The sequence below is a fragment of the Pseudomonas sp. xss_2 genome (assembly GCF_043104195.1).
Taxonomy (GTDB): Bacteria; Pseudomonadota; Gammaproteobacteria; order Pseudomonadales; family Pseudomonadaceae; genus Aquipseudomonas; species Aquipseudomonas urmiensis.
This window is the reverse complement of the sequence record NZ_JBICKL010000051.1, coordinates 1-50,717: the sequence shown is the minus strand read 5'-3', so window position 1 is coordinate 50,717 and position 50,717 is coordinate 1. Positions and strand designations below refer to the sequence as shown.

Here is a 50,717-nt window from a genome sequence, read left to right as displayed (position 1 = left end):
CATCCTACAAGGTGGCTGCATTTGTTTAGCCAAGCGCGAACTGAAGGTAGCCATTCACTGATTTAATCAACCTTACAGCCCATGGGAGTATCGAGCCATGATCCTCCTCCCCAGCATCGCCCAGCCGCCGTCACGCCCTTCCTTGCCGAAGGTCCGGGCCTGCGCTGGCGAAAATCCGCTGGTGCACATCATCCTCGCCTTCTGGGCCTTGTGGCACTGCCGTCACGCGCGCCCACCGGATGCTTTACTCACGCTTGACTGACCCATTCCGGCCCACCGGCCGGCTGACCCAGTATGACCTGGCGCCTGTTGTGCGCAGGTCCTGTGCGCGAGCGAATCCATCATGCACTTTGCTCCTATCGAGCAGGCCGAACGCTTTTTGGCCGACAACCCTGATATCGACCTGATCGAGCTGTTCATCCTCGACGCCAACGGCGTGCCACGCGGCAAGCTGCTGCACCGCGATGAGCTGTTGGCGGTATACGAAAGTGGCCGGCCATTGCCCAGTACCATCCTCGGCCTGACCCTCAATGGCGATGATGTCGAGAACTCCGGGCTGGTCTGGGACGTCGGCGATATCGACTGCCGCGCCTACCCGCTCGACGGTAGCCTGGTCCGTCTGCCGTGGCGGCGTGTGCCTACCGCTGCTGTGCAAGTCAGCATGCACCCCAGCGAAGGCCTACCCGCCAGCGTTGCCGATCCACGCCACGTACTGCTGCGCACCATCGAGGCGCTCAAGGCTGATGGCTTGCATCCGGTGATGGCCTGTGAGCTTGAGTTCTACCTGCTCGACCAGCAGCGCGATGCCCACGGCCGCCCGCAGCCAGCGCTGGACAACGACGGCGGCCGGCCACGCGCCACCCAGGTCTATGGCCTGCGCGAACTGGAGCAGATCGAGCCGTTCCTCGCCGACCTGTACGCGGCTTGCAAAGCCCAGGGCATCCCGGCGCGCACGGCGATTTCCGAATACGCCCCCGGCCAGGTGGAGATCACCCTGGAGCATGGCGACGCCTTGGCGGCGATGGATCAGGCGGTGCGCTACAAACGCCTGGTCAAGGGCATCGCCCATGCCCACGGCATGCAGGCCTGCTTCATGGCCAAACCGTTTTCGGATCTGGCCGGCACCGGCATGCACATGCACCTGAGCCTGGCCGATGAGCAGGGCAACAATCTGTTCGCCAGCAGCGATCCGGCAGGCACCCCGCTGCTGCGCCAGGCAGTCGCTGGCATGCTGTGCCACCTGCACGAATCGCTGTTGCTGTTCTGCCCCAACGCCAACTCGTTCCGGCGCTTCCAGGCCAACAGCTATGCGCCGCTGGCGCCGACCTGGGGCGTCGACAACCGCACCGTCAGCCTGCGCGTGCCGGGCGGCCCGGCCAACAGCCGGCATGTCGAGCACCGCATCTGCGGCGCCGATGCCAACCCCTACCTGGCCGCCGCCGCGATCCTCGCCGCCAGCCACCAAGGCATCCGCCAACAGCTCGACCCCGGCGCGCCCGTGCAAGGCAACGGCTATGCCCAGGCTACCGAGCACCTGCCCACTGACTGGCTGACCGTGCTCGATGCCCTGGAGCAGTCGAGCTGGGCCAAAGAAGCGCTGGGCGAGGCCTTCCTCGGTGTGTACCTGAAGGTCAAGCGTGCCGAGTATCGCCAGTTCATGGCCGAAGTCGGCGAGCAGGACTGGCGCTGGTACCTGCACCAGGCCTGAGCCCTACCCTCTTTCTGTCAAGGAACCACCATGAACGCAGCACTGAACAACGGCGCGGCCCAGCGCGCGCCGTCCTACTACAGCGCCACCCTCAACGATTCGACCCAATACCCGACCCTGCAGGGCACCCATCAGGTCGACGTGGCGATCATCGGCGGTGGCTTCACCGGCGTCGCCACCGCCGTGGAGTTGGCCGAGCGCGGCCTTAAGGTGGCGATCGTCGAAACCCACCGCATTGGTTGGGGCGCCAGCGGGCGCAACGGCGGCCAGGTCACCGGCAGCCTGTCGGGCGATGAAGCGATGCGCACGCAAATGCGCGATCGGCTCGGCGCCGAAGTCGACGACTTCATCTGGCAGCTGCGCTGGCGCGGCCACCAGATCATCGAGCAGCGAGTGCAGCGTTATGGCATCGATTGCGACTTGAAGCGCGGCCATCTGCATGCGGCGATGAAGCCTTCGCACATGGACGATCTGCGCAGCTTTGAGGCCGAGGCGCAGCGTCGTGGCATGGGCGATCAAGTCGAGTTGCTTGATCGCCAAGCGGTGGCTCGCCAGCTGCAAAGCCCGCTGTACCTGGGCGGCCTGAAGAACCGCCGCAACCTGCACCTGCATCCGCTCAACCTGTGCCTGGGCGAGGCCCGCGCCGCCCACAGCCTGGGCGCGCTGATCTTTGAAAACTCCGAAGTGCTGGAGATCATCCACGGCCCGCGCCCGGCGGTGGTCACTGCCCAGGGCCGGATCGAGGCCCGCCAGGTGATGCTGGCCGGCGATGTCTACCACAAGCTGGAAAAGCGCCAGCTCAAGGGCAAGATCTTCCCGGCCATGGGCGGCATCGTCACCACCGCACCCCTGGGGGAACTGGCCGCGCAGATCAACCCCGAGGACCTGGCGGTGTACGACTGCCGCTTCGTCCTCGACTACTACCGCCTGACAGCCGACAAGCGCTTGCTGTTCGGCGGTGGCGCCAATTATTCAGGCAAGGATTCGCGGGATATCGCCGGCGAGCTGCGACCGTGCATCGAGCGCACCTTCCCCGCGCTCAAGGGCGTGCCGATCGAGTTCCAGTGGAGCTGTGCGATGGGCATCGTGGTCAACCGCATTCCGCAGTTGGGCAAGCTTTCGGAGAATGTCTGGTACTGCCAGGGCTATTCCGGGCACGGCATCGCCACCAGTCACATCATGGGCGAGATCATGGCCGAGGCACTGACGGGGACGCTGGAGAAGTTCGACACCTTTGCGGCGTGCAAGCACATCAAGGTGCCGATGGGGGATCTGTTGGGCAATCCGCTGTTGGCGGCGGGGATGTGGTACTACCAGATGCTGGAAAAACTACGCTAGAGCCCTCATGGGAGCGGGCTTGCCCCGCTCCCATGCCGCCTGTTCGAAGTCGTCTGGACCTCAGGCGATCTTCTTCAAGCCCTGCTTCTTCAGCTCTTCATCACGCAACTCACGGCGCAGGATCTTGCCGACGTTAGTGGTCGGCAACGCATCGCGGAACTCGATGTAGCGCGGCACCTTGTAGCCCGTGACGTTGGCGCGCATGTGCTCCATCACCTGCTCCTTGGTCAGGGTCATGCCTGGCTTGACCACGATGAACACCTTGATCAGCTCGCCCGACTTCTCGTCCGGCACGCCAATCGCAGCGCACTGCAGCACGCCCGGCAAACCGGCCAGGACGTCTTCGAGCTCGTTGGGGTACACGTTGAAGCCCGAGACCAGGATCATGTCTTTCTTGCGATCGACGATGCGCATGTAGCCATCGAGCTGGATCAGGGCAATGTCGCCGGTCTTCAGCCAGCCGTCGGCGTCGAGGATCTCGGCGGTAGCGTCTTCGCGCTGCCAGTAGCCCTTCATCACCTGCGGGCCCTTCACGCACAGCTCGCCGACTTCACCCAGGCCAAGCTCCTGGCCGTTGTCATCGATGACCTTGCACAGGGTCGAGGGCACCGGAATGCCGATGGTCCCGACCTGGTTGGCCTCGGCCGGGTTGACCGCTGCTACCGGGCTGGTCTCGGTCATGCCGTAGCCTTCACAGATGGCGCAGCCGGTGACGGTCTTCCAGCGCTCGGCCACGCTCAGTTGCAAGGCCATGCCACCAGACAGGGTGATCTTCAGCGCCGAGAAATCCAAAGCACGGAAGGCTTCGTTGTTGCACAGGGCCACGAACAGGGTATTGAGGCCAACGAAACCGCTGAACTTCCACTTGCCCAGTTCCTTGACCATGGCCGGCAAATCGCGCGGGTTGCTGATCAGCACGTTGTGGTTACCGATCAGCATCATGGCCATGCAATGGAAGGTGAACGCATAGATGTGGTACAGCGGCAACGGGGTGATGAGGATCTCGCACCCTTCATGCAGGTTGGCACCCATCAGTGCCCGGCACTGCAGCATGTTGGCCACCAGGTTGCGGTGGGTGAGCATGGCGCCCTTGGCCACACCGGTGGTCCCACCGGTATACTGCAGCACGGCAACATCGTTGGGCTGCGGATTGGCCTCGGTAACCGGCTGGCCATGGCCTTTGGCCAAGGCATCGTTGAAGCGCACGGCGCCTGGCAGGTGGTACGCCGGAACCATCTTCTTCACGTACTTGATGACGCTGTTGATCAGCAGGCGCTTGATCGGCGGCAGCAGGTCGGCCACTTCGGTGACGATGACATGCTTGACCTGGGTCTTGGGCACGACCTTTTCAGCCAGGTGGGCCATGTTGGCCAGGCACACCAAGGCCTTGGCGCCGGAGTCGTTGAACTGGTGCTCCATCTCCCGCGCGGTGTACAGCGGGTTGGTGTTGACCACGATCAGCCCAGCGCGCATGGCGCCGAATACGGCTACAGGGTATTGCAGGACATTAGGCAGCTGTACGGCAATCCGATCACCTGGCTTGAGGTCGGTGTGCTGTTGCAGCCAGGCAGCAAAAGCTCCTGACAAGGCATACAGCTCGCCATAGGTGATGGTTTTGCCCAGGTTGCTAAAGGCCGGTTTGTCGGCAAAGCGTTGGCAGGACTGCTTGAGTACCGCTTGGATATTGGGGAATTCGTCAGGATTGATTTCCGCCGTAATCCCGGCTGGGTACTTATCCTTCCAAAAATTTTCGATCATGGAAGCCCACTCCTTCAGCAACAGCGAATTCATCACGCGTTTATGCGTTTATTATTGATATGAGATGACGGTTCATTGCAAACCGTATCCTCTGAAAGCGGGCCGAGAGTAACAGCTTTACCAGGGGTCGCCTAGAGGCCAAAACAGGCCTGACGGTCACGAAAATGACTCAATGAATTATATGAGTCATTTTTAGAGTATTTAACCAAAATGTCGCAAATCGGGCTGTATTGCGCATTTTAGAGGGGTTTGAACGCCATCGCGGGGCAAGCTCGCTGCCACGTCTGTTTTATACGTGAGAGCCAGCTTGCCCCGCGATGGCGAAAGACAGCAGGTGATCAAGCGATGTCGCGCAACTCCCGGCGTAGGATCTTGCCTACCGGGGTCATCGGCAGCGAATCGCGCAGGACAATGTGCTTGGGCACCTTGTAGCCAGTGAAGTTGGCCTTGCAGTAGGCCTTGAGCTCCTCGACGCTGACCCCGCCCTCACGCGGTACCACGAACAACTTCACCACCTCGCCCGAGCGCTCGTCCGGCACGCCGATTGCCGCGCAGTTGGCCACCTGTGGATGGCCCATGATCACGTCCTCGATCTCGTTGGGATACACGTTGAAGCCGGAGACGATGATCATGTCTTTCTTGCGGTCGACGATGCGGGTAAAGCCATCGGGGTCGATCACCGCGATATCCCCGGTCTTGAACCAGCCCTCGGCATCCAGCGCCTGGGCGGTCGCCTCGGGCTGCTGCCAGTAGCCCTTCATCACCTGCGGGCCCTTGATGCACAGCTCGCCACGCTCACCCAGCGGCAACTCGTTGCCATCATCGTCGATAACCTTGAAGGCGGTGCCTGCCACCGGAATGCCTACCGTGCCCAGCCGGGCCAACTGGCCATAGGGGTTGGTGCTGGCCACCGGCGAGGTTTCGGTCAGGCCATAGCCTTCGACGATGCGACAGCCGGTGAGGCTCTCCCAGCGCTCGGCGGTGGCCTTGACCAGCGCCGTGCCACCGGAGTTGGTGACCTTCAGCGCAGAGAAATCCAGCGACTTGAAGCCTGGGTGATCCATCAGTGCGACGAACAAGGTATTCAGACCGAGCAGAGCCGAGAAACGCCACTTGCCCAGCTCCTTGATGAAGCCCGGAATATCCCGCGGATTGGTGATCAGCACGTTGTGATTGCCAGTGACCATCATGCACATGCAGTTCGCCGTGAACGCATAGATGTGGTACAGCGGCAGCGGTGCGATCATCACCTCCTGGCCCTCCTTGATCAGCTTCTGCCCGTCCGGGCCGTGCTGGGAGAAGCAAGCGAGCACCTGGAGCATGTTGGCGACCAGGTTGGCATGGGTCAGCATCGCCCCCTTGGCCAAGCCGGTGGTGCCACCGGTGTACTGCAGCACGGCAATGTCGTCGAGGGTCAGCGGCACTGGTTTGTGGGTCAGCTCCCTGCCCTGGCGCAGCACCTGCTTGAACGGCACTGCCTGCGGCAGGTTGAAGGCCGGTACCATCTTCTTGACCTTGTCCACCACGGTATTGATCAGCCAGCCCTTGGCCGTGGGCAGCAGGTCGCCCATTTTCGCTTCGATCAGGTATTCGATCCCGGTATCGGGTAGCACCTCCTGTACACGCTTGCCGAACATGTTCAGGTAGACCAGGGCACGGGCGCCGGAATCCTTGAACTGGTGGCGCATCTCACGCTCGGTGTACAGCGGGTTGGTATTGACCACGATCAGCCCGGCACGCAAGGCGCCGAACACGGCGATGGGGTACTGCAACACGTTGGGCATCTGCACCGCGATGCGATCCCCAGGGGCCAGATCGGTGTTGTGCTGCAGCCAGGCGGCGAAGGCCGCCGAATGGCGCTCAAGCTCAGCGTAGCTGAGGGTCACGCCCAGGTTGCTGAACGCCGGGCGGTCGGCGAAACGCTTGCAGGAGCGCTCGAACACTTCGACGACGGAGCGGTAAGCATGGATATCAATGGTGGAAGGAACGCCCGCCGGGCGCTTGTCATTCCAGAAATCGGCTTGCATTTATTGTTGTTCCTCTTTGCCTGGACCGTCCCTGACCTGATTGCCTGATGGCAATTAGGCGTTCAGCCGACGTTAGCAGGTAAGCAGGAGGTGGCAAATACGCCAAGTGCTGCCATTAACATTGTGAATCTTATTTGTGCCCTTCCTGCAATTTGGCCGATTGTGCATAAACTGTGCTCGAACCCGCGCGTAAAGGACCCGCCATGCCCCATGACGCCTTCTGGCTGCCTGCCAGCGAGCATTGCAGCCTGTACGTCCATCAGTGGCTGCCAAGCACACCGGTCAAGGCCGTGGTGTTACTGGCCCACGGCATGGCCGAGCACGCTGGGCGCTACCGCCGCCTGGGTCATGCCCTGAGCGAGGCAGGCTTTGCCCTGTTCGCCCCTGACCTGCGCGGCCACGGGCGTACCGCCGAGCTTGGCCACTTGGGCCTGTTTGCCCGCCATCATGGCTGGAATGCCGTGGTCAACGACCTCGGCCTGCTCGCCCAGCACATCGGCCAGACGTATCCGGGGACTCCGCTGTTCCTGTTCGGCCACAGCATGGGCAGCTACATTGCCCAGGCCTACCTGCTGCATCACAGTGCCAGTGTGCAGGGGGCGATTCTCAGCGGTTCGAATTTCCAGCCGCCAGCGCTCTATCGAACGGCAGCGGCCATCGCCCGCGTCGAAACCTGGCGCCAAGGTGCCATGGGCAAGAGTGCGCTGATCGAGTGGCTGTCGTTTGGCTCGTTCAACAAGGCCTTCAAGCCTAACCGTACCGCCTTCGACTGGCTCAGCCGCGACCCTGAAGAGGTCGACAAGTACGTCGCCGACCCGTTGTGCGGCTTTCGTTGCAGCAACCAGTTGTGGCTCGATCTACTGCAAGGGCTGGCGCAAATCAGCCAGCCGGGTAACCTGGCGCAGATCGATCCGAACCTGCCGATCCTGGTAATTGGCGGCGAATGTGATCCGGTCAGTGCCGGCAAGCGTCTCAAGGATCTGGCCGCCGCCTTGAGCGCGACCGGCAATCGACATGTGCAGCTGCGCCTGTACCCTCAAGCGCGGCATGAGCTGCTCAATGAAACCAATCGCGACGAGGTCTGCGCCGATATACTCGGCTGGCTCGAACAGGCGCTGGCCCTTGGCCGCCCTGCTCGCAGTGAATGATATGCGCCCTCGTCCGCCTACAAGGAAGCCCTGATGACCCAGGTCACCAACACCCCTTACGAAGACCTCGAAGTGGGTCAGAAAGCCACCTTTGAGAAGTCCGTCGAAGAACGTGACATTCAGCTGTTCGCCGCGATGTCCGGTGACCACAACCCGGTGCACCTGGATGCCGAGTTCGCGGCCAAGAGCATGTTCCGCGAGCGTATTGCCCACGGCATGTTCAGCGGCGCGCTGATCAGTGCGGCAGTGGCTTGCACCCTGCCTGGCCCGGGCACCATCTACCTGGGTCAGCAGATGAGCTTCCAGAAGCCGGTGAAGATTGGCGACACCCTGACCGTGCGTCTGGAGATTCTGGAAAAGCTGCCCAAGTTCAAGGTCCGCATCGCCACCAATGTGTACAACCAGAAAGATGAGCTGGTGGTATCGGGCGAGGCCGAGATCCTCGCGCCACGTAAGCAGCAGACCGTTGACCTGGTTTCGCCGCCGAATTTTGTTGCCAGCTGATTTACTGAATTGAGTCATTTGGCGCCTGTGCGGACCATCATTGCAGGCTTCGCCAGCTCCCACGCCTCCCTGATAGGGCGGACAGGTGGGAGCGGGCTTGTCCCGCGATGAGGGCAAAAACTGACACCCCTGCACTCATTCCAGCGCCTTCAACCGCCGCTCTATATACCGCCGCTGCGGCCCCTGCTGGGTAAGCGCCAGGGCCTGCTGCCAGGCAGCACGCGCCTTGCTAACCTGCCCCAACTGAACATGCAGCTCTGCCTTGGCCGCATGCGCCAAGTGATAATCGCGCAGCTCCCCCCGATCCAGAATCGCCTGCACCGCCACCAAGCCCACCTGCGCACCATCGCGTTTGGCCAGTGCCGCTGCGCGGTTGAGCTCGACCACAGCTGACGGCCAATACCGCAGCAGCACGTCATACAAGCCGACGATCTCCTGCCAGTCGGTGTCTTCTGCCCGCTCAGCCTGGGCATGCACTGCGGCGATCGCCGCTTGCAGGCTGTACCCACCAAACTGCCGACTGCGTAAGGCCTGCTCCACCAGCTGGATGCCTTCGGCGATCTGCTGACGGTCCCACAGGCTGCGGTCTTGCTGGTCGAGCAGCACCAGCTCTCCTTGCGCATCGCTGCGCGCACGCTGCCGCGAAGCTTGCAGCAGCATCAGCGCCAGCAGGCCAAGCACCTCGGGGTCGGGCAACAACTGAACCAGCAGGCGCCCCAGGCGAATGGCTTCATCGCACAGCTCGCGCTGCACCAGATCCTCGCCCGAGGAGGCCAGGTAACCTTCGTTGAACACCAGGTAGATGACGCGCAACACGCTTTCCAGACGCTCAGGCAGCTCAGCCATCTCCGGCACCTGATACGGAATGCCTGCGTCGCGAATCTTCGCCTTGGCACGCACGATGCGCTGGGCGATGGTCGCCGGACTCTGCAGAAATGCCCGGGCGATCTGCTCGGTAGTCAGGCCACACACCTCGCGCAGGGTCAACGGCACTTGGGCATCGGCCGCCAGGGCTGGGTGGCAGCAGGTGAAGATCAACCGCAGGCGGTCATCGGCGAGTAACTCCTCCTCACTGGGATCACGCCCCTCACTGTCCAGCAGCATGATCAAATCCGCCTGGGAGCGATCGAAACGCATGCGCCGACGCAAGGCATCGATGGCCTTGAAGCGCCCAGTCGAGACCAGCCAGGCGCGCGGGTTATCCGGGATGCCATCACGCTGCCAGCGCTCGACGGCAATGAAGAAGGCATCGTGCATGGCCTCCTCGGCCAGGTCGAAGTCGCCCAACAGGCGAATCAGGGTCGCCAGGATGCGCCGCGAGTCGCGCCGATAGACCGCCTCGACTTGCTCACGTACGCGCTCTGGGCCAAGCATCAATCAGGCATCCGCTGGGTGACCACCTCCACCAGGCGGTCCAGGCTTTCTCCCCAGCCTTGATGAAAGCCCATTTCTTCATGGGCGCGGCAGTCGGCAGCATTCCAGTGCCAGGCACGGGCGGTGTAGCGGGTCTTGCCCAGCTCGTCGTCGAACGTCACCACAGCGGTCATGAAAGCCTTCTCCGATGGCACCCAGCCCGGCCCGAAGGCATCGGTGAACACCAGCCGCCGCGGTGCGGCGATCTCCAGGAACACGCCCTGGTTAGGGTACTCAGTGCCATCGGGGGCGCGCATCAGGGTGCGGAACAGACCGCCAACCCACAGCTGCATCTCGCATTCGGGGGTGGTCATGCCGTGCGGCCCCCACCACTGCATAAGCCACTCGGGTTCGCTCCAGGCGCGGAACACCTTGGCTGGAGGTGCATCGATCAGGCGGCTGATGGACAGTTCGTGTTGCGGGCCAGGCTGGGCGTCGGTCATTGTTATTGTGCTCCGCTGTCAGGGTTGCAGTTCGCGTACCGGGCGCACCTCGACACTGCCCACGCGTGCGGCAGGAATGCCTTTGGCAATGTTCAACGCCTCATTTAGATCGCGAGCATCGACCAGATAGAACCCGGCCAACTGCTCCTTGGTCTCGGCGAAGGGCCCGTCGGTCAGGCTCATGCGGCCAGCGCGCACGCGTACCGTGGTGGCTGTCTGCACCGACTTGAGCGCCTCGGCCGCAAGCATCCGCCCGGAGCCATGCAATGAGTCCGCGTAGGCTAGGCACTCGGCATCTTCCGGGCTCTCGGGCAGGCTGTGCAGCAGCCCTTCGTCACAATAGACCAGGCACAGGTATTTCATGGTCGTCTCCAGCGCTTGCGCACAGTGCGTTTGGCGATAAACCCGGGGGTTTTCAGTTCAAGGTTTGAGGTCGAACAGGGCTTTCTGGGTTTCCATGTCGAACGGCGCTGACCAATGCTCGTGGATCACCTGCCATTGCCCACCGCTACGACGATAGCCGACCGTGGCGCGCATGAAGCCGCACTGGCTTTGGTCATCCGACGGGCCGCAGCGATTGAGCCAATGGGCCAAGCCCAGGTCACCGTCGGCATGTATGGTCAGTTGTTCCATCTCGAACACCATCGGGCCGGTGCAGAAGCTCATGCACATTTCCCAGTGGGCGCGGTAGGCGGCCTTACCTTTGAATTGCAGCTCTTTGATGGCGTCGAAGGCGAGGATGTCGTCGGCGTAAGGGGCGGCGATACCGTCTAGGTCGCGGTCGCGGACGGCTTGCATCCAGGTGTCGATCAGTTGGCGGATTTCGGTTTCGGCTGCGCTGTTCATCTGTGGTTTCTCCGATAGGTCATGAGTGCTTGGCGTAGGTGGTTGCTGGGGCTTCATGGTTGGTCGAATGGGCTTGGGAGAAATCGACAGGTTGGTTGGGAATTGTTTTTTCGCGGCTTGGGCTTGGAGGTTCTTGGGCTTGGGCTTGGGCTTTTAGAGGTTTGAGCATATCCATTGGCGAGGGTGGCGCTGAGTCACCTTTCCGCCCTTACGGCGGGTCACTTTTGGTCGTGGCCAAAAGTAACCAAAAGCCGTGCGCTCCACCATCCGGCCCTACGCTGCGCTTCGGGTTCCCTCGCTTCGGTGCCTTCCGGGCCCGCGCGGCCTACGATTTGCTACGCAAATCTACATCTCGCGCCTTCGGCTACGCCGAAGGGTGCTATCGCACCTGGCCCTACAGACACCTACGCTCGGCCTCCTGAAGTCGCGAAGTTAGTGGCGGCGACTGGGCTGGCGTTATCTGGCGATAGTGCCAGATGTGGTGGATAGTCGGACGCCATCGCGGGGCAAGCCCGCGAAGAGGCCGGAACAAACAACACAGCAGAAAAATCAAAATTTGGCTTTGGCTTTGGCTTTGGCTTTGGCTTTGGCTTTGGCTTTGGCTTTGGCTTTGGCGAGAGCGTAGCGATTCGCTGCTCTTGATTTTCGTGCGCGCAAGTCCAGGCGCCGCAGATTCGCGACTTCAGGAGGCTGAGCAGAGGTGCCTGTAGGGCCAGGTGCGCCAGCACCCTTCGGCGCAGCCGAAGGCGCGAGATGTAGATTTGCGCAGCAAATCGTAGGCCGCGCGGGCCCGGAAGGCGCCGGCGCGAAGGGACCCGTAGCGCAGCGGAGGGCCGGATGGTGGAGCGCAGACCTTTTTGGTTACTTTTTGGGGCGTTTGCCAAAAAGTGACCCGCCGTAAGGGCGGAAGGGGCCATTAGCAGCACCCCAAAAAACGGATAAGCCCCCAACACCAGAACACCAGAACACCAGAACACCAGAACACCAAATCCAGCATTGCCCCCCAACCCCAGCTCCGCTAGCGTTACACCACCCACCAAGGAAGTCCCCATGCCATTGACCTGCGAACCCCTGCACGCCTCCCCGCAGCTCGATCTCTCATGGGTACGAGCCAACGGCAGCGCACACTTCGCAAGGCACACCCATGACGAATACGTACTGGGCGCCAACCTAAGCGGCCAGGAACAGATCTGGCTCGACGGCCGCGAACTAGAAGTCCCCCCAGGCCAGGTCACGCTCTACAACCCACTGGCAATACAGGCCTCGGAGTTCGCTGAAGGAGGCGTCGAGTACATCAGCCTGCACCTCAGCACCCAAGCCATGAGCCAGGTCATCGGCGACAACAACCTACGCTCGACCTCCCAACCGCCCAGCTTCGAGCAGGGCATCCTGCACCACCCTGCCCTGTTCAGCGCCTTGCTCGAACTGGCCCAGGCGCCTGATGATCAGCGCGAACAAGCACTGTTACTGGTACTCGCCCAACTGCTGGAGCAACCATCGAAATCACCAGCAGAACACTCTGTTGCCATCGCCAACAGCTTGGCCTTGATGCGCGCGCACCTGGACCTGCGCCTGGAACTCGATCAACTGGCGCAAGCGGCCGGCCTGAGCAAGTACCATTTCGTACGCTGCTTCAAGAAGGCCACCGGCCTGGCGCCTTTGCAGTACCACATGCAACTGCGCCTGATCGAAGCCCGGCGCCGTTTGCGCATCGGCCTACACCCGCGAGACGTCGCGCTGGACCTGGGCTTTTATGACCAAAGCCACTTCATCACCGCCTATCGCCGCGTACACGGCGTTACCCCGCAGTGCTATGCCGCGACCAGGATGAATTCCCGATAACCCGAGACAATCACATACACCGCGAAGTAGCAGAAGATCGCCGCCGACAGCAGGTATGACCAGGTCAGCAAGCGATCCCCCAGCAAACGCCCGCCATGGCTGGCAATGCCGCACAGGCTCACGCACCAGAGCAACCCAGCGGCAAAGAAGCCACTGAGAAACAACCCCGCATCCAGCATGCTGCCGGCCCCTGAACGGGAGATCAGCACCCCACCCACTGCGGCGAACCAGAGAATCGCGCTGGGCGACGACATGGCCAGGAAGATCCCGCGCAAAAACTCGCGCCAGCCCGACTCCACCACCACCTCGGCCCGGCCATCCATGTGCCCACCGCGCCAGGCCGCCCGCAGCATCTTCACGGCAAACCACACCAGCAACACCGAGCCGCCCAGCCACAAGACCCAGCGCACAGTCTCGAACTGCAGCAACACCGTCATCCCCGCCAGCGCTGCAACGGCATAGACCAAATCACCCACGCAGGTGCCCAGCCCCAGCCAGAAACCCTGAACAAAGCCGCGCTGCATGGCCAGGGTGATCATGGCGATATTGGCAATGCCGATGTCCAGGCACAGGGACAGGCTAAGGAGAAAACCATTGGAAAAAGGCATGGGGGCTCGACTACGAAAGGGCAAGCAGCTATCTAACGGAAGATACGGCAAATTGTATTGGAACAAATTGCTGATGCCGAAACCTTCTACACGCTAACGCGCAGCGCCACTCCCTGCCGGCTTAATCCAGCAGCACTTGTGCATAACGCTGGCGATCGATATTCGCCCCACTGAGCACCACCGCCACCCGCTTGCCCTGCTGGCTGTCGCGCTCCTGGAGCAACGCTGCCAGAGCGGCGGCACCTGCGCCTTCAGCGGTGTTATGGGTGGTCTCGTGGTAAATGCGCATGGCCTGGGCAATCTCCTCGTCGCTGACCCGCACGATCCGCGCCGCATGTTCGCGGATCAGAGCGAAGGCATCCGGGTGAGGTACACGGCACGCCATGCCATCGGCAAAGGTATCGGCCGTCGCGGTGGTGACGATCCGGCCCCGCTCGAAACTCTGCGCATAGGCATCGGCAGCGCTGGACACCACGCCCACGATCTGCGTCTTCAACCCCAGCAGATTGCGCGCCTGGATCAGGCCACAGATCCCTGAGCCCATGCCGATCGGTACGTAGACGCAATCGAGATCCGTCACTGCTTCGAACAACTCAAGCGCGTACGTCGCCACGCCGCGCACCAGTTCAGCGTGGAACGACGGCACCATCTCGTAGCCAAGCTCAGCGGCCAGCCTGGCAGCCTCCTCGCGAGCCACGTCAAAGTCCACCCCATGCTCGATCAGCTCGGCGCCCAGCGCGCGCATGGCAGCGTTTTTTTCCCGCGAGTTGCCCTCAGGCACCACGATCACCAATGGGATACCCGCCTGGCGCGCGGCCAGCGCCATGCTCTGGCCATGGTTGCCGCGGGTAGCCGTGACCAGCCCGCGTGGCGGCTTGCCGCTGGCCAGCAGCGAGCGCACATAGACCAACCCGCCACGCACCTTGAATGCACCGGTAGGGGCATGGTTCTCGTGCTTGACCCACACCTTGCAGCCCACCCGCTCGGCCAGCAAAGGCCAAGCGTGCTGAGCGGTGGCGGGAACATGCTGGTGCACGAAGGCGGCGGCTTCACGCAGGGCAGGCAGGTCGAACATGGCGATCATCCTTCATCGGGGCTGAGGTTGATCCGATCCTAGGCGCAGGGCATTGTATGGGTAAATCGATATATTGCATGGGTAGCAATTTCGTGTGGATTCCCAACCTTGCTGAGAATGGCCAGCCGCGCTATCTGGCGCTGGTCGAGGCGATTGCCGAGGCGATCGAGCGCGGCGAATTGAGAGTCGGTGAGCGCCTGCCACCGCAGCGGCGCCTGGCCTGGAAACTGGGGCTCAACCCCAGCACCACCCAGCAAGCCTATCGCGAAGCTGCCGCGCGCCATCTGGTCGCAGGCGCAGTGGGCCGAGGCACCTATGTCCTGGCGGGCAGCAAGGAGGCGACGCTGTTTCGCCTCAAGCGGCATGACGCACAGCAGCAGGTGATCGACCTGTCGACCAATGTGCCAGTGGTCGACCCGCACAGCCACGATCTGCAGCACAGCCTGCGCGCCCTGCTCGATCAGGGTGCCAGTGAACTCCTCGACCATTATCTGGACGCCGAGCAATTGCTCCTTGGCCGCCTGCACGGCGCGCGCTGGCTGGCCAATCGCGGGCTGACGCTGGCGATCGATGAACTGCTGCTGTGTGGGGGCGCGCAGCAGGCGCTGGGCTGCGTGCTGCAATCGCTGTGTGCCGATGGCGCGCCGGTGATGGTCGAGGCGTTGACCGCCCCCGGCATCAAGGCCGCCTGTCGCCAGTTGCGCCTGCCGGTGCACGGGGTGGCCCTGGATGAGCACGGCCTGCGTCCGGATGAGCTGGACCGCGTGGCGCGCGCCAGTGGGTCGCGGCTATTGGTGATCACCCCGACCCTGCACAACCCCACCGGCAGTTGCATGGACGCCGCCAGGCGCCAGGCCATCGCCGAGGTGGTAAAGCGCCACAAGTTGCTGGTGGTCGAGGATGACGTGTATGGCGCGCTGACCGATCAACCGCCCTTGTACCCCTTGCTCGATGGCCAGGGCATCCTCATCAGCAGCCTGTCGAAAACCGTCGCCGCCGGTCTGCGCCTGGGTTGGATCGTTGCCCGTCCAGCGCTGCTGGCGCAGATCGATCCGCACAGCCAAGCCACCCATTGGCCAGTTTCACCCTTGAATTTGCGCATCGCCGGTCAGTGGCTAGAAGACGGCACTGCAGCACGCCGCCTGGCCTGCAATCGCACAGAAATTCAAGTGCGTTGGCGCTTGGCGCGTAGTCTGCTGGGCGAGGCGCTGGTCAACGGCCTTATCCCTTCACCGCATATTTGGGTCGCCACCGGCGAAAGCGCAGAAGCGGTGGTGCGCAAATGCCGTGAACGCGCCGTAGAGGTGGTGCCAGCGAGTGTCTTCGCAATTGGCGTCGAACAAGTGCAGGCCGTGCGCATCAGTCTGTCGGCGGCTACCAGCCGGGCACAACTCAAACAAGGGCTGGAAGCCGTGCGACAGGCCTTGGGGCTGGGCTGATCAGCCCTGGCTGCAGCCTTCACCCATGGCGCGGTACTGGATGGTGTGGACGTGGCCCTGATGGTCTTCGTAAGTCATGGTGGCAGGCACCACTTCGCAGACATTGGGGATGGTCGACAGGCTGATCACGCGTTTGATGTCGAGGTTGGTTGAGTAATCGTACTGCTCGACGACAGACTGGCTGGAAACAGGCTGGACCTCATCGGCGAGGGCGAACGAGGACATACCGACCAATGCAAGAATCAGTAATGCTTTCATGGAGTGTGGCCTTCAAGGCAATCAAGCTGATCGATTGACTTCAATATGCCGTCAATGGCGCGGAGAAGTTGTCATCAACTGCGAAGATGACACGAAGTACCGATCCCGCTATGTCGTACTGCTGGGGGGATGATTGAATTTTACGCCTGGTCTGCAATAGTTGAACCCCGCAGTCGGACAATCACCCTTGCGCGATTTGCAACAATCTGCGACAAAATACTCCGACCTGATAGGCTGAAAACCGCGTTTTAGAGCAGCTCCAATTGTATTCAATGCCGGCCTCATCCCGCGACCAGGCCAGCACTGACACCCAGGAAAACCATGCCCCCCCTCCAATTCACCCCCTTGACCGGCCTACAGCGACGCTTGCTCGACCACTTCTACAAGCAACACGGCACACGTATGCGCGCAGCCGCCGAGGGCCAGCTGTGGGTAGCGCGAGCGCAGGCAATCATTGCCGGCATGAGCCTGACCCCGGTTGCTCAAGGCCATTGGCTGACCGGGCTGTTGGTCCACCCGCAATGGCGCGGCCGTGGGGTTGCAGGCCAACTGATCGACGCCGCCCTGGCGCAGACCGGCGGCCCTACCTGGCTGTTCTGTCACCCTGATCTGCTGCCGTTCTACTTGCGCCTGGGCTTCAGCCCTTGCCAGAACCTGCCAGAGGCCCTGGCCATGCGCCTGGCGCGCTACCAGCGCAGCAAGAACCTGCTGGCGATGGTGCGCAATCAGTCGTCGGCGACGTCAAGCCCGGGGAACAGCACCTCGGTATAACCGAACTTGGAAAAATCCTGGATCCGCGACGGATACAGCCGGCCAATCAGGTGGTCGCACTCATGCTGAACCACCCGGGCGTGAAAGCCATCGGCAAAGCGGTCGATCGGATTGCCCTGGGGATCGACCCCTGAATAACTGATGTGCTTGTAGCGCGGCACCACCCCGCGCAGGCCTGGCACCGACAGGCAACCTTCCCACCCCTCTTCGATCTCGGTCCCCAACGGGGTGATCAGCGGGTTGATCAAAATGGTCTGGGGCACCGGCTCGGCATCCGGATAACGCTCGCTGCGCTCGAAGCCAAAGATCACCAGTTGCAGATCGATACCGATTTGCGGCGCCGCCAGGCCGACACCGCCAACATGGCGCATGGTTTCGAACATGTCGTCGATCAGCAGCTTCAACTCGGCACTGCCAAGCATGTGCTCAGGCACCGGTGGGGCAATGCGCAGCAGGCGTTCATCGCCCATCTTGAGGATGTCACGGATCATCAGGGGTTCGGCTCACGGGTCTGGTGGGGTTCGGCTGCGGCAGGATGCTCATGGCCGAGCACGGTGATGGTTTCCTGCGGCTTGCTGCCGTCGAAATCCTTCTCGCCAGGATCCTTGCCTTCGGCAGACATGTGTTCGATCACCGCATTCATCTCGGCACCGAGCAAGAGTACGGCGGCAGAAATATAGAAGTACAGCAGCAGCACGATGATCGCCCCGATGCTGCCATACATGGCGTTGTAGTCAGCGAATGTCTTGACGTAGTAGCCAAAGCCCAGCGAGGCGATGATCCACACCACCACGGCTAGCACCGAACCTGGGGTAATGAAGCGGAATTTTTGTTTCACATCCGGCATGACGTAGTAGATCAGCGCCACCGCCACCATCATCAGAACGATGATCGCCGGCCAGCGCAGGATGGTCCACACGGTGACGATGAACTCCTGCATGCCGATCTGCGCGGCGATCCACTCCATTACCTGCGGCCCCAAGACCATCAAGGCGGCGGCGGCCAGGAGCATGCCGGCGATGCCGACGGTATAGAAAATCGACAGCGGAATGCGCTTCCAGACCGGCCGGCCTTCTGGCACGTCGTAGGCGGCGTTCATCGCGCTCATCATCAGCCGCACACCGGCCGAAGCGGTCCACAGGGCAATCACGATACCGACTGAAAGCAGGCCGCCCTTGGACTGCTGCAACTGATCGATCACCGGATTGACTTGCTCCAGCGCCTGCGGCGGCAGCACCAGCTCGGACTGCAAGCGAAGCCAGGAGAAAAAGTCTGGCAGGTGCAGGAAACCGATCAGGGCGATCAGGAACAACAGGAACGGGAACAGCGAAAAAAGCATCTGGTAAGCCAGCGCGGACGCATAGGTGGACATCTCGTCATCGAGAAACTCGCTGACGGTACGCACCAACACACGGTGCAAGGGCAGGCCTTGCAGGGCAGGGAAAATCATAGCGTCTCCTTTCGCCGCTCGATCATCTTGGGGCAGGCCGACTACCCGGGCAGGCCTTGTTGATTGCATGCAAGTCTAATAGACCACGCGCCCGCCGTTGCTGCTCATTGCCGCACAAAAAGAAAACGGCCACCTATAGGCAGCCGTTTTCCTACACGGCAGTCGGTCAAGGCTTCTTCACGGCATCCTTTACTTCGCCAACCTTTTGCTGAATCTCTCCCTTGACCTCTTGGGCCTTGCCTTCGCCCTTGAGCTTTTCGTTACCGGTGACCTTGCCAACGCCCTGCTTGATGTTACCCACCGCTTCGTTGGCCAAACCTTTAGCTTTGTCTTTGGTGCCACTCATGGGGAAATCTCCTTGAGGCAAAGACACGAGAAAACGTGTCGACATAGGATCGACTCATGCCCCTTGGCCAGAGTTTCAATTGATTTGCTGATCGCCCACCCAACGGCAATCAGCGGGCGAATACCGCACCGATTCAGCCGCACTGCCTGCGCAAGCGGGTACAGCTTCCCTAGAATCCCTGCAAACGGCCGCCCACCGCAGGTGGCCCATTGATAACAACAACAGTTTTGGAATCCCGCACCCATGCGCTTAATGCCTGTGCTGGCAGCCTTGCTGCCGCTGCTTCCCCTACCGGCCCTGGCCACGCCCCAGATTACCCCGCAAACCTTGCAGGTCGACCGCTACGCCGATGACGGTGAGCCCGGCAGCTTGCGCTGGGCGATCGAGACCAACAATGAAAACCCTGGCCGCTACCAGATCGACATCGCGGCGGTCGGTCAGCCGCCCTATGTCATCAAGCCCAACCGCGCCCTGCCTGAAATCAAAGGCCCGGTGCGCATCACCGGCCTCTCCTGGGCACGCGACGGCCAGTACATTGCCATCGATGGCTCCGGCTACATCAAGGACCAAGGCGTCCGCACCTGCCCTGGCGCCCTGCCCGGCCAGTTCGGCACCAACGTGCGCACCACCACCCACCCAGGGCTGGTCCTGCGCGACACGCAAGGGGTGCAGATCAGCGGGCTGGAGGTGCGTAACTTTTGCATTGGCATCCTGGTCAACCGCGCCAGCGGCAACGTCATCGAAGACAACCGCATCGTTGCCAACAAAGGCGGCGCCGGGATCATGCTCACCGGCGATGACGGCGCCGGTAACCCCACCGCCACAACCACGAACAACAACAAGGTCTTGCGCAACCAGCTGATCGACAACGGCGACGGCCTCGAGCTGACCCGCGGTGCCGCGTTCAACCTGGTGGCCGACAACCTGTTCCGTTCGACCGCGGCCAATCCTGAACCCTCGCAAGGCATCGAAATCTTGTTGGGTAACGACAACAGCGTGGTGCGCAACCGCTTCGAGAACTACTCCGACGGCCTGCAGATCAATTGGGGCAAGCGCAATTACCTGGGTGCCAACACCTTCAGCGGCAACTCCATCGGCGTCAGCGTGACCGGCGAGGGCAATATCCTCGATGGCAACCTGATCCACGGTAACCGCATCGGCGTGGCCCTGCGCCCGGAACCAGACACTACCCGCACGCGCCTGACCGCCAACCGCATCTGGGCCAACAGCCAGGACATTCGCCGCTGCGAGGCGGGCGGCTCGTGTGTCGCCGATCAGCGCACCGGTGCGATCATCTTCGGTGTGCCGGCCCAGGCCCATGCACTGTATGTCGGTTCGCGCGGCGTCGGGGCGGATTTGCCCAAGGCCGAGCAAGCGATCATCTGTGACGCCAAGGGTGAGCCCAAGCCTTGCCAGCCGCTGCCTAATCACAACCAGCAGCCACCGAGGCTGACCGCCTTGCGTAATGAGGTGGTACGCGGCGAGGTGCAGGGGCCTGCGTCGAGCCTGTTGCGCATCGAGCTGTTCGGCAATGCCACTGCCCACGCCACGGAAGCGGAGCAGTTCCTGGGGGAAGTGCTGGTCAACAGCGATGCACATGGGCGGGCGCAGTTTGCCCAGTTGCTGGAGAATGCCGCGGGGTTGCACAGTTTTACCGCGACTGTGACGACTGCTGATGGGGCCACTTCGGAGTTGAGTCAGCCGTTAAAGCGCTAAGGCGGCTGACGCTATCGCGGGGCAAGCCCGCTCCCACGCCACCCAGAGCTGAAAGGTAGCGCAGGAGCGGGCTTGCCCGCGAAACGGCCGGTATGCCTTGCTCGGTTTCCTGCCACCCCGCACAATGTCAGGTCATCCAAGCGTCAACCCGCAGGAACCTGCATGAAACTCGACAAACCCACCGCCATCGCCCGGCGCAACCAAGCGTTGGCCCGGCCGGTGCTCAACAGCGACAACTCCCTGTTCGCCATTCTCGACACCAAGCGCAACCTGTGGTGGTTCGAGGTGCCGATGGCGCTGCTGCGCAAAGGCCAGCCCGACTGGGTCAACCTGCTGCTGCACACCCCCGAATCCGATGAGCTGCAGCACCTGAAGGTGCCGATCAACTTCCTGCGCGCCCATCAAGAGCAAATGGAAGTGCGCAAGCCCGGCAAGCGTCGCTCGACCATCAGCCTGGCGCTGAGCGCCGACCGCGACTCACTGTTGCGCGACACCCGCCCGGGCGGCGAGCAACTGGACTTCCGCCCGTTCGTGCAGGTCTGATCAGACCCGTTCGATGCGATCGTCATGGATGACGATCCGGCCCGCCTTGAACAACGCGCCAATGGCCTTCTTGAAGTTGCCCTTGCTGACGTTGAACAGCTTGCTGATCAGCTGCGGATCGCTCTTGTCACACACCGCCAGGGTGCCGCCTTCTGCTTCCAGGCGCGCCATGATCTGCTCTTGCAGGGTATCGGCCAGGGCTTGGCCGACCGGCTGCAGGCTCAGGGCGATCTTGCCGTCGTGACGCACTTCCTTGATGAAACCCTTCTCGTGCATGCCCGAGCGCAGGAACTTGAACACCTCGTTCTTGTGGATCAGGCCCCAATGGCGGTTGTTGATGATCGCCTTGAAGCCCATCGGCGTCTCGCCCGCCACCAGCAGCTCGACCGGCTGGCCCACCGCATACTCGGCCGGGGTGCGGTCCAGGTAACGGTCCAGCCGCGCCGTGGCGGTGATGCGCCGGGTGCGTTTGTCCAGGTAGGCGTGGATCACGCAGTAATCGCCAATTTTCAGCGGCTGCTGCTCTTCGGAATACGGCATCAGCAGGTCTTTGCTCAGCCCCCAATCGAGGAAGATACCGGCGCCGTTGATGTCCTTGACCTTGAGGCTGGCGAATTCGCCGACCTGCACCTTGGGCTTCTCGGTGGTGGCGATCAACTGGTCTTCGCTGTCCAGGTAGATGAACACGTTGAGCCAGTCGTCGAGCTCGGTCGGCGTATCCTTGGGAATGTAGCGCCGCGGCAGGAGGATCTCGCCATCCGCGCCGCCATCCAGGTAAAGGCCGAATTCGACATGTTTGACGATTTGCAGACTGTTGTAGCGCCCAAGTAGAGCCATGTGTGAAAAACCCTCATCACAAGGCACCCAGTCAGTGGACGCCTTGTCGATTGATGCCCGGGCCACGGGGCCAGGGCTGATATGCGTGGTGAAAGGTGCAGGCTGAGCGCGTGTTCGCCAGCGCAGTCAGTCAGCCAGTTTGGCCCGACGCTCGGCAAATGCACGAAAATCCCGGTCCTGCCCCCATAATTTTTCCAACTGAGCCCGCTTCTTTTGACTCGGCTGCTGCTTGTCGAGTGCCGCCAGGGCCTTGCCCCACCACACTTCTCGACAAGCCTTCAGATAAGCGCCAGGGCGAGGCGTGCGGCCCAGCAGGTAATACCTGCCGATCTTGCGCAGGTCTGGGTGCAACCGCCACAGCTTGCACTTGTTGGCTACCCTGTCGACCAGGCCCAGGGGCGGTATATGGCTTGGCACCTCGCCTGACGCTTCCACCAAGGCCTGACTGAAGTGCTCCCCATGCGTCTGGAAAAACAGCTTCAGCATCGCGTGGTGGTAGTCCTTCTGCGAATAGTAGTGGTGCACGCAGTCGCGTGCCTCAGCTACCTGCTTGTCCGCCAGCACGAATGAAACGGCAATCTGTTCCAGCGTATGCAACTGAGTGTGCAGGTGCGCCCACTGGTCGATCAGGCCAATGGCTTGATCCATTTGTGCCACACCCTGCGCGGTCATCCCGCAAATGCCACTGTTATACAACCGCAGGCTGGCGGGCGGAGTACCGCCGCTGGCCGCTAGTTGGCTGACCAGCCCGGTGTAATCCTTGCGCTTGGATGCTTCGCGCCAGAGGAACTCGAACTGATCCATCACACACTGATCATCGCTCACACGCTCGAACAGCGCGGCCGGATCGCGGAGGAAAATGGTGTCGGTATCAACGAAAATAGACTTGCGCGCAAGCTCCAGACCCAGGCGAATGGCACAGGCCTTGCGGCGATGAACATACCCTGCAGTGCCCATCCAGTCGGCGAGCGTCGCCTCATCCAATGCCACCACGCGAACCGGCCAGCCAGCCAATGCCTGTGGCTGATCAGTAAGCACGGTAATGCTGAAGCTCTCGCGATGGGTCTGATGACGTAGGGCGGACAGGATGCTGAACTGCGCTTCTTGCCGATAAATACTTTTTTTACCGTACAAGAAGTACAACAAGTGATTCGGTTGCATAAAACCCAGGTACCAATGCTTTGCGTTGGCTACACGCCAAACCTCGGCATGATGCCATATCCGGCCCAGAGCCTCCAGACGAGCGCTTGGATAGGGGCCTACGCCGGTCAGAAATCCCTGCACTGATCAATCACTGCGCCAATCACGGTGGCCGGATCTATAGTGACAGCAACGACCACCGGGGATTGATCCAGAGGAACCGCCACGGGCACCGGCGCGTCTACACCCTGGCCAGTCTTCAGCAAGGATTCGCTCATGCTCAAGCGCCTGACCAAAGCCCTGCGCCCTATCTTGATCGGCCTCAGTGTTGTCGTGGCCGTCGTCGCCTGCAGCCGCATCGACCTGGCCTATCGCAACCTCGACACCTTGGTGCCGTGGTCGCTGGGCGACTACCTGGACATGAACCGCGAGCAAAAAACCTGGCTCGACCAGCGCTTGCAGCAGCACCTGGCCTGGCACTGCAAGACCCAACTGCCAGGCTATCTGGACTGGTTGGACAAGATGCGCGAGATGGTCGCCCGTGACCAAGTCACCGATCAAGCCCTGCAGCAGCGCACCGCCGAAGCGCGCCAGGCGATTGCTCGGGTCACCGAGGCGATCACCCCATCGGCCACCGAGCTGCTGCGCGGCATGAACGATGCGCAAGTCGAGGAGATGCGTCAGGCGTTCAGGGAGGATATCCGCGAACGTCAGAGCAAATACGTCGAAACGCCACTACCCAAGCAAATCCAGAACCGCGCCAACCGCATGGAGAAACGCCTGACACCCTGGCTGGGAGAGCTCAACGCGGCCCAACGCCAGCGCGTCATGAGTTGGGCGCAGGCCCTGGGCGACCAGAACCGCCAGTGGATCGCCAACCGCGCCCACTGGCAGCAGCAGTTGGTGCTGGCCATGGAGCAGCGTGCCACGCCCAACTTCGAACCGCGCCTGGCGCAGTTGCTGCAACGTAAGGAAAGTCTGTGGACGCCGGAGTATCGCGCCGCGTTTCAGAACTCCGAGTTGCAAGCGCGTAGCTTGTTGGTCGACTTGATGCGCGAAAGCAGCCCTGCCCAGCGCCAGTACTTACAGGAGCGGTTGGTCAAGGTGCGCACCAGCTTCAGTGAGCTCAAGTGTTTGAAAGGTTAATGGACTGTCAGCTAATTACCTTTGCTTACGCCGATACGGAAACACATCGATCACCTTGCCGCCCTCGATCGCCGCCTGCAGCCCCTTCCAGTAATCGGCGTCATACAACTCGCCATGCAAACGGCTGAACAACCTGCGCTGGCCGATATCGGCAAACAGAAACGGCGGAAACTCTTCAGGAAATACATCGTGGGGGCCAATCGAATACCACGGCTCACCTGACATCTCATCTTCCGGGTAGCGCGGCGGCGGGATATGGCGAAAATTCACTTCGCTCAGATAGCAGATCTCGTCGTAGTCATAGAACACCACACGGCCATGGCGGGTAACGCCAAAGTTCTTCAGAAGCATGTCACCGGGAAAGATATTGGCCGCAGCCAGCTGCTTGATCGCCAACCCATAATCTTCCAGCGCCTCCAGCACCTGGGCTTCGCTGGCCTGCTCCAGATACAGGTTGAGCGGGGTCATGCGCCGTTCGGTCCAGCAGTGGCGGATCAGCACCGTATCGCCTTCCAACACCACGGTGGAGGGCGCCACCTCGAGCAATTCCGCCAGGCACTCAGGCTCGAACTTGCCCTGCGGAAAACGAAAATCGGCGAACTCCTGGGTATCGGCCATGCGTCCGACTCGGTCGACGCTCTTCACCAGGCGATACTTGTCGATCACCGTGGCGCGGTCGACAGTTTTCGACGGCGAGAAGCGGTCCTTGATCAGCTTGAATACCGTATTGAAGCCCGGCAGGGTAAACACCGTCATCACCATGCCACGCACCCCTGGCGCCATGATGAAGCGGTCGTCGGTACTGGCCAGGTGGTTGATCAATGCCCGGTAGAATTCCGACTTGCCATGCTTGTAGAACCCGATCGAGGTATACAGCTCGGCAATGTGCTTACCGGGCAAGATGCGCTTCAAGAAAGTGACGAACTCCGCTGGCACCAGCACATCGACCATGAAGTACGAGCGGGTGAACGAGAAGATGATCGACACCTCGGCTTCATCGGTGATCAAGCCATCGGCCTCGATGCCATGCCCCTCGCGGTGCAACAGCGGGATGACCAGCGGCCACTGCTCATCCTGGGTATACAGGCGTCCGACCAGATAGGCACCTTTGTTGCGATACAACACCGGTGAGAACAGCTCGATGGCCAGCGCCGGGTCTTTGCACACCCAATCCGGCAGACAGTCGCGCAACTGCTCCTCCAGCCGTACCAGATCACCCTCCAGGTCGCCATAGGCAACGCTGAACGGGTAATCCGCGAACAGCGCCCGCAGCAGCCCCTTGAGGCCGCCTTCACCGAGTCGATAGGTTCGGGTTTGTGCCGCACGCTCGTGGCTGCGCATCGCCGGCCGGGTGGTGTGGATGAACATGCAGCCATCGCTGATCTGGTCGTGACTGAACAGGCTGCAGAACAGCGAGTTGTACCAGGTCTCGGACAGCTCATCGTCCAAACGCGGATCGATCAGGCGGATGTAGGCGCTCTTAACCAACGGCCACTGCTCGACGTCCAGCAACACGTCTTCATCGAAGGCATCGCGCAACCAGCCATTGACCTCGCCCACCTTCGACTCATACAGATTGATACGCGCAGCGGCAGCGCGCTGGATCTGCTGCCACTGCGCCTGCTCGAAGCGCTCGCGGGCACCCAGGGTGATGCGGCGAAAGTGCTCGCGGTAGTTGTCGAAGCCATCGAGGATCATCCGGGCGATCTCGCTGGCCGGCCAGTGCTGGGTCATACAAGAGCCTCCGCGCGGGGTTCAAGCGCTGAGCTTAGCCACTCTGCGCCTGTTTGGTGAACTCCAGGCCACTATCGCGGGGCAAGCCCGCTCCCACGTATGCGCTGTGCAGGCTGGGATGTGGCGTGGAAACTGGCACCACGCTCTTCGCCGCGCAGAATGGCGTGGGAGCGGGCTTGCCCCCCGATAGCGCCCTCAAAATCACAGATATACATAGCAACAAAGCACAAGAACCGCTCAGCCCCGTGCCGTACACTGCCGCCCTGCCCTGTTGCCGGAGACCGTTGTGAGCCCCATCGCCCTTGCCCGCCTGTTGACCCTTGCCGCCGTCTGGGGCGCGAGCTTTCTGTTCATGCGCATCATCGCCCCCGAGCTTGGCACCGTGCCGACCGCGTTCTTTCGGGTGTCGATCGCCTGCCTGGGGCTGATCGCCATCCTCGCCGTGGCGCGGGTGCGCTGGGACTTCAACGGCAAACTCGGCGCCTGCCTGGTGCTGGGGATGATCAACTCGGGGATCCCAGCCACCTTTTATTCAGTAGCAGCACAAGTGCTACCGGCGGGCTATTCGGCAATCTTCAACGCCACCACGCCGCTGATGGGCGTGCTGATTGGCGCCTTGTTCTTCCGCGAACCGATGACCGTGCTCAAGCTGTGCGGGATCTTCCTCGGCCTGTTCGGCGTCGGCATTCTCAGTGGTGCTGGCCCAGTGGCGTTGGATCTGGCCCTGCTGCAAGGGGCGCTGGCCTGCTTGGCGGCGACCACTTGCTACGGCTTTGCCGGGTTCCTCGCCCGCCGCTGGATCAGTGGGCTGGACAGCCGCCTGTCGGCGCTGGGCAGCATGCTCGGCGCCACCTTGATGATGACCCCACTGTTCGCCTGGAGCGCCCTGAGCCAACCGCCGGCCAGCTGGGGTGGCTGGCAGGTGTGGCTGTCGCTGCTGGGCCTGGGCCTGCTGTGCACGGCGTTTGCCTACATTCTGTATTTCCGCTTGCTGGCCGAGATTGGGCCGGTCAAGGCCAGTACCGTGACCTTCCTGATTCCGGTGTTTGGCGTGCTGTGGGGGGCGTGGCTGTTGGACGAATCGCTGTCCATGGGCCACCTGTATGGTGGGGTGTTGATTGGCTTGGCGTTGTGGTTGGTGCTCAAGCCGGCGCGAAAGACGCCGCAGTAATCGTGCCTGGGGCTGCTTCGCAGCTCTTCTCGGGCAAACCCGCTCCCACAGGGCTAGCGCCGCTCTCAAGGTTGACGCTAAAGAGCGAGCTTTGCCCGCGCCTTCCCATCCTGCGTTTCACCCATGAAACCAGCCTTTCTCCTCTCGTTACCGCAAATGCCCAACTGCCTCGCATTGATCAATTCAGATGCGCAGTTGCTGTGCATATTTGTGCCACATAAAAAACCATGTTTCATATATAAAACAATAGCAACTTTGCCAAAAAACACTAACCCATTAATAAATATAGACTTTTAATTAACATTAGAATTTTCCTACAACTGGCATTGTTCATGCACTAAACCGCGTATCACCTATAAAACAGACCAGAGAACTCTCCCATGGCTGTGAAAGAGATGTACGCAATCGCCCCGCAGTGGAATACCCCGCGCTCCAAGGACGATCAGGCGCCGGCGGAAATCGAATTCCGCAACGTTGGCAAGGCTTTCAAGGCCAAGGGCCAGGCCGAGGCGCCGTTTGCCATCCGTGACGTCAACTTCAAGATCCGCCGTGGTGAAGTGGTGTCGATCATCGGCCCGTCCGGCTGTGGCAAGAGCACCATTCTCAATATGGGCTCTGGTCTGTACCGCCCCACCGAAGGGGAGGTTATGGTCAGCGGTGAAGCGGTCAACGGTCCGGTGCCGAAAGTCGCCTTCATGCTGCAAAAAGACCTGCTCATGCCCTGGCGCAGCATTCGTCGCAATGTCGAGCTGGGCCTGGAGATCCAGGGCATGGCCGCCGCCCAGCGCAAGTCGATTGCCGAAGATCTGCTCAATCGCTGCCACCTGCAAGGCTTTGCCGACCATTACCCGTTCCAGCTGTCCGGTGGCATGCGCCAGCGCGCAGCCCTGGCGCGCACCCTGGCCATCGACCCACAGGTGCTGTTTCTCGACGAGCCGTTCTCGGCGCTCGACGCGCAGACCAAGATGATCCTCCAGCAGGACCTGGCGCGGATGCTCTTCGAGGAGAAAAAGACCGCGCTGTTCATCACCCACGACCTGGTCGAGGCCATCGCCCTGTCCGACCGCCTGCTGGTGATGAGCGCCCGCCCCGGCACCATCATCGAAGAAATCGAGATCGACCTGCCGTTTCGCGACAACCCGCTGGAGCGCCGCAAGCTGCCGGAAATCGGCCCGCTGGCTGGCCGCCTGATGGATCTGCTGAAGGTCGGCGAAGACCTCGACCTGCACTGATCGACGCCCCACTCATCACTTGGGAGTTAGCATGTTCACCACCTCTATCAAGCGCGTGGCCCACACCGCCCTGGCCGCCCTCGCCCTGAGCCTGACCGTCCAGGCCCAGGCCGCACCGACCAAGGTCACCTATCTGCTACCCGCGCCGCCGAGCCTGCCGGCCTTCGCCCCGTGGATCATCGCCAAGGAAAAGGGCTACTACCAGGCGCAGGACCTGGACCTGACCTTCATCGCCGCCAAGGGCGGTGTTGATGTCGCCAAGCAGATCGGTGCTGGCAATGCGCTGGTCGGCGGCGCCATCGGTGACACGCCGATCATCGTGCGCCCCAATGGCATCCCGGTGCGCGCCGTGGCTGTGCTCGGCGGCGGCGGGGTGACCATGATCGCCACCAACGCCGACGAGAGGATCCGCTCGATCAGCCAGCTCAAGGGCAAGACCCTGACCGTGATGTCGTACTCCGACACCACCTACTACGCCCTGCTCGCCTCGCTGCGCAAGGCGGGGCTGAACAAGGACGATGTCGATATCCAGGCCGCTGGCCCCTCGGGCGTGTGGCAGCTGTTCTCGGCCAACAAGGCCCAGGCCATGGCCGGCGTGCCGGACTGGGTGATCAACGCCGAGGACGCCGGCCTGAAGTATGAGTTGATCCCGCGCGAGCAAGTGTTCGAGAGCATGGCCCAAGCGATCCTGGCGTCCGACGACGCCATCGAAAACCACCCGCAGATCGTCCGCGGCGTGGTCCAGGCCACCCTGCGCGGCCTGCAGGACATCATCGACGACCCCAAGGCCGCCGCCGCCAGCTTCGCCCGCGCGGTGCCCGCCTACGCCGGCAAAGAAGCCTCGCTGGAGAAAACCCTGCGCCTGTACGTCGAGTACGTCTATGCCGGCCAGCCGGTGCTAGGCCGCATCGACTCGGCGCGGCTGGATGCAGTGCGCAAGTTCTATGTCAGCGAAGGCATCGTGCCGCGCGAGCCCAAGCTCGACGAGCTGTACAGCAACCAGTTCATCGAAACCAGCACTGCGGCCAAGTGACCGCGTGGATAACGACAAGGTAATCGCCCGATGAGAAACCTCAATCCGTCCGTCGCCGGCAGCGTGGCCCTGCTGGTGCTGTTCCTGGTGCTCTGGCAATGGGGCCCGGGGCTGCTCGGCATGCCGGAGTTCGTCATGCCGCAACTAAGCCGCGTGGCCCAGGAAGGCCTGCTGATGTGGCAGTCCGGCAACCTGCTCGAACACACCCTGATCACCGCCTTCGAGATCATCGTCGGCTTCGCCCTGGGCGCCCTGCTGGGGGTGGCCATCGGCGTCTCGCTGGGCTTGTCGCCATCGGCAGAAGCGATGCTCTCGCCATACATCCTGGCGCTGCAGATCGCGCCCAAGGTGGCCTTCGCCCCGCTGTTCGTGATGTGGCTGGGCTACACCATCTACCCGAAGATCCTCATCGCCATCCTGATCGTGTTCTTCCCGGTGATGATCAACGTGCTCTCGGCGATTCGCACGGTCGACCCGGACATGATCAACCTGGTGCGCACCATGAACGCCAGCCGCTGGCAGATCTTCCGCCTGGTCGAGTTCCCTTCGGCGATGGCCGCGCTGTTCTCCGGCTTGCGCATCGCCTCGACCCTGGCGGTGATCGGCGTCACCGTCGGCGAGCTGGTCGGCGGCAACCAGGGCCTGGGCTTCTTGCTGGTCGATGCCGAAGGCCAGGGCAACACCGCTGGGGTGTTCGTCGCCATCGTCATGCTCACCCTGATCGGCGTGCTGGCCTACGGCGCGGTGGTCTGGGCCGAGAAACGCGTTCTGCACTACCTCCCCAAAGCCATGTTGAGTACCCAATGATGAGCTCCTTCAACAACTTGCTCGAAGGCCGCCGCGTATTGGTCACCGGTGGCGCCCGTGGCCTGGGCTATGCCTTCGCCCAAGCGATCGCCCAGGCCGGCGCCCGAGTGGTAATCGCCGACGTGCTCGCCGGGCGTGTGCAACAAGCGGCCTGCGAACTGAGCGAACGGGGCCTGGATGTCAGCGGGGTCACCCTGGACCTGGCCAGCCCAGACTCCATCGACGCCTGCATGGAACGCACCGTCAAGCGCCTGGGCGGCCTCGATGGCCTGGTCAACAACGCCTCGATCACCAACTCCGGCGGCAAGAGCTGTGAACAGCTGGACATCGAAACCTGGGACCAGGTCATGCAGGTCAATGTGCGTGGCACCTGGCTGATGACCCGCGCGGCCCTGCCGGCACTGCGCGAAAGTGGCCGGGGCGCGGTGATCAACCTGGCCTCCGACACGCCGTTGTGGGGCGCGCCGAACCTGCTCGCCTATGTCGCCAGCAAGGGCGCGGTGATCGCCATGACCCGCAGCCTGGCTCGCGAGCTGGGCAACGCCAACATCACCGTCAACGCCATCGCCCCCGGCCTGGTGCTGGTCGAGGCCACCGCCTACGTGCCCGAGGCCCGTCACCGCCTGTACACCGAACAACGCGCGATCCAGCGCCCGCAACTGCCCGATGACGTCAGTGGCGCGGTGCTGTTCGCCCTGTCCGACCTGTCGCGTTTCATCACTGGACAAACCCTGCCGGTCAACGGCGGGTTCGTCATGCCCTGAGCAAGGAGACTGTTCATGACCGACCTTAATCTGCAACACGCCACCCCGAAAACCTGGGAGCGCCCCGCCGGCGCCGACCTGGCCAGCTGGATGCAGACCCGCATCGCCCGCTACCAGACCCGCCGCTACGACTGGGACGCGCTGAAGTTCCAGGCCGACTACGACCCCAAGTTCCGCCGCGCACAGATGCGCTATGTGGGCACTGGCGGCACCGGTGTGAACAGCGACATGAACACCATCCCGTCCGAGCACTTCACCTTCTCCACCATGGTCATCCCGGCGGGCCACGAAGGCCCACCGCACCTGCATACCGACGTGGAAGAGGTGTTCTTCGTCCTGCGCGGCAAGCTCAAGGTGATCATCGAGAAAGACGGCGAGCGCTTCGAGACCATCCTCACCGACCGCGACCTGATTTCGGTGCCGCCAGGGGTGTACCGCGAAGAGATCAACATCGGTGACGAAGACGCGCTGATGTGCGTGATGCTCGGCGCCAAGAAGCCGGTCACCCCCACCTATCCGCCAGCCCACCCGCTGGCCTCGATCAAGCGCGGGTAAGCCGATGACAACGGTCACCGACAACCTCCTGGCGCCGCTGCTCGGCCAACTTGAGCAGCGCTTTTGCCAACGCCTGCTGCGTCTGCACGACGGTCAGCAAGCGCTGCGCGAAGCCGGCAGTGGCGAGGCCGTGGTGCTGCTGCATGGCATCGGCTCGGGCGCCGCCAGTTGGCTGCAGGTGGCCTTGGGCTTGAGCGAGCGGGCGCGGGTGATTGCCTGGGATGCACCCGGCTACGGCCAGTCGGCGCCGTTGCCGATGGCCAAGCCCAGTGCCCAGGACTACGCCGGGCGGCTGTTGCAGATGCTGGATGCCCTGGGTATCGAGCGCTGCCTGCTGGTCGGCCACTCGCTCGGCGCCCTGACCGCCGCTGCATTTGCCCAGGCTCATCCGCAACGGATCAGCCGCCTGGTATTGCTCAGCCCCGCACGCGGCTACGGCGCGCCGGAGCTGGCCGAACAGGGCCGAGTGGTGCGCGACAAGCGCTTGCATAGCCTGGAGCTGCTGGGCATTGCGCAGCTGGCCCGCGAACGCAGCGCGCACTTGCTGTCGCCCAGCGCCAGCGCAATGGCCCTGGCTTGGGTGCAGTGGAACATGGCGCGTCTGTTGCCCCACGGCTACCGCCAGGCCATCGAGCTGCTGTGTGGCGATCACCTGCTGCGCTATGCGCCTGGCAGTGCTGACGCTATCGCGGGACAAACCTGCTCCCACGCAGCCCGCCGTAGCGTTGCGTGGGAGCGGGCTTGCCCCGCGACAGCGCCGGAACGGACAGCAGATACGCCACCCTGCGAAGTGCACTGCGGCAGCGTCGACGGCATCACCCGCCCTGACGACTGCCAGGCCCTGGCGCAAAGCCTGGGCGCCCCTTTCAGCCTGATTGTCGGTGCCGGCCACGCCTGCGCCATCGAACAACCACACACCGTGATCGGGCTACTGGCCCGGGCACTGGACGCCTCTCTCACAGGTAGCGTGCTATGAACGATACGGATTCGTTAAAGGAAAACCAGGACAAGTACATCGTCCCTGGCCTGGAACGCGGCCTGCTCCTGCTGTGCGAATTCAGCCGGCAGAACCGCACCCTGACCGCCCCCGAACTGGCCCGGCGGCTGTCGCTGCCGCGCTCGACCATCTTCCGTCTGCTGACCACCCTGGAAACCATGGGCTTCGTCACCCGCAGCGGCAACGAGTACCGCCTGGGCATGTCGGTGCTGCGCCTGGGCTTCGAATACCTGGCCTCGCTGGAGCTGACCGAATTGGGCCAGCCGCTGCTGGCGCGGCTGTGCGATCACCTGAACTACCCAAGCAACCTGGTGGTGCGCGATGGCCGCTCGATCGTCTACGTGGCCAAGGTCTCGCCGCCGTCGGTGTTCTCCAGCGCGGTCACCGTCGGTACTCGCCTGCCGGCCCATGCCACGGTACTGGGGCGCATCCTGCTGGCCGACCTGAGCCTGAACGAGCTGCGCGAGCTGTACCCGGAAGATCATCTGGAACAGTTCTCGCCGTGCACACCAAAGACCGTGCTGGAGCTGTTCGACCTGGTTCAGGCCGACCGTGTGCGCGGTTATGTCAACGGCGAAGGCTTCTTCGAATCGACCATCTCCACGGTCGCCGCGCCCGTGCGCGACGCCAGCGGCCAGGTGGTCGCCGCGCTCGGCCTGACCATCCCCACCGTGCAGATCGGTCACGTCAATTTCGCCAACCTGCTCGGCCAGGTACGCGGCAGCGCCGATGAGCTGTCGCGGCTGCTCAACTACACCCCCAACGCAGGCCACGGCCGCGTCACCGCGCTGATGAGGGACTGAGATGAATCCCTACCAACTTTATGAGCGCACGGCGATCGTCACCGGCGGCTCGTCCGGCATCGGCTACGCCTGCGTCGAACTGCTGCTCGAAGCCGGCGCGCGGGTGGCCTTCTGCGGCCGCAATCAAGACCGCCTGCACAGCGCCGAAGCGCGCCTGCGCCAGCGCTTCCCCCAGGCGCAACTGCTGGCCCAGGTGTGCGACGTACTCGACGCCCAATCCGTGCGGGCTTTCGCCGCCGCCAGCCTGGCTGCCCTTGGCCCGGCCCAGGTGCTGGTCAACAACGCCGGGCAAGGCCGCGTGTCGACCTTTGCCGACACCAGCGACGAGGCCTGGAACGAGGAACTGCAGCTTAAATTCTTCTCGGTGATCAACCCGGTGCGCGCTTTCATGGCTCAGTTGCAGGGCCAGCCGAATGCCTCGGTCGTCTGCGTCAACTCGCTGCTGGCCAGCCAGCCCGAGCCGCACATGGTCGCCACTTCCGCGGCGCGTGCCGGGCTGAAGAACCTGGTGCGCTCGATGGCGTACGAGTTCGCCGAACACGACATCCGGGTCAACGGCATTCTTATCGGCCTGGTCGAATCCGGCCAATGGCGCCGCCGCTTCGAAGCCCGCGAGGAGCGCGAACTGGACTGGTCGCAATGGACCCAGCAGCTCGCCCAACGCAAACACATTCCCCTGGGCCGCCTGGGCCTGCCGAAAGAAGCGGCGCAGGCGATCCTGTTCCTCGCCTCACCGCTGTCGGCCTACACCACTGGCAGTCATATCGATGTATCCGGAGGCCTGTCCCGCCATGCGTAACGAAAACACTGTCACCGTCGGTGCCGTCATCACTGCGTTCCTTGAGCAATGCGAGGTCAAGGCGGCCTTCGGCGTGATCTCGATCCACAACATGCCGATCCTTGATGCCTTCGCCGTACGCGGCAACATCCGCTTCGTCATGGCCCGCGGCGAAGCCGGGGCGACCAACATGGCCGATGCCTATGCGCGCAGCAGCGGCGGCCTGGGCGTGTGCCTGACCTCCACCGGCACCGCCGCCGGCAACGCCGCCGGGGCGATGGTCGAAGCGCTGACCGCCGGCACCCCGCTGCTGCACATCACCGGGCAGATCGAAACGCCGTACCTGGACCAGGAGCTGGCCTACATCCACGAAGCGCGTGATCAACTGACCATGCTCAAGGCGGTGTCCAAGGCGGCATTTCGCGTGCGCAGTGTCGAGACCGCCCTGAGTACCCTGAAGCTGGCCGTGCAGACGGCCCTGACCGCGCCGACCGGCCCGGTCAGCGTGGAGATCCCGATCGACATCCAGTCGACCTACATCCCCATGCCCAGCGACCTCTCGCCGCTGCCGATCCCGGTCGCCGCACCTGCCGCAGAAGCGCTCGACCTGGTCACCGAACGCCTAGCCAGCGCCACCCGCCCGCTGCTTTGGCTGGGCGGCGGCGCGCGCCATGCCGGCGCGCAGGTCAAGCGCCTGCTGGACATGGGCGTCGGCGTGATCACCTCGACTCAAGGCCGTGGCGTGGTCAACGAAGACGATGAGCGCTGCCTGGGCGCGTTCTCCCAGAACAAGCTGGTCGAAGGCTTCATGCAGACCTGCGATGCGCTGGTGGTGGCCGGTTCGCGCCTGCGCAGCAACGAAACCTTCAAGTACGCCCTGAAACTGCCGCGCACCACCCTGCGCATCGACGTCAACCCGGCCATCGAAGGCCGCAGCTACCCCAGCGACCTGTTCATCTGCGGCGATGCGGCGCTGGCCCTGGATGGCCTGGCCGACCGCCTGCAAGGGCGGCTGAACATCGACCCCAACTTCCTCGCTGAACTCAAGGTGGTGCGCGAGCAAGCGCGCAAGCAGCTGGTCGCCGACCTTGGCCCGTACTCGGCGATGGTCGAGCAGTTGCAGGCGCAGACCGGGCGCAACTTCACCTGGGTGCGCGATGTGACCCTGTCCAACAGCATCTGGGGCAACCGCCTGCTCAACCTGTATCACCCGCTGTCTGGCGTACACGCCCTGGGCGGCGGTATCGGCCAAGGCCTGGCGATGGGCATTGGCGCGGCGGTAGCGGCAGCGGAAACCGCGCCGGGGCGCAAGGTATTCGTCCTGGCTGGCGATGGCGGCTTCATCCTCAACCTCGGCGAGCTGGCGACCCTGGTCCAGGAAAAGGCCAACGTGGTCATCCTGCTGATGAACGACCAGCGCTACGGCGTCATCCGCAACATCCAGGACGCCATCTATGGCGCCCGCCACGCCTACGTCGAACTGCACACCCCGGACTACAGCAAGCTGGCCGAATCGCTCGGCCTGCGCCATGGCCTGGTCAGCGACCTGAAGGATTTCGGCAGCGTGCTCGATGGCGCCCTTGGCGAACAAGGCCCGTTCCTGCTGGAAGTCGACATGCTCAGCGTCGGCGGCTTCGCCACCCAGTTCGCAGGCCCGCCCAACAGCGAAACCAAGGCGCAGAAGGCCACCGCCTGAGGAGTCTGTCATGTTGCATATCACCATGATCGGCTGTGGCGCGATTGGCGTCGGCGTACTCGAACTGCTGGAGCAAGACCCGCAGCTGTGCGTCGACGCGGTGATCGCCTCGGCAGGTTCAGCAGAGCTGGTGCGCCAGCGCCTGGCCAGTTTCCGCCAGCCACCCCAGGTGCTCACCGCGCTGCCGGCCGATGCGCGCCCCGACCTGCTGGTCGAGTGCGCCGGCCACAAGGCCATCGAAGAACACGTGCTGCCGGCCCTGGAGCGCGGCATCGCCTGCCTGATCGTCTCGGTCGGTGCGCTGTCCGAGGTCGGCCTGGTCGAACGCCTGGAAGCGGCAGCGGCGCGCGGTAACACCCGCATCGAGCTGCTCCCGGGAGCAATCGGCGGCATCGATGCGCTGTCGGCCGCCAAGGTCGGTGGCCTGGACTCGGTCGACTATATCGGGCGCAAGCCAGCACGGGCCTGGAAGAACACCCCGGCCGAGCAGCTGTGCGAGCTGGACAGCCTCAGCGAGCCGACCGTGATCTTCGAAGGCAGCGCCCGTGAAGCGGCGCGGCTGTATCCGAAGAACGCCAACGTCGCCGCGACCCTGTCGCTGGCCGGCCTGGGCCTGGACCGCACCCGGGTGACGCTGATCGCCGACCCGCTGAGCGAGGACAACGTCCATCAGTTTCAAGCCCGTGGCGCCTTCGGCGGCTTCGAGATGAGCCTGCGCGGCAAGCCGCTGCCGGCCAACCCGAAGACTTCGGCGCTGACCGTCTACAGCGTGGTTCGCGCCCTTGGCAACCACGCCCATGCCATTTCCATCTAGGGGACTGTCAATGACACTGGAACAGACCTTACCCATCTGCATCGCCGGCACCTGGCGCCTGGGCGCTGGTGAGCGCTACGCCAGCTGCTATCCGGCCACCGGCGAGCCTGTGGCCTGGCTCAATGCCGCCAGCCTGGACGATGTCGAGGCCGCTGTGCAGGGTGCGCACCAGGCCTACGTGCACAGCGGCTGGGCCCAGCGCAAACCGCACGAACGCGCCGCCGTGCTGTACCGCATCGCCGAGCTGATTCGCCAACGCGCCGAAGAACTGGCCCAGCTGCAACGCCAGGACAACGGCAAGCCGATCAACGAAACCCGCGCCCTGGTCGCCAGTGCCGCCGGCACCTTCCAGTTCTTCGCCGCAGCGTGCGAAACCCTGGAAGAAACCATCACCCCCTCTCGCGGCGACTTCGTCAGCATGAGCGTCTACGAGCCGATGGGCGTGGTCGCGGCGATCACGCCGTGGAACTCGCCCATTGCCAGCGAAGCGCAGAAGGTCGCCCCGGCCTTGGCCGGGGGCAATGCGGTGGTGATCAAACCGGCGGAGATCACCCCCCTGCTGGCCCTGCAACTGGCCCAGATCTGCGAGGACGCCGGCCTGCCCAAGGGTCTGATCAGCGTGCTGCCGGGCAAAGGTTCGCTGCTCGGCGATGCCCTCACCCGCCACCCGCTGGTCAAACGTGTGTCGTTCACCGGCGGCACCCGCACCGGCAAGCACATCGCCCATATCGCCGCCGACAAGATGATGCCGGTGTCGCTGGAGCTGGGCGGCAAGTCGCCGACCATCGTCCTCGACGACGCCGACCTCGACCACGCCGTGGCCGGGGTGCTTTATGGCATTTTCAGCTCCTCGGGCGAGGCGTGCATCGCCGGCTCCCGGCTGTTCGTCGCCCGCGCCCTGTACGAGCCTTTCATGACTCGCCTGAGCGCTGCCGCCGCACAACTGCGCCTGGGTGATCCGGCCGATGAGCGCACGCAGATGGGCCCGCTGATCAGCGCCGCTCACCGCGAGTCGGTCGAGCGCTACGTGGCCCTGGGCCTGGCCGAAGGTGGCCGCCTGCGCCTGGGCGGCGAGCGCCCCAGCGGCGGCGTGTTCGACCAGGGCTACTTCTACCCGCCGACCATTCTCGAAGGCCTGGGCAATCACCAGCAGGTGTGCCAGGAAGAAATCTTCGGCCCGGTGCTGGTGGCCCTGCCCTTCGACAGCGAAGAGCAATTGATCGAGCAGGCCAACGACAGCCTGTATGCCCTCGCCGCTGGCATCTGGAGCCGCGACTACAAGCGCGCCTGGGCCCTGGGGCGCAAGTTGCAGGCCGGCACGGTGTGGATCAACACCTACAAGCAGTTCTCCATCTCGACCCCGTTCGGCGGCTGGCGCGACAGCGGCCTGGGCCGTGAAAAAGGCCGTCTGGGCATCCTGCAATACATGGAACAGAAAAGCCTCTACTGGGGCATGAACCAACAGCCGCTGGCCTGGGCCGGCGTGGAGGCAGGGCAATGAGCGTACTGGGCATCGACGAAGTCACCTATGGTGTGGAAGACCTCGACAGCTGCGTGCGGTTCTTCGCCGACTGGGGCCTGAGCAAGGTCAGCGAGCAACCCGACCAGGTGATCTTCGAAACCCTCAATGGCTGCCGGGTGGTGCTGGCGGCCATCGACAAACCCGGCCTGCCGCCGGCCATCGAGCCCGGTTCGACCGTGCGCGAAGTGGTCTGGGGCGTGGCCAGCCAGGCCGATCTGCAGCTGTACAGCCAGCGTATTGCCAACGACCCAGGCTTTGTCGAAGGTGACGGGCGCATTGGCTGCACCGACCCCAACGGCCTGGCGATCCGCCTGCAGGTCACCCGCAAGCGCGCGCTGGACATCGAATGCAGCGGCCACAACACCTGGCAGAGCAAAGGCCGGATCAACAAGCCGGCGCCAGTCTACGAACGTGCCACTCCCATCGAAGTGGGCCATGTGGTGTTCTTCGTCAAGGACGTCAACGCCTGCGAGGCCTTCTACCACGAGCGCTTCGGCTTCCAGGCCTCGGACCGCTACCCCAACCGCGGCGCCTTCCTGCGCACCGCCGAGGAAGGCGGTCACCACGACCTGTTCATGCTGCAGTTGCCAGCGCCCCGCGCCGGGCTCAATCACGTCGCCTTCACCGTGCGCGACCTGCATGAAGTGTTCGGCGGCGGCATGCACATCTCGCGCTGCGGCTGGGCCACTGAAATCGGCCCGGGCCGCCACCCGGTGTCGTCGGCGTTCTTCTGGTACTTCAAGAACCCAGCCGGCGCCCTGGTCGAGTACTACGCCGATGAAGACCAACTGACCGGCGAATGGCAACCACGCGAATTCGAACCCGGCCCGACCGTGTTCGCCGAGTGGGCGATTGCCGGCGGCATCGATGGCAACACCCGGCGCCAGCAACACGTCGAGGCGCCACAAGGCAAATTCCTCACCGACAAGCCCAAGAACAACTGAGGTCGATCCCATGAGCACACCCGAGGTTTACCTGCAACCGCACCAGGCGCGCAAACGCCCCAACACGCCGTTCGAAGACCTGCTCGGCGACTCCATCGAACGCGCCTTCGGCAATGGCGTGAGCGAGCTGGGCGACTTGCTCGCCCACCTCAACCTGGCCGGCCCGCCCTGCCCGCTGACCAGCGGCGAGTGGACTGCAGAGGCCTACCAAACCCTGATGGCGCGGCTGGGCGCATGACCCACCGGAGGTAAAACAAAATGAATATGCACGTAACCGTCGACCCTGTTGAACAACACCTGGCCAATGGCCTGAAAGACCTTTGGTTCCCGGTCCTGCCGTCGGATCTGCTGAGCGATAAACCGGTGTCGATTCGCCGCCTGGGCTACAAGATCGCCCTGTGGCGCGATAACGACGGCAGCGTCCATGCCCTGGAAGACCACTGCCCGCACCGCGGCGCGCCGCTGTCGCAAGGGCCGGTGCTGGGCGATCGCCTGCAGTGCCCGTACCACGGCGTCGAAGTGCGCTGCGACGGCACCGTGACCAAGGTGCCCGGCAGCCCTGGCTGCAAGCTCGAAGGCAGCCGACCGACGCGGATGTTCCATACCCGTGAAGCGGCAGGCGCAATCTTTTTGTTCAACGCCACCGACCCGCACCTGGAGATGCCACCCGAGCTGGTGCTGCCCGAGCAGCTGACTTCGCCCGAGTGGAGCAGCTTCCTTTGCTACACCGAGTGGAAAGGCGACTACCGCTACGTGCTCGACAACGTCATGGACCCGATGCACGGCACCTACCTGCACAAGATGTCGCACTCGATGAGCGAGGGCGAAGCCACCGCCAAGTTCGTCACCCGCGACACCGAGCAGGGCTTCTTCTTCGAAAAAGAAGGCCAGCGCGGCGTCAACTTCGACTGGACTGAGTTCCTCGACAACGGCTGCCATTGGCTGCGCCTGGAAATCCCCTACCCGAAGACCGGCGGCCCAGGCGGCAACTTCACCATCATCGGCAGCTACACCCCAAGCAGCCGCGCCCTGTCGGCGGTATTCCACTGGCGCGCGCGGCCGCTGAGCGGCTGGCAGCGCGACACCTGGCGCTTCCTCTACAAGAACCGCCTGGAAGCGCGCCACTGGGCGGTGCTGGAGCAGGACCGGGTGCTGCTGGAGTTCATGGAGTTCGAGGCCAACCAGCGCGAGAACCTCTACCAGCATGACCTGGGCGTAGTGCGCCTGCGCCGCTACCTCAAAGGCAAGGCCAAAGAACAACTGGCCCTGATCGACGCAAAGCAACTGCCTTGAGCTATTGAACCTGAGGTGACCGATGTCCAACTCCTCCACCATCAGCGCGCTGGTGCACACCCTGCGCCATGAAGCCGAAGGGATCATTAGCGTCGAGCTGCGTCCCTGGGGCGATACCGTGTTCGCGCCGTTCGAGGCCGGCTCGCACATCGACCTGCACCTGCCCAACGGTTTGGTACGCAGCTACTCGCTGCTCAACCCGCCGAGCGACCAGGGCCGTTATGTGGTCGGCATCCTGCGTGATCGCAACAGCCGTGGCGGCTCGCGCTTTGTCCACGAGCACCTGCGCGTGGGCACAGAGCTGAAGATCTCCCAGCCGCGCAACAACTTCGCCCTCGACAGCCGCGCCAGCCACAGCGTGCTGGTGGCCGGCGGCATCGGCATCACGCCGATCTACTGCATGTTCCGCCAGTTGCTGGCGCTGGGTCGTTCGGCCGAGCTGATCTACTGCGCCCGCTCGCGTCGCGAGGCAGCGTTGCTGGAACAGATCGCCGAGCTCGGGGCCAAGGTGATCTATCACTTCAACGATGAAAAAGATGCCTTGCCGGATCTGCCCGGGTATCTGGCCGGGCGCCCGGCAGACACCCACTTCTATTGCTGCGGGCCGACGCCGATGCTCGATGCGTTCGAGAGCGCCTGTGAGAACTTGGGCTATGCGCATGCGCACATCGAGCGGTTCACTGCCGCCGAGTTACCGCCAGCGGAGGATGCCCAGGACAGCTACAGCGTCGAGCTGAGCAAGTCGGGCAAGACGCTGCATATCGAGCCAGGGTTGAACCTGCTCGATGTGTTGCTCGAGGCCGGTTGCGATATCGAGTACAGCTGCCGTGAAGGGGTGTGCGGGTCTTGCGAGACACGCGTGCTGGAAGGTGAAATCGATCATCGCGATGGCGTGCTGACCAAGGCCGAGCGAGCGGCCAATGGCTCGATGATGGTGTGTGTTTCCGGGTGCAAGAGTCGCCGCCTGGTGCTTGATCTGTGAACTGACCCCATTGCTCGCACGCGCAGTTGACCGGCCCTTGGTGGCCGGTTTTTTTTGGCCCGATGAACGGGCCTCATCGCGGGGCAAGCCAGCACCGGGTTTCGTGGGAGCGGGCTTGCCCCGCGATGAGGCCACGCATCGTGCACTTATGCGCAATCTCTGGGCATTTACGTAACTGCTTTCAGGTGCTGTTTCGAGGGCGATACAAATTGCCGCGTTTCAAATATAAATAATTGTTTTAATTGATAATTTAATTAATTAGCAACACTGGCACAGAACCTGCTCTAGCCCTTAGGCATTCACACTTGAAACACCGTATCGCCCCTAAAACAATAAAACCAACTCCACCCGTTATCCGCCGGTAAAAACAGGTTGCCTCGCACACATCCCACTGTGGATGACGCCCCCGTTTTGCCCGCAGAAACGCCCCAACCTTGCAGGGCATGGTATGAACAGATATGTGATAAGCCTCGGTCTGATCGTCAGCAGTTGTGCCAGCTTCGCCTCCGAACCCGGCCCCGCCGCCCCCGATCAACCACCAGCGGTGAAAAAGCCGTTCCCGCACATCGCCTGGCGCAGCGATGATGGCCAAAGCAGCCTGGATATCGGCGGCGCCCTGCGTATCAACTACCGCGACGAGCACTGGGACACCACCGAGAACAACGGCCGCTTCCTGTTCGACACTTTCCGCCTGGATGTCCAGGCCAGCCACCGCCAGCTGTTCAGCGATGTCGGCTACTGGTTCCAGGACGACGGCAAGCGTTCCATCGACCGTGGCTACATTGGCTATCGCTTCAACCCCCAGTCCAACCTGCAGCTCGGTGCACCGTTCAAGCCGTTCGGCCTTGAGCCCTACCCACAGTTTGGCTGGAGCTACCACATCCCGTTCTTCATGGGTTACGGAGTCAGCGCTGGTACGGGCCTGAAGTACAGCTACAAGGATCAGGACTGGGACCTGCAACTGGGCTATTTCCCCCGCATGCTGCCCTCCAGCCTGCGCTACTCGCCGGAGGTCGGCCGCTATGCCGACCTCAACGACAACGCCGTGCCCTTCACCCAGTCGCGCCAGGACAACGAAAAGCGCAACCAGCTCAACGCCCGCGTTGCCCGAACCTTCACCGGCGAGGGCTGGAAGACCGAGATCGGCGCCTCGCTGGCCGCCGCCCAGCTGTACAACGCCACCACAGACGATGATGGCGACTATTGGGCAGGCGGTGTGCACGCCCTGTTCAATCATGGCCCCTGGACCGTGACCGGCCAGGCGATTCGCTATGAGTATGACCCGAGCAACCCCGCAGGGGTCAGCGACGATGCGGTGCTGATGGGCGGCAACGGCCTGACGCCGGCCTACCTGATCGCCTCGAAAGCAACCATTGCCGCGGTCAACCTGGGTTATGACGTGTACACGCCAAGGCTTGGCCAGCTGAAGAAGATCAAGCTGTACACCGACTACAGCCGGATGATGAAAGACAAAAGCGGCTGGGATGATTCGCAGATGTTCACGGTCGGGGCGCAGTTCCTGGCGATGCCGATCATGGCCTGGATCGACCTGACCTGGGCGCGCAACGCCAACCCATTTGGCGGGGCGGAAAATGGCACCGGCTGGACCAGTACCAGTTCCGTCGGCAGCAATGACTGGTACTACCGGACCAACATCAACATCGGCTACTACTTCTAAGTCGCTATCGCGGGGCAAGCCCGCTCCCATGCAGAACTCTACCTGGTGGTTCTGCGTGGGAGCGGGCTTGCCCCGCGATGACGTCGCTACAGACACCCTGGCCAATCCGCCGTACGATGTCCAGCAGTCCGCCTCTGCAGCCCCAACCATGACCGTCCAACCCCAGCCCCATTTCAAGAAAATCCTGTTTCGCCTGGAGCAGGACGCCCAAGGCTACCCACCCGCCTCGGTCGAGGGCCTGTGGGCCAAACAGGTCGACGCCGGCTACCTGATCGACAGCATCCCGTTTTATACCTACGGCATTGCACCCGGCGACACCATCAGCGTCACCGACGAGGGTGAGCAAACCTGGTTTGCCGCCCTGCACGGCAATGGCGGTGCATCGGTCTTTCGGATAGTGGTCAAGGCGCCAGGCGCGTTTGAACAGGTCCGCGCGGCCTTAAGCGATTTCGGCTGCCCCAGCGAAGTCGAGCAAGCCGTGAAGATGCTCGCCGTGCACGTGCCCCCAAGCCTGTCGCTCGATACCCTGCTCTACTACCTGTTGACCCAGCGCGAAGCCGGTACCCTGGAGTTCGAGGAAGGCGTGTTGCGCCACACCATCCCCGCAGAGTTTCTGTGATACCAGGCCATCGTCTGCCGATGGCCTGGCCAACCCTTACGCTTCTCGACTGGCCTGTGCCAGGCGCGTCGCAGGCTTCCTGAACACGAACAGCAAGCCAATCACGATCAGCCCCATCCCCAGCAAGCTCAGCGGCGCCAGGCGGTTACCGAAGATCAGCAAGTCCATCACCGCAGTCACAGCCGGCACCAGGTAGAACAGGCTTGTGACATTGACCAGGTTGCCCCGGGCGATCAGCCGGTAGAGCAACAGCGTCGCCAGCAGCGAGACCACCAGGCTCATCCACAACAACGCACCGATGAAGCCTGTGTTGAAATCCACCTCCAGGGTTTGCAACGGCGCGAACAACGCGCACAAAACAACCCCGGCCAGGTACTGCAACGGCAAGGTGCCCATGGGGTTGTCAGTGATGCGCTTTTGCAGGATCGAGCCAAAGGTCATGCTCGCCAGCGCCAGCAAGGCGAACAGCATCCCGACCAGGGACACCCCGCCCAGGTTGATGCCCTGGTAGACCACCATGATCAACCCGGCCAAGCCCAAGCCCAGGCCGAACAAGCGGCTCCAGGAGCGCTGACGCTCCATCAGCACCACGGTGAGGATCGGTTGCACGCCCATCACCGTGGCCATCACCCCTGGGGTGACATGGGTATTCAACGCCAGTAGGTAGAAGATCTGGTAGGCGCCGAGCAACACGCAACCGGTGCCCAGGGCCTGCAGGATGGCCCGCAGTGAACGCGGCCAGCGCAGGCCCAGCAGCGGCCCGATCAGCAACAAGCCACACAGCGCCAAGGCTGAGCGCAACAAGAGAAACGCGAACGGGCTGGCATGCGCCAGGCCGAGTTTGGAGACGATCGCCCCGCTGCTCCACAGCAGGACGAACAGGCTGGTAGTGGCCGCCGAGGCCACGGATGCTTTATTGAAGACGAACATATGCCACCTGTATGCAGGCAAATAAGCCAAACGGCGGGCGTGTGCTTCAGCGAGCGAAGGTGCCGACCGTGTTCAGTAGCTTGCGGGTGCGGGAGGGTTCGGCAAGACGCCGATCAGCCCAGCACGACCACGCAAGGAGGCGCGGTTACTACGCCCCCGGCAACGCCACTGACAGGTGGTGGTGGGTAGTGACTGAGCATGACCGGCTGCTGGCTACCACGCACGACCATGCCCGCGACAGGCGCGATGGCAAAGGCGTTGCTGACAGGGATGGCGGACATGCACAGGCTCTTGGGTGAGGTGAATGGGTTTGACTATAGCGTTGCGCTCATCGCGGGGCAAGCCCGCTCCCACAGGGCTTGGCCCGGCGATGCTGGGCTCAGAACAACCAGCGATACAGCAGGTAAGCGACCACCACTGCCAACACCGGCCGCAGTACTCGATAAGCCTTGGGATTGGCGCGTTTGAACTGCTTGACCCGGGTGCTGATCTTGTTGCTGAAGCGCTTGCTCCAGGCGTACGCCTGGTTGATGCCGCCAACCCGCTCGTCATCGGTGTTCTGCGGCGCGGTGGCGCGGCCGAGGAAGGCGCTGACCTTACGGTTGATGCGGGTCATCAGCGGGCTGTTGAGCGGGCGCTCGACGTCGCAGAACAGGATCACCCGAGTCACCTCGGTTTCGTTCTTCACCCAGTGCACGAAGGTCTCGTCGAACATCACGTCTTCACCGTCGCGCCAGGCATACGGCTGGCCGTCGACGTAGATGCGGCAGTTGTCCGAGTTAGGCGTGGACAAGCCCAGGTGGTAGCGCAGCGAACCGGCGAACGGGTCGCGGTGTGGATTGAGGTGGCTGCCGCCGGGCAGCAGGGCGAACATCGCGCCCTTGACGTTGGGAATGCTGCTGACCAACTCGACGGTCTTGGGGCACAGGGCTTGCGCCGAAGGCAGCGGTTTGTCGTACCACTTCAGGTAAAACCGCTTCCAGCCTTTCTTGAAGAACGAGCCAAAGCCTGCGTCGTTGTCTTTTTCGGCGGCGCGAATGTAACCCTCGTCGAACAGGCGCATGGCCTCTTCGCGGATCACTTGCCAGTTGTCCTTGAGCACATCGAGCTCAGGGAAGCGCTGACGGTCCAGGTAGGGTTTGGACGGCACGCCGGAGAACAGGTACATCAGGCTGTTGTAGGGAGCGAACAACGCCGAATGGTTGACGAATTGGCGTAGCACCGGCAGCCGGGCCTTGCCGCGCAGGTGCACGAACAGCACGCTGCCGAAGAACACCAGCAGAACACCCGCCTTGGCGACAAAGGAAAAGGTCATGCAACACTCCTTGGAATAGGAAATCAGGCCATCGCTTCCAGATAGCCGGACATCATAAACCCATCCGACGCGGGTAAAAACAACTTGGGTCGGATAGCAATGTTGAAGATTTTGTAATAAAGGCCGTGGCTGGCTATTGCGCCGGGTCAGGCAATCGCTCATTGGCGACTGCTATGCAGCCCATCGCAGGCAAGCCAGCTCCTACCGAACTGCGCGGTACGTGTAGGAGCGGGCTTGCCCGCGAAGAGGCTGGCACTGACTGAAGGCTTACTGCTGGTTTTCCTGCTCGGTGAACAGATCGGCGAAGAGCATGCTCGACAAGTAGCGCTCACCCGAATCAGGCAGGATCACCACGATGGTCTTGCCCTGCATCTCCGGCTTCTCGGCCAGGCGCACCGCCGCGGCCATCGCCGCGCCGCAGGAAATCCCGCAGAGGATGCCCTCTTCCTGCATCAGGCGCAGCGCCATGGCCTTGGACTCTTCGTCGCTGACCGTCTCAACCTGGTCGACCAGCGACAGGTCAAGGTTCTTCGGCACGAAGCCTGCGCCGATGCCCTGGATCTTGTGCGGGCTGGGCTTGAGCTCTTCGCCGGCCAGGGTCTGGCTGATCAGCGGCGAGGCGATAGGCTCGACGGCAACCGACAGGATCGGCTTGCCTTGGGTGTTCTTGATATAGCGCGACACGCCGGTGATGGTGCCGCCGGTGCCGACGCCTGCGACCAACACGTCGACCGCGCCATCGGTGTCGTTCCAGATCTCCGGGCCGGTGGTCTTTTCGTGGATCGCCGGGTTGGCCGGGTTGTCGAACTGGCCCGGCTGGTAGTACTTGGCAGGGTCGGAGGCGACGATTTCGTTGGCCTTCTCGATCGCGCCCTTCATGCCTTTGGCAGGCTCGGTCAGCACCAGCTCGGCGCCCAAAGCCTTGAGCACCTTGCGCCGTTCCAGGCTCATCGAGGCGGGCATGGTCAGCAGCAGCTTGTAGCCGCGGGCGGCGGCGACGAAGGCCAGGCCGATACCGGTGTTGCCCGAGGTCGGCTCGACGATGGTCATGCCCGGCTTGAGCTTGCCGCTGGTTTCGGCGTCCCAGACCATGTTGGCGCCGATCCGGCACTTGACCGAGTAGCCTGGGTTGCGCCCTTCGATCTTGGCCAGGATGGTCACCCCGCGCGGGGCGATACGGTTGATCTGCACCAGCGGCGTGTTGCCGATGGAATGGGCGTTGTCTGCGTAGATACGGCTCATGGCAGGGTCCTTAACCGAGCGGGGAAAGCTTCAAGGGTAAGCCTGCCCGGCGGGAGCGTAAAGCCCGTTCGAACTCCCTCGACGGGCCTGCGGTCAACCGGACATCCCGGATTGGAGAGCCTTCGATGAAAGCGCGTTATCGCTGGCCGCTGGTCGGCCTGGCCAGCCTGGTCGTGCTGCTGGTGGCGCTGCATCTGGCGCTGCCCTACCTGGTGCGCGACTACCTCAACGACAAGCTCGCCGACATGGGCGAGTACCGTGGCCAGATCACCGATGTCGACTTGGCCTGGTGGCGAGGGGCCTACCAGATCAATGGGCTGAAGATCGTCAAGACCACCGGCAAAGTGCCAGTGCCGTTTGTCGATGCGCCGTTGATCGACCTGTCGGTGAGTTGGCACGCGTTGTGGTACGACCGGGCCGTGGTGGCCGAAGTGGTGTTCGTCCGCCCAGAGCTGAACTTCGTCGACGGCGGCAACAAGCAGAATTCGCAGACCGGTCGTGGCACCGACTGGCGTCAGCAGCTGGAAAAGCTGCTGCCGATCACCCTCAATGAAGTGCGCATCGACAATGGCACGTTGACCTTTCGCAATTACAACTCCAAGCCGCCCGTCGAGCTCAAGGCCACTCGATTGCAAGCGAGTATCCGCAACCTGACCAATGTGCGCGACGACAAAGGTCGGCGTGATGCCAGCTTCGAAGGTTCTGCGCTATTGCTTGGTGACGCCAAGGTGGAAAGCCGGGCGACCTTCGATCCGTTCAGCGACTTCGACGACTTTGAGTTCCGCCTGCGTGCTACGGGCATCCAGCTGCGCCGACTCAACGATTTCGCCAGCGCCTATGGCAAGTTCGACTTCAACGCCGGCCACGGCGATGTGGTGATCGAGGCCCAGGCCGAGAAGGGTCGGCTCAATGGCTATATCAAGCCGCTGCTGCGCGATGTGGATGTGTTCAATTGGCAGCAGGATGTCGAGAACAAGGACAAGGGTTTCTTCCGTTCGATCTGGGAGGCGCTGGTCGGCGCCTCGGAAACCGTGCTGAAAAACCAGCCGAAAAACCAGTTCGCCACCCGCGTGGAACTCAGCGGCAGTGTCCATCAGCAGGACATCAGCGGGTTTGAGGCCTTTTTGCAGATTCTGCGTAACGGTTTCGTGCAGGCGTTCAATGCACGATATGAGCAACCTGCGCCTGATTCCGACTGAGCCTGCGTGACGGGCCATTCAGGGACTGAATACCCGGTCTGCGTTTGCACGTGCCTAGGGCCGGGGTATAGTCGCTGGCACACATAGACAATGTTGTCTGGGCCGCCCCTATCGCAGGGCACGCCCGCTCCCACGCCGCGCTACACACAGAATGCGTGGGAGCGGGCTTGCCCCGCGATGAGGCCGCCACTGACACCCCGCACAGAGGATAGGTTGATGAAGTTCGAAGGCACCCGCGACTACGTCGCCACAGACGACCTGAAACTGGCGGTCAACGCGGCGGTTACCCTGGAACGCCCACTGCTGGTCAAAGGCGAGCCGGGCACCGGCAAGACCATGCTCGCCGAGCAACTGGCGGCATCCTTCGGCGCCAAGCTGATCACCTGGCACATCAAGTCGACCACCAAGGCCCACCAGGGCCTCTACGAGTACGACGCAGTGAGCCGTCTGCGCGACTCGCAGCTGGGCGTGGACAAGGTCCACGATGTGCGCAACTACCTGAAGAAGGGCAAGCTGTGGGAGGCGTTCGAGTCTGAAGAGCGGGTGATCCTGCTGATCGACGAGATCGACAAGGCCGACATCGAGTTCCCCAACGACCTGCTGCAAGAGCTCGACAAGATGGAGTTCTACGTCTACGAAATCGACGAGACCATCAAGGCCAAGCAGCGGCCGATCATCATCATTACCTCGAACAACGAAAAAGAGCTGCCCGACGCGTTCCTGCGCCGCTGCTTCTTCCACTACATCGCCTTCCCCGACCGCGATACCCTGCAGAAGATCGTCGATGTGCACTACCCGAACATCAAGCAGTCGCTGGTCAGCGAGGCGCTGGATGTGTTCTTCGATGTGCGCAAGGTGCCGGGCCTGAAGAAGAAGCCCTCCACCTCCGAGCTGGTCGACTGGCTCAAGCTGCTGATGGCCGACAATATCGGCGAAGCGGTGTTGCGCGAGCGCGATCCGACCAAGGCCATCCCGCCGCTGGCCGGCGCCCTGGTCAAGAACGAGCAGGACGTGCAACTGCTCGAGCGCCTGGCGTTCATGAGCCGACGCGGCAATCGCTGACAGGAGCCGGTCATGCTGCTCAACCTGTTCAACGAAATGCGCGCGGCCAAGGTGCCGGTCTCGGTGCGCGAACTGCTCGACCTGCTCGCGGCCCTGCAGCAGCGAGTGGTGTTCGCCGACATGGACGAGTTCTACTACCTCGCCCGAGCGATTCTGGTCAAGGACGAGCGGCACTTCGACAAGTTCGACCGGGCCTTCGGCGCCTACTTCAAGGGCCTGGAGAACCTCGACCGACACCTGGAGGCGCTGATCCCCGAAGACTGGCTGCGCAAGGAGTTCGAGCGTTCGCTCAGCGATGAGGAGCGCGCGCAGATCCAAACGCTCGGTGGTCTGGACAAGCTGATCGAGGAGTTCAAGAAACGCCTCGAAGAGCAGAAAGAACGCCACGCCGGCGGCAACAAGTGGATCGGCACCGGCGGCACCAGCCCGTTTGGCTCAGGTGGCTTCAACCCTGAAGGCATCCGGGTCGGCGAGGCCGGCAAACGCCAGGGCAAGGCGGTCAAGGTCTGGGACCAGCGCGAGTACAAGAACCTCGACGATCAGGTCGAACTGGGCACGCGCAACATCAAGCTGGCCCTGCGCCGGCTGCGCAAGTTCGCCCGCCAAGGTGCGGCTGAAGAGCTGGACATCGATGGCACCATCGACCACACCGCCCGCGATGCCGGGCTGCTGAACATCCAGATGCGCCCAGAGCGGCGCAACACGGTGAAGTTGCTGCTGCTGTTCGACATCGGCGGCTCGATGGACGCCCATGTGCGGGTTTGCGAAGAGCTGTTCTCGGCCTGCAAGACCGAGTTCAAACACCTGGAGTACTACTACTTCCACAACTGCGTGTACGAGTCGGTGTGGAAAAACAACCTGCGCCGCACGTCAGAGCGTTTTGCCACCTTCGACCTGCTGCACAAGTACGGCGATGACTACAAGGTGGTGTTCGTTGGCGATGCGGCCATGGCGCCTTACGAGATCACCCAGCCTGGCGGCAGTGTCGAACACTGGAACGAGGAAGCCGGCTATGTGTGGATGCAGCGCTTCAAGGAGAAATTCAAGAAGATCGTCTGGATCAACCCGTACCCCAAGCAGACCTGGGACTACACCGCTTCGACCCACCTGATCCGCGACCTGGTCGAAGACAAGATGTATCCGCTGACCTTGCAGGGGTTGGAGGATGCGATGAAATATCTGTCCAAGTAG

General features: G+C 62.8%; 51 protein-coding genes. 31 read left to right on the top strand and 20 right to left on the bottom strand.

From position 1 onward, the window contains the following. Nucleotides 1–343 precede the first annotated feature (343 nt). Both ACF8K2_RS12765 and ACF8K2_RS12760 read left to right on the top strand, forming a co-directional pair. Nucleotides 344–1,708 carry a glutamine synthetase family protein gene (locus ACF8K2_RS12765; protein ID WP_186557725.1) on the top strand — a complete coding sequence of 455 codons (1,365 nt, stop codon included), beginning with the start codon at nucleotides 344–346 and terminating at the stop codon, nucleotides 1,706–1,708. 30 nt (nucleotides 1,709–1,738) lie between these two features. Next, nucleotides 1,739–3,046: an NAD(P)/FAD-dependent oxidoreductase gene (locus tag ACF8K2_RS12760; protein ID WP_392465133.1), complete on the top strand. Its 1,308-nt coding sequence runs from the start codon at nucleotides 1,739–1,741 to the stop codon at nucleotides 3,044–3,046. A 60-nt stretch (nucleotides 3,047–3,106) separates the two neighbouring features. Here the strand turns inward: ACF8K2_RS12760 and fadD1 are convergent, their stop codons facing one another. Beyond that, nucleotides 3,107–4,804: a long-chain-fatty-acid--CoA ligase FadD1 gene (gene fadD1 / locus ACF8K2_RS12755; protein ID WP_186557723.1), complete on the bottom strand. Its 1,698-nt coding sequence runs from the start codon at nucleotides 4,802–4,804 to the stop codon at nucleotides 3,107–3,109. Nucleotides 4,805–5,142: 338 nt separating this feature from the next. After that, nucleotides 5,143–6,831, bottom strand: coding sequence for a long-chain-fatty-acid--CoA ligase FadD2 (gene fadD2, locus ACF8K2_RS12750; protein ID WP_392465131.1), 1,689 nt, complete (start codon nucleotides 6,829–6,831; stop codon nucleotides 5,143–5,145). Between the two features lie 203 nt (nucleotides 6,832–7,034). On the opposite strand from fadD2, the gene ACF8K2_RS12745 reads away from it, so the two are divergent. Together ACF8K2_RS12745 and ACF8K2_RS12740 are read left to right on the top strand one after the other, a co-directional pair. Continuing rightward, complete coding sequence (locus tag ACF8K2_RS12745) at nucleotides 7,035–7,979, top strand: lysophospholipase (RefSeq protein ID WP_368973424.1); 945 nt, start codon at nucleotides 7,035–7,037, stop codon at nucleotides 7,977–7,979. Nucleotides 7,980–8,012: 33 nt separating this feature from the next. Beyond that, a complete protein-coding gene (locus tag ACF8K2_RS12740; protein ID WP_264237072.1) occupies nucleotides 8,013–8,483 on the top strand; it encodes a MaoC family dehydratase in 471 nt (156 codons plus the stop codon). Nucleotides 8,484–8,618: 135 nt separating this feature from the next. On the opposite strand, the gene ACF8K2_RS12735 is transcribed toward ACF8K2_RS12740, so the two are convergent. Genes ACF8K2_RS12735 through ACF8K2_RS12720 form a run of 4 tightly spaced genes read right to left on the bottom strand, consistent with a single transcriptional unit; the run spans nucleotide 8,619 to nucleotide 11,185 of the window. Then, the gene (locus ACF8K2_RS12735; RefSeq protein WP_312153003.1) at nucleotides 8,619–9,857 is read right to left on the bottom strand and encodes an RNA polymerase sigma factor; all 1,239 of its coding nucleotides are present in this window, start codon (nucleotides 9,855–9,857) and stop codon (nucleotides 8,619–8,621) included. Then, nucleotides 9,857–10,339: an SRPBCC family protein gene (locus tag ACF8K2_RS12730; protein ID WP_392465129.1), complete on the bottom strand. Its 483-nt coding sequence runs from the start codon at nucleotides 10,337–10,339 to the stop codon at nucleotides 9,857–9,859. The genes ACF8K2_RS12735 and ACF8K2_RS12730 overlap by 1 nt, the downstream gene beginning before the upstream one ends. A gap of 18 nt (nucleotides 10,340–10,357) precedes the next feature. Beyond that, nucleotides 10,358–10,702, bottom strand: a complete 345-nt coding sequence (locus tag ACF8K2_RS12725) for a YciI family protein (RefSeq protein ID WP_392465127.1) — start codon at nucleotides 10,700–10,702, stop codon at nucleotides 10,358–10,360. 57 nt (nucleotides 10,703–10,759) lie between these two features. After that, nucleotides 10,760–11,185, bottom strand: a complete 426-nt coding sequence (locus ACF8K2_RS12720; RefSeq protein ID WP_186557716.1) for a nuclear transport factor 2 family protein — start codon at nucleotides 11,183–11,185, stop codon at nucleotides 10,760–10,762. Between the two features lie 1,050 nt (nucleotides 11,186–12,235). Between ACF8K2_RS12720 and ACF8K2_RS12715 the strand changes: the two genes are divergently transcribed. After that, nucleotides 12,236–13,027, top strand: coding sequence for a helix-turn-helix domain-containing protein (locus tag ACF8K2_RS12715; RefSeq protein WP_392465125.1), 792 nt, complete (start codon nucleotides 12,236–12,238; stop codon nucleotides 13,025–13,027). On the opposite strand, the gene ACF8K2_RS12710 is transcribed toward ACF8K2_RS12715, so the two are convergent. Next, nucleotides 12,997–13,635 (bottom strand): LysE family transporter, encoded by a 639-nt coding sequence (locus tag ACF8K2_RS12710; RefSeq protein WP_312155736.1) that lies wholly within the window; start codon nucleotides 13,633–13,635, stop codon nucleotides 12,997–12,999. The two genes, ACF8K2_RS12715 and ACF8K2_RS12710, sit on opposite strands and share 31 nt — an antisense overlap. A 121-nt stretch (nucleotides 13,636–13,756) precedes the next feature. Continuing rightward, a complete protein-coding gene (locus tag ACF8K2_RS12705; RefSeq protein ID WP_186557435.1) occupies nucleotides 13,757–14,710 on the bottom strand; it encodes a threonine dehydratase in 954 nt (317 codons plus the stop codon). Nucleotides 14,711–14,787: 77 nt separating this feature from the next. Here ACF8K2_RS12705 and ACF8K2_RS12700 point away from each other — a divergent pair, with 77 nt between their 5' ends. Next, nucleotides 14,788–16,149, top strand: a complete 1,362-nt coding sequence (locus ACF8K2_RS12700; protein ID WP_392465124.1) for a PLP-dependent aminotransferase family protein — start codon at nucleotides 14,788–14,790, stop codon at nucleotides 16,147–16,149. Here ACF8K2_RS12700 and ACF8K2_RS12695 read toward each other — a convergent pair whose 3' ends face one another. Beyond that, on the bottom strand, nucleotides 16,150–16,407 hold the full coding sequence (locus tag ACF8K2_RS12695; protein WP_186557437.1) for a DUF2790 domain-containing protein: 258 nt from the start codon (nucleotides 16,405–16,407) through the stop codon (nucleotides 16,150–16,152). Between the two features lie 321 nt (nucleotides 16,408–16,728). Between ACF8K2_RS12695 and ACF8K2_RS12690 the strand changes: the two genes are divergently transcribed. After that, nucleotides 16,729–17,178, top strand: a complete 450-nt coding sequence (locus tag ACF8K2_RS12690; RefSeq protein WP_392465122.1) for a GNAT family N-acetyltransferase — start codon at nucleotides 16,729–16,731, stop codon at nucleotides 17,176–17,178. Here ACF8K2_RS12690 and def read toward each other — a convergent pair. The 3 genes from def to ACF8K2_RS12675 form a co-directional block, all read right to left on the bottom strand. Further along, complete coding sequence (gene def / locus ACF8K2_RS12685; protein WP_186557438.1) at nucleotides 17,133–17,669, bottom strand: peptide deformylase; 537 nt, start codon at nucleotides 17,667–17,669, stop codon at nucleotides 17,133–17,135. The two genes, ACF8K2_RS12690 and def, sit on opposite strands and share 46 nt — an antisense overlap. Further along, nucleotides 17,669–18,628: a YihY/virulence factor BrkB family protein gene (locus ACF8K2_RS12680; RefSeq protein WP_186557439.1), complete on the bottom strand. Its 960-nt coding sequence runs from the start codon at nucleotides 18,626–18,628 to the stop codon at nucleotides 17,669–17,671. The genes def and ACF8K2_RS12680 overlap by 1 nt, the downstream gene beginning before the upstream one ends. 166 nt (nucleotides 18,629–18,794) lie before the next feature. Continuing rightward, the gene (locus ACF8K2_RS12675) at nucleotides 18,795–18,974 is read right to left on the bottom strand and encodes a CsbD family protein (protein WP_186557440.1); all 180 of its coding nucleotides are present in this window, start codon (nucleotides 18,972–18,974) and stop codon (nucleotides 18,795–18,797) included. Between the two features lie 243 nt (nucleotides 18,975–19,217). Between ACF8K2_RS12675 and ACF8K2_RS12670 the strand changes: the two genes are divergently transcribed. Then, nucleotides 19,218–20,690 (top strand): nitrous oxide reductase family maturation protein NosD, encoded by a 1,473-nt coding sequence (locus tag ACF8K2_RS12670; RefSeq protein WP_186557441.1) that lies wholly within the window; start codon nucleotides 19,218–19,220, stop codon nucleotides 20,688–20,690. A gap of 162 nt (nucleotides 20,691–20,852) precedes the next feature. After that, the gene (locus tag ACF8K2_RS12665; protein ID WP_186557442.1) at nucleotides 20,853–21,233 is read left to right on the top strand and encodes a hypothetical protein; all 381 of its coding nucleotides are present in this window, start codon (nucleotides 20,853–20,855) and stop codon (nucleotides 21,231–21,233) included. Here the strand turns inward: ACF8K2_RS12665 and ACF8K2_RS12660 are convergent, their stop codons facing one another. The 3 genes from ACF8K2_RS12660 to ACF8K2_RS12650 all read right to left on the bottom strand — a co-directional run bounded on the left by ACF8K2_RS12660 (nucleotide 21,234) and on the right by ACF8K2_RS12650 (nucleotide 23,488). Next, a complete protein-coding gene (locus tag ACF8K2_RS12660) occupies nucleotides 21,234–22,070 on the bottom strand; it encodes a S1 RNA-binding domain-containing protein (protein WP_186557443.1) in 837 nt (278 codons plus the stop codon). 126 nt (nucleotides 22,071–22,196) lie between these two features. Continuing rightward, the gene (locus ACF8K2_RS12655; RefSeq protein WP_186557444.1) at nucleotides 22,197–23,213 is read right to left on the bottom strand and encodes a hypothetical protein; all 1,017 of its coding nucleotides are present in this window, start codon (nucleotides 23,211–23,213) and stop codon (nucleotides 22,197–22,199) included. Nucleotides 23,214–23,338: 125 nt separating this feature from the next. Further along, nucleotides 23,339–23,488, bottom strand: coding sequence for a hypothetical protein (locus tag ACF8K2_RS12650; RefSeq protein ID WP_186557445.1), 150 nt, complete (start codon nucleotides 23,486–23,488; stop codon nucleotides 23,339–23,341). Here ACF8K2_RS12650 and ACF8K2_RS12645 point away from each other — a divergent pair. Next, nucleotides 23,487–24,356 carry a DUF6279 family lipoprotein gene (locus tag ACF8K2_RS12645; protein ID WP_186557446.1) on the top strand — a complete coding sequence of 290 codons (870 nt, stop codon included), beginning with the start codon at nucleotides 23,487–23,489 and terminating at the stop codon, nucleotides 24,354–24,356. The genes ACF8K2_RS12650 and ACF8K2_RS12645 overlap by 2 nt on opposite strands. Before the next feature lie 15 nt (nucleotides 24,357–24,371). Here the strand turns inward: ACF8K2_RS12645 and aceK are convergent, their stop codons facing one another. Further along, entirely contained in the window at nucleotides 24,372–26,090 is a 1,719-nt protein-coding gene (gene aceK, locus ACF8K2_RS12640; protein ID WP_186557447.1) for a bifunctional isocitrate dehydrogenase kinase/phosphatase, read from the bottom strand. Nucleotides 26,091–26,376: 286 nt separating this feature from the next. Here aceK and ACF8K2_RS12635 point away from each other — a divergent pair, with 286 nt between their 5' ends. From ACF8K2_RS12635 to ACF8K2_RS12550, 18 genes are all read left to right on the top strand, one after another. Next, the gene (locus tag ACF8K2_RS12635; RefSeq protein ID WP_186557448.1) at nucleotides 26,377–27,261 is read left to right on the top strand and encodes a DMT family transporter; all 885 of its coding nucleotides are present in this window, start codon (nucleotides 26,377–26,379) and stop codon (nucleotides 27,259–27,261) included. 395 nt (nucleotides 27,262–27,656) lie between these two features. Continuing rightward, a complete protein-coding gene (locus ACF8K2_RS12630) occupies nucleotides 27,657–28,493 on the top strand; it encodes an ABC transporter ATP-binding protein (protein ID WP_225915656.1) in 837 nt (278 codons plus the stop codon). A 31-nt stretch (nucleotides 28,494–28,524) separates the two neighbouring features. Then, a complete protein-coding gene (locus ACF8K2_RS12625) occupies nucleotides 28,525–29,526 on the top strand; it encodes an ABC transporter substrate-binding protein (protein ID WP_392465119.1) in 1,002 nt (333 codons plus the stop codon). 30 nt (nucleotides 29,527–29,556) lie between these two features. Beyond that, nucleotides 29,557–30,333, top strand: coding sequence for an ABC transporter permease (locus ACF8K2_RS12620; protein ID WP_186557451.1), 777 nt, complete (start codon nucleotides 29,557–29,559; stop codon nucleotides 30,331–30,333). After that, nucleotides 30,330–31,097 (top strand): SDR family oxidoreductase, encoded by a 768-nt coding sequence (locus ACF8K2_RS12615; protein WP_186557452.1) that lies wholly within the window; start codon nucleotides 30,330–30,332, stop codon nucleotides 31,095–31,097. Before ACF8K2_RS12620 ends, ACF8K2_RS12615 begins: the two co-directional genes overlap by 4 nt. Before the next feature lie 15 nt (nucleotides 31,098–31,112). Continuing rightward, nucleotides 31,113–31,652: a cupin domain-containing protein gene (locus ACF8K2_RS12610; protein ID WP_186557453.1), complete on the top strand. Its 540-nt coding sequence runs from the start codon at nucleotides 31,113–31,115 to the stop codon at nucleotides 31,650–31,652. Nucleotides 31,653–31,656: 4 nt separating this feature from the next. Beyond that, nucleotides 31,657–32,628, top strand: a complete 972-nt coding sequence (locus ACF8K2_RS12605) for an alpha/beta fold hydrolase (protein ID WP_392465116.1) — start codon at nucleotides 31,657–31,659, stop codon at nucleotides 32,626–32,628. Next, the gene (locus tag ACF8K2_RS12600) at nucleotides 32,625–33,452 is read left to right on the top strand and encodes an IclR family transcriptional regulator (protein WP_392465114.1); all 828 of its coding nucleotides are present in this window, start codon (nucleotides 32,625–32,627) and stop codon (nucleotides 33,450–33,452) included. The genes ACF8K2_RS12605 and ACF8K2_RS12600 overlap by 4 nt, the downstream gene beginning before the upstream one ends. Nucleotide 33,453: 1 nt before the next feature. Further along, nucleotides 33,454–34,251 (top strand): SDR family oxidoreductase, encoded by a 798-nt coding sequence (locus ACF8K2_RS12595; protein WP_392465113.1) that lies wholly within the window; start codon nucleotides 33,454–33,456, stop codon nucleotides 34,249–34,251. Beyond that, nucleotides 34,244–35,926, top strand: a complete 1,683-nt coding sequence (locus ACF8K2_RS12590; RefSeq protein ID WP_392465112.1) for a thiamine pyrophosphate-binding protein — start codon at nucleotides 34,244–34,246, stop codon at nucleotides 35,924–35,926. Before ACF8K2_RS12595 ends, ACF8K2_RS12590 begins: the two co-directional genes overlap by 8 nt. Nucleotides 35,927–35,936: 10 nt before the next feature. Continuing rightward, nucleotides 35,937–36,740, top strand: coding sequence for an aspartate dehydrogenase (locus ACF8K2_RS12585; RefSeq protein ID WP_392465110.1), 804 nt, complete (start codon nucleotides 35,937–35,939; stop codon nucleotides 36,738–36,740). Between the two features lie 10 nt (nucleotides 36,741–36,750). Continuing rightward, nucleotides 36,751–38,241: an aldehyde dehydrogenase gene (locus ACF8K2_RS12580; protein WP_392465108.1), complete on the top strand. Its 1,491-nt coding sequence runs from the start codon at nucleotides 36,751–36,753 to the stop codon at nucleotides 38,239–38,241. Further along, entirely contained in the window at nucleotides 38,238–39,206 is a 969-nt protein-coding gene (locus ACF8K2_RS12575; RefSeq protein ID WP_186557460.1) for a VOC family protein, read from the top strand. Before ACF8K2_RS12580 ends, ACF8K2_RS12575 begins: the two co-directional genes overlap by 4 nt. 10 nt (nucleotides 39,207–39,216) lie before the next feature. After that, nucleotides 39,217–39,444, top strand: coding sequence for a recombinase-like helix-turn-helix domain-containing protein (locus ACF8K2_RS12570; RefSeq protein ID WP_186557461.1), 228 nt, complete (start codon nucleotides 39,217–39,219; stop codon nucleotides 39,442–39,444). A gap of 20 nt (nucleotides 39,445–39,464) precedes the next feature. After that, on the top strand, nucleotides 39,465–40,499 hold the full coding sequence (locus ACF8K2_RS12565; RefSeq protein WP_392465106.1) for a Rieske 2Fe-2S domain-containing protein: 1,035 nt from the start codon (nucleotides 39,465–39,467) through the stop codon (nucleotides 40,497–40,499). A gap of 22 nt (nucleotides 40,500–40,521) precedes the next feature. After that, complete coding sequence (locus ACF8K2_RS12560; RefSeq protein ID WP_392465105.1) at nucleotides 40,522–41,481, top strand: PDR/VanB family oxidoreductase; 960 nt, start codon at nucleotides 40,522–40,524, stop codon at nucleotides 41,479–41,481. A 448-nt stretch (nucleotides 41,482–41,929) separates the two neighbouring features. Beyond that, the gene (locus tag ACF8K2_RS12555) at nucleotides 41,930–43,159 is read left to right on the top strand and encodes a hypothetical protein (protein WP_186557464.1); all 1,230 of its coding nucleotides are present in this window, start codon (nucleotides 41,930–41,932) and stop codon (nucleotides 43,157–43,159) included. A gap of 148 nt (nucleotides 43,160–43,307) precedes the next feature. After that, a complete protein-coding gene (locus tag ACF8K2_RS12550; RefSeq protein WP_186557476.1) occupies nucleotides 43,308–43,778 on the top strand; it encodes a DUF4265 domain-containing protein in 471 nt (156 codons plus the stop codon). Nucleotides 43,779–43,814: 36 nt separating this feature from the next. Here ACF8K2_RS12550 and ACF8K2_RS12545 read toward each other — a convergent pair whose 3' ends face one another. The 4 genes from ACF8K2_RS12545 to cysK all read right to left on the bottom strand — a co-directional run bounded on the left by ACF8K2_RS12545 (nucleotide 43,815) and on the right by cysK (nucleotide 47,265). Continuing rightward, the gene (locus tag ACF8K2_RS12545) at nucleotides 43,815–44,708 is read right to left on the bottom strand and encodes a DMT family transporter (protein ID WP_392465104.1); all 894 of its coding nucleotides are present in this window, start codon (nucleotides 44,706–44,708) and stop codon (nucleotides 43,815–43,817) included. A gap of 113 nt (nucleotides 44,709–44,821) precedes the next feature. Then, on the bottom strand, nucleotides 44,822–44,989 hold the full coding sequence (locus ACF8K2_RS12540) for a hypothetical protein (protein WP_186557466.1): 168 nt from the start codon (nucleotides 44,987–44,989) through the stop codon (nucleotides 44,822–44,824). 98 nt (nucleotides 44,990–45,087) lie between these two features. Further along, nucleotides 45,088–46,023: an aspartyl/asparaginyl beta-hydroxylase domain-containing protein gene (locus ACF8K2_RS12535; RefSeq protein ID WP_186557467.1), complete on the bottom strand. Its 936-nt coding sequence runs from the start codon at nucleotides 46,021–46,023 to the stop codon at nucleotides 45,088–45,090. A 267-nt stretch (nucleotides 46,024–46,290) separates the two neighbouring features. Further along, nucleotides 46,291–47,265, bottom strand: a complete 975-nt coding sequence (gene cysK, locus ACF8K2_RS12530; protein WP_186557468.1) for a cysteine synthase A — start codon at nucleotides 47,263–47,265, stop codon at nucleotides 46,291–46,293. A 125-nt stretch (nucleotides 47,266–47,390) separates the two neighbouring features. Between cysK and ACF8K2_RS12525 the strand changes: the two genes are divergently transcribed. The 3 genes from ACF8K2_RS12525 to ACF8K2_RS12515 all read left to right on the top strand — a co-directional run bounded on the left by ACF8K2_RS12525 (nucleotide 47,391) and on the right by ACF8K2_RS12515 (nucleotide 50,717). Next, nucleotides 47,391–48,464, top strand: coding sequence for a DUF748 domain-containing protein (locus ACF8K2_RS12525; RefSeq protein ID WP_392465101.1), 1,074 nt, complete (start codon nucleotides 47,391–47,393; stop codon nucleotides 48,462–48,464). Nucleotides 48,465–48,680: 216 nt separating this feature from the next. After that, complete coding sequence (locus tag ACF8K2_RS12520) at nucleotides 48,681–49,526, top strand: MoxR family ATPase (RefSeq protein WP_186557470.1); 846 nt, start codon at nucleotides 48,681–48,683, stop codon at nucleotides 49,524–49,526. 12 nt (nucleotides 49,527–49,538) lie between these two features. Further along, the gene (locus ACF8K2_RS12515; protein ID WP_186557471.1) at nucleotides 49,539–50,717 is read left to right on the top strand and encodes a VWA domain-containing protein; all 1,179 of its coding nucleotides are present in this window, start codon (nucleotides 49,539–49,541) and stop codon (nucleotides 50,715–50,717) included.

Excerpts from the sequence above, each read along its gene's own strand:
- ACF8K2_RS12765 (WP_186557725.1), top strand. The coding sequence starts at position 344 with ATGCACTTTGCTCCTATCGAGCAGGCCGAACGCTTTTTGGCCGACAAC.
- ACF8K2_RS12760 (WP_392465133.1), top strand. The coding sequence starts at position 1,739 with ATGAACGCAGCACTGAACAACGGCGCGGCCCAGCGCGCGCCGTCCTAC.
- fadD1 (WP_186557723.1), bottom strand. The coding sequence starts at position 4,804 with ATGATCGAAAATTTTTGGAAGGATAAGTACCCAGCCGGGATTACGGCG.
- fadD2 (WP_392465131.1), bottom strand. The coding sequence starts at position 6,831 with ATGCAAGCCGATTTCTGGAATGACAAGCGCCCGGCGGGCGTTCCTTCC.
- ACF8K2_RS12745 (WP_368973424.1), top strand. The coding sequence starts at position 7,035 with ATGCCCCATGACGCCTTCTGGCTGCCTGCCAGCGAGCATTGCAGCCTG.
- ACF8K2_RS12740 (WP_264237072.1), top strand. The coding sequence starts at position 8,013 with ATGACCCAGGTCACCAACACCCCTTACGAAGACCTCGAAGTGGGTCAG.
- ACF8K2_RS12735 (WP_312153003.1), bottom strand. The coding sequence starts at position 9,857 with ATGCTTGGCCCAGAGCGCGTACGTGAGCAAGTCGAGGCGGTCTATCGG.
- ACF8K2_RS12730 (WP_392465129.1), bottom strand. The coding sequence starts at position 10,339 with ATGACCGACGCCCAGCCTGGCCCGCAACACGAACTGTCCATCAGCCGC.
- ACF8K2_RS12725 (WP_392465127.1), bottom strand. The coding sequence starts at position 10,702 with ATGAAATACCTGTGCCTGGTCTATTGTGACGAAGGGCTGCTGCACAGC.
- ACF8K2_RS12720 (WP_186557716.1), bottom strand. The coding sequence starts at position 11,185 with ATGAACAGCGCAGCCGAAACCGAAATCCGCCAACTGATCGACACCTGG.
- ACF8K2_RS12715 (WP_392465125.1), top strand. The coding sequence starts at position 12,236 with ATGCCATTGACCTGCGAACCCCTGCACGCCTCCCCGCAGCTCGATCTC.
- ACF8K2_RS12710 (WP_312155736.1), bottom strand. The coding sequence starts at position 13,635 with ATGCCTTTTTCCAATGGTTTTCTCCTTAGCCTGTCCCTGTGCCTGGAC.
- ACF8K2_RS12705 (WP_186557435.1), bottom strand. The coding sequence starts at position 14,710 with ATGTTCGACCTGCCTGCCCTGCGTGAAGCCGCCGCCTTCGTGCACCAG.
- ACF8K2_RS12700 (WP_392465124.1), top strand. The coding sequence starts at position 14,788 with ATGGGTAGCAATTTCGTGTGGATTCCCAACCTTGCTGAGAATGGCCAG.
- ACF8K2_RS12695 (WP_186557437.1), bottom strand. The coding sequence starts at position 16,407 with ATGAAAGCATTACTGATTCTTGCATTGGTCGGTATGTCCTCGTTCGCC.
- ACF8K2_RS12690 (WP_392465122.1), top strand. The coding sequence starts at position 16,729 with ATGCCCCCCCTCCAATTCACCCCCTTGACCGGCCTACAGCGACGCTTG.
- def (WP_186557438.1), bottom strand. The coding sequence starts at position 17,669 with ATGATCCGTGACATCCTCAAGATGGGCGATGAACGCCTGCTGCGCATT.
- ACF8K2_RS12680 (WP_186557439.1), bottom strand. The coding sequence starts at position 18,628 with ATGATTTTCCCTGCCCTGCAAGGCCTGCCCTTGCACCGTGTGTTGGTG.
- ACF8K2_RS12675 (WP_186557440.1), bottom strand. The coding sequence starts at position 18,974 with ATGAGTGGCACCAAAGACAAAGCTAAAGGTTTGGCCAACGAAGCGGTG.
- ACF8K2_RS12670 (WP_186557441.1), top strand. The coding sequence starts at position 19,218 with ATGCGCTTAATGCCTGTGCTGGCAGCCTTGCTGCCGCTGCTTCCCCTA.
- ACF8K2_RS12665 (WP_186557442.1), top strand. The coding sequence starts at position 20,853 with ATGAAACTCGACAAACCCACCGCCATCGCCCGGCGCAACCAAGCGTTG.
- ACF8K2_RS12660 (WP_186557443.1), bottom strand. The coding sequence starts at position 22,070 with ATGGCTCTACTTGGGCGCTACAACAGTCTGCAAATCGTCAAACATGTC.
- ACF8K2_RS12645 (WP_186557446.1), top strand. The coding sequence starts at position 23,487 with ATGCTCAAGCGCCTGACCAAAGCCCTGCGCCCTATCTTGATCGGCCTC.
- ACF8K2_RS12650 (WP_186557445.1), bottom strand. The coding sequence starts at position 23,488 with ATGAGCGAATCCTTGCTGAAGACTGGCCAGGGTGTAGACGCGCCGGTG.
- aceK (WP_186557447.1), bottom strand. The coding sequence starts at position 26,090 with ATGACCCAGCACTGGCCGGCCAGCGAGATCGCCCGGATGATCCTCGAT.
- ACF8K2_RS12630 (WP_225915656.1), top strand. The coding sequence starts at position 27,657 with ATGTACGCAATCGCCCCGCAGTGGAATACCCCGCGCTCCAAGGACGAT.
- ACF8K2_RS12625 (WP_392465119.1), top strand. The coding sequence starts at position 28,525 with ATGTTCACCACCTCTATCAAGCGCGTGGCCCACACCGCCCTGGCCGCC.
- ACF8K2_RS12620 (WP_186557451.1), top strand. The coding sequence starts at position 29,557 with ATGAGAAACCTCAATCCGTCCGTCGCCGGCAGCGTGGCCCTGCTGGTG.
- ACF8K2_RS12615 (WP_186557452.1), top strand. The coding sequence starts at position 30,330 with ATGATGAGCTCCTTCAACAACTTGCTCGAAGGCCGCCGCGTATTGGTC.
- ACF8K2_RS12610 (WP_186557453.1), top strand. The coding sequence starts at position 31,113 with ATGACCGACCTTAATCTGCAACACGCCACCCCGAAAACCTGGGAGCGC.
- ACF8K2_RS12605 (WP_392465116.1), top strand. The coding sequence starts at position 31,657 with ATGACAACGGTCACCGACAACCTCCTGGCGCCGCTGCTCGGCCAACTT.
- ACF8K2_RS12600 (WP_392465114.1), top strand. The coding sequence starts at position 32,625 with ATGAACGATACGGATTCGTTAAAGGAAAACCAGGACAAGTACATCGTC.
- ACF8K2_RS12595 (WP_392465113.1), top strand. The coding sequence starts at position 33,454 with ATGAATCCCTACCAACTTTATGAGCGCACGGCGATCGTCACCGGCGGC.
- ACF8K2_RS12590 (WP_392465112.1), top strand. The coding sequence starts at position 34,244 with ATGCGTAACGAAAACACTGTCACCGTCGGTGCCGTCATCACTGCGTTC.
- ACF8K2_RS12585 (WP_392465110.1), top strand. The coding sequence starts at position 35,937 with ATGTTGCATATCACCATGATCGGCTGTGGCGCGATTGGCGTCGGCGTA.
- ACF8K2_RS12580 (WP_392465108.1), top strand. The coding sequence starts at position 36,751 with ATGACACTGGAACAGACCTTACCCATCTGCATCGCCGGCACCTGGCGC.
- ACF8K2_RS12575 (WP_186557460.1), top strand. The coding sequence starts at position 38,238 with ATGAGCGTACTGGGCATCGACGAAGTCACCTATGGTGTGGAAGACCTC.
- ACF8K2_RS12570 (WP_186557461.1), top strand. The coding sequence starts at position 39,217 with ATGAGCACACCCGAGGTTTACCTGCAACCGCACCAGGCGCGCAAACGC.
- ACF8K2_RS12565 (WP_392465106.1), top strand. The coding sequence starts at position 39,465 with ATGAATATGCACGTAACCGTCGACCCTGTTGAACAACACCTGGCCAAT.
- ACF8K2_RS12560 (WP_392465105.1), top strand. The coding sequence starts at position 40,522 with ATGTCCAACTCCTCCACCATCAGCGCGCTGGTGCACACCCTGCGCCAT.
- ACF8K2_RS12555 (WP_186557464.1), top strand. The coding sequence starts at position 41,930 with ATGAACAGATATGTGATAAGCCTCGGTCTGATCGTCAGCAGTTGTGCC.
- ACF8K2_RS12550 (WP_186557476.1), top strand. The coding sequence starts at position 43,308 with ATGACCGTCCAACCCCAGCCCCATTTCAAGAAAATCCTGTTTCGCCTG.
- ACF8K2_RS12545 (WP_392465104.1), bottom strand. The coding sequence starts at position 44,708 with ATGTTCGTCTTCAATAAAGCATCCGTGGCCTCGGCGGCCACTACCAGC.
- ACF8K2_RS12540 (WP_186557466.1), bottom strand. The coding sequence starts at position 44,989 with ATGTCCGCCATCCCTGTCAGCAACGCCTTTGCCATCGCGCCTGTCGCG.
- ACF8K2_RS12535 (WP_186557467.1), bottom strand. The coding sequence starts at position 46,023 with ATGACCTTTTCCTTTGTCGCCAAGGCGGGTGTTCTGCTGGTGTTCTTC.
- cysK (WP_186557468.1), bottom strand. The coding sequence starts at position 47,265 with ATGAGCCGTATCTACGCAGACAACGCCCATTCCATCGGCAACACGCCG.
- ACF8K2_RS12525 (WP_392465101.1), top strand. The coding sequence starts at position 47,391 with ATGAAAGCGCGTTATCGCTGGCCGCTGGTCGGCCTGGCCAGCCTGGTC.
- ACF8K2_RS12520 (WP_186557470.1), top strand. The coding sequence starts at position 48,681 with ATGAAGTTCGAAGGCACCCGCGACTACGTCGCCACAGACGACCTGAAA.
- ACF8K2_RS12515 (WP_186557471.1), top strand. The coding sequence starts at position 49,539 with ATGCTGCTCAACCTGTTCAACGAAATGCGCGCGGCCAAGGTGCCGGTC.